The sequence below is a fragment of the Oryzibacillus soli genome (assembly GCF_051594765.1).
GTDB lineage: Bacteria > Bacillota > Bacilli > Paenibacillales > NBRC-103111 > Paenibacillus_AR.
In genome coordinates this window covers 461,373-518,415 of the sequence record NZ_JBPPGJ010000001.1, presented here as the reverse complement: position 1 = coordinate 518,415, position 57,043 = coordinate 461,373, and the positions used below count along the sequence as shown (strand labels likewise).

Genomic DNA, 57,043 nt, shown 5'->3' with positions numbered 1-57,043 from the left:
ACAAGACCTGAAGAACGGATCTCAGCCTGCGGATCAGAAGTCCGTCTTCGAATCCGGCAATGAAATGGCGGCCATGGCGGCAGCCCAGATCAATTACCACCTGATGGGCTACTTCCCCATCACGCCTTCCACAGAGATCGCTCAGTACCTGGACATGATGCGCGTCCGGGGCGAGCATGACATCCGCTTGATTCCCGCTGACGGCGAGCACGGCTCGGCAGGCATCTGCTACGGGGCTGCCGCAGCAGGGGCACGCGTGTTCAATGCGACCAGCGCCAACGGCTTCCTCTATATGATCGAGCAGCTGCCGGTTCAGGCGGGAACCCGGTTCCCCATGGTCATGAACCTGGTGACCCGTGCCGTCAGCGGCCCCTTGGACATTCGAGGGGACCATTCGGACTTGTACTATGGCCTGAATACCGGCTGGGTGATCCTGACCGCCCGTTCGCCGCAAGCCGTCTATGATATGAACATTATGGCGCTGCGTGTGGCGGAGCATCCGGATGTCCGGTTGCCCGTGATCGTGGCTTATGACGGCTTCTTCACCTCCCACCAGAAGCGCAAGGTCCAGGTGTTTACCGACCGGGGTACGGTGCAGCGCTTCGTCGGCGAACAGCCGCCGGCCGCCCCCCACGTGTTGGACGTGAACCACCCCATCGTCGTCGGAGCCTACATGAACGGGGACGATCTGGTTAACAACCATTACCAGCAGTCCAATGCCATGCTCCGGGCCGGCGAGGTGTTCCAGGAGGTGGCAGCGGAATACGCCGTCATCTCCGGACGCCGCTACAGCGCCTTGGAGCTGTACCGGATGGAGGATGCGGAGGTGGCGCTGTTCCTCCTGAACTCCGCTGCCGAATCCGCCAAGGACACGGTGGACAAGCTGCGGGAGCAGGGTATCAAGGCCGGCGTGATCAGCCCGAACATCATCCGTCCGTTCCCGGCGGCCGAGATCCGCGAAGCGCTGCGGAACGTCAAGGCCGTGCTGGTTGGCGAGCGGGCCGATTCCTACGGCGCCAACGGGGCCAATCTGACCCACGAGGTGAAATCGGCGGTCCAGGAGCTGCGCGGGGGACAGCCTATCGTGCTGTCGCGGATTTTCGGCATGGGCGGCAAGGACTTCTATGCGGATGACGCGGAAGCCTTCTTCCGTCTTGCCATCGATGCGATGGAGAAAGGGGCGGCCGAGAAGCCCTTCGATTACTACGGCCAGACCCCGGGCGACCCGGACAAGAAGCTGGCGCCGGTCATCGCTCCCATGCACGGAGACACCTTCAACTCCGGATTGATTCAGGTGAAGAAGGACGAGGAGACGGGCAAGCTGTCCGTCAAGGTTCCGCCGCTGCGGGCGCTGACCGGCAAGCCCAAGCGGATCGCGGCAGGCCATGGGGCATGCCCGGGCTGCGGGATATTCCCTGCGCTGGAGCTGTTCTTCAAGGGCATCGAGGGCAATGTGGTGACGCTGTTCCACACGGGCTGCGCCTACATCACGACCACCGGTTACCCGTATAATTCGCACAAGCAGAGCTTCATCCACAACCTGTTCCAAAATGGTCCGGCCACCCTGTCGGGCACGGTGGAGGCGTTCTTCGAGCGCAAGCGGCGCGGCGAGATCGACGTGCCGGAGGACTTCACCTTCGTCATGATTACCGGTGACGGCGGCATGGACATCGGCATGGGCTCCGCCATCGGCACGGCGCTCCGGAACCATAACATGATCATCCTCGAGTACGACAACGAGGGGTATATGAACACAGGGGCCCAGCTCTCCTACTCGACGCCGATCGGGCATATGACGAGCACCTCGGGCGTCGGCAAGAAGCAGCAGGGCAAGCCGTTCCACCATAAGGACACGCCCCAGATCATGGCGGCTACCCACATTCCGTACGTGTTCACCGGCACGGAGGCGTTCCCGCAGGATCTGGTGACCAAGGCGGCCAAGGCCCAATGGTACGCCCAGAATGAAGGCCTGGTATATGGCAAGCTGCTGATCACCTGCCCGCTGAACTGGAAGTCCGACGACCGGGACGGCGAGAAGATCGTGCACGCGGCCGTGGACTCCTGCTTCTTCCCCCTCTACGAGGTGGAGCACGGCCAGACCCGCATCACCTATGATCCGGACGCCCGCAGCAAGCGGGTGCCGCTGACCGAATGGCTGAAGCACATGGGCAAGTCCAAGCACCTGCTTCGGGAGGACAACCATGCCCTCCTGATGGAGTTCGAGCGCGAGGTGGAGCGCCGCTGGTCGATCTTGAAGGCCAAGCACGAGCATCCGCTGCTGTAAGAAGATAAGGGCTGCCCAGGCAGCCCTTTTATTTTTACCTAGCGGCCGCATGTGTGACATACATCACTAGACGCTCTCCCGGGTGTGGTAAGGTGAAGACAGGATGTACAGGACCATTCACAACATATCGGGAGGGCATAAGCATGGAGCAGCAAGGGTTTACATACGGAGATATGAAGCGCATCGACCGCAAGGAATTGGGTGATCAGGTTCCCTTGGAGCTGTTCCGGACCATCCGGCTGATCGGCATGTACCAGGCGCTGCCTATGGGCGGGAAGGGAACGACCGTCACCATCGGACGGAAGATCGGCGAGACTATGCCGGCCGAGACCGTGGAGGAGCTGCTTGCGCTGTTCCGGGAGCTGAAGATCGGCATTCCGTCCATCGTGCACCGGGAGGAGAGCCTGCTCCGGATCGCCGTGGAGGACTGCTTCTGCAAGGGGCTGCCGGTTCTGGAGGAGAAGCTGGTCTGTGACCTGGAGGGTGCCATCCTGGAGGGCGCGCTGCGGAAGATCCTGAACCGTCCCGTTCAAGTCCGGGAGATCAAATGCAATGTATGCGGGGACGAGCATTGCGAATACGAGGTGCGGCTGCTGTAAGGCCCCGGGTCCAGGGGGCCGCCCCTTTTTTGACAGAGCCTTTGCTTCCCGTAGGCCGGGAGACAAAGGCTCTTCGTCATCCGCTCTTCCGGAACATTCGTTCTTATGGTACGATAGCCGTAAGGAAAGAACGGAAAGAGGAGTACGATAGGATGCTTTCTGTGTATGATTTGACCGTGGAGGAGCGGGACCGGCTTTTGGCGCTCTTGAATCCGGAGCAGCGCCGGTTCGCGGACGAGATGATGGTGCGGGGGCGCAAGACCCAATTCGCCCGGATCATGGCTTCCCGCAAGGGAGCCCATATTCCGGAGGATGCCAGCTTCGAGGAGATCGAGATGCTGGTGGACGATTGGATCTATCTGCGCTACGAGGATGCGGGCGAAGTGACCGATGCGCTGAAGTGCGACTGCGGCCGGTCGCTAAGGTATGCCCACACCGTCAAGAATCTGAAGACGGGGCAGACCCATACCTTCGGCATTACGCACCTGGAGCTCCATACGGGCATCGATGCCAAGGTGGTGGCCCAGATCAAGGACTGCTTCGAGGCCATCGATTTCGAGCTGCACGAGATTCTGTCGAAGATGCGGGACGGGTGGACTCCGGAGCGGGCCATCGGGGACATCCCGTCCGGGCTGGCGCTGCCGGGAGACATCTCCCGGCACCTGGAGCTGGGTCTGCCGCTTCTGGACCGTCAGACGCTCCGGCTGAAGCGGCTGATCCGCCAGCATCTGACGGTCTCGCCCCCTATCCGTCCCCGGGTGGCGGCGGCGCTGCGGCAGTCCGCTTCCTCGCCGCCGGCCCCGGAGACGCCGGCTCCCAAGAAGAGGAAGGAGCCCGAATTCGGGCAGGTAGCCTTCGACTTGTTCGGAGAGGCGGATCTGTTCGGAGATGGGGGCGGGGAGCCCCCGCTTCCGGAACCGCCGCCGGAGGAAGCGCAGGGGCAGGATGACGGCACGGTTCCGTTCGGGGCATTCCCGGAGACATCTGCTCCCGCATCATCCATGGGCGGGCAGCGGTCAACATCGCTCTTGAGCCTGGAGGTCCGGCTGCAATCCGCCGTGCGCCAGGCTTTGCGCCAGGGCATGCAGAGCGCCAGGGTGATCTCCGAGCTCTTGATCTCCTCCTATGGAGGGGATGACAGGCGCTACTCTACCGGCAAGCCCTACCTTTATACGGCGGTTTGCTCCTTCCTGGACGAATTGGCCGCTGCGGGTGAAATGGTGCTCCTGGAGCGGGACCAGAACGACAGGACCTACTCCCTGCCGGACCGGCTAACAGGCTCCCAAGAGTAAAGTGCTTCATGACGATACGAATCCTATTAAGGAGGCGAAGAAGCTGACTCAAGGCTGGATCATCGATTTGGAAGGAACGCTGGTACACCGGGGAGCCCCCTGCCCGGAAGCGGTCCGGTTCATGAACCGGCTCCGATTCCGCGACATCCCGTTCCGTGTGGTCACCAACGCCGTAGGCCGTTCGGCAGAGGAGCTGGCCGGCATGCTTCAGAGCTGGGGGATGCCGGTGCTTCCCGGCGAAGTCCTGACCCCAGTGCATATTCTGGACCGGTATCTGAGCATCCGGCGCACGGCCTCCTACTTGTTCGTCGGCCCGGAGCGGATCCGCAGCAGGCTTAGCATCCAGCCCCAGCTGCCGTGCAGCGGCACTCCGGAGTATGTGGTGCTGTGCGATTTCGAAGGGATTCCCTTCGGCTATGCAGAGCTGAACCGGATCTTCGAGATGCTTCACAAGGGAGCGAAGCTCCTCACGCTGAGCAGCTCGCCCTTTTATTGGTCAGACCGTGGCCCGAAGCTCGATACCGGGGCCTTCTGCCGGCTGTTCGAGAGCGCCTCCGGGCAGGAAGCGATGGTGCTGGGGAAGCCGTCCCCGCTCATGTACGAAGCCGTGCTTGGCGAGTTGGGCTTACGGGCACAGGAGGTCACCGCCATCGGGGACGACGTTCTGACGGACATCGCCGGAGCTGCCGAAGCGGGAATCCGGAACTGTCTTGTCCGGTCGGGTAAGTACCAGCCTGGGGACGAGGACCGGATCCGGCCGGACCGGACCGTGAACACCGTGCTGGAAGCACTGGAAGACTAGGAGCCAACAGGAAGCTCCGGGCGCAACGGAACGCCCCTGCTTAACGGACAACAGCCCGTTCCCCGCTATACGCAGGGGGACGGGCTGTTGTTGTTGTCACATACCAGGGGCAGACGGACCGTGAAGACCGTTCCGCAGCCGGGCCGGCTGGATACCTCCAGCAAGCCGTCATGCTCTTTGATTATGTTCCGGCACACCATCAGCCCTAACCCGGTTCCGCCGGACTTGGTGGTGAAGAACGGGCGGCCCAGGTTCTCGATCTGCTCCTTGGGGATGCCGCTGCCTTGGTCCTCGACGGTCAGAACGGCATAGCCTTCCTCCCGCATGGAGCGAACGAAGATCTTCCCTCCATCCGGCATGGCTTCCACCGCATTCTTGATCAGGTTGATGAGCAGCTGCTTCAGCTGGTTCTCATCCCCCATGATCCGAAGCCGTTCGGCATATAACAGCTCGATGGACACGTTCATCATATGCGCCTGGCTCTCCATCAGCCCGGTGACCTGCTCCAGAATGGCCGGCAGACTCAGCACCTTCTTATCGACGGTCTGCGGCTTGCCGAGGTACAGCATCTCCTGGGCGATGCTGTTGATCCGCTCCAGCTCCACCTCCATGATCTGCAGATACCGGTCGGTGGCACCCTGTTGCCGCATCAGCTTGATGAAGCCCTTCAGGGAAGTCAGCGGGTTGCGGATCTCATGGGCGACGGAGGCGGCGATCTGCCCGGCGATGTTCAGCTTCTCGGACTGGAGCAGCATCTCTTGGGCGCGCTTGCGCTCGGTGATGTTCCGGATGATCAGCTTGATCATCCGTTTGTTCCCAAGTACGGTGGGAACCCCCAGAACCTCGCAGTGGAGCCGGTTGCCCTTCAGGGTGAACCATTCCTCCTCGATCAGCTCGGCAACCCGGTGATCCTCCAGCACGCTCCTGCACCGCTCCCTGCACCCGGCATGATGCCGGGAATGCAGCAGGTTCTCGTAAGGCATGCCGATCAGCTGCTCCGGTCCGTCCGCCTCGAAGAGGTCAAGGCCCGGTTGATTCAGGTAGACCCACTGCGTTCCGTCAATGATGCAGATGGCATCCAGGGAGTGCTCGGTGATGGTTTTGTAGCGTTCCTTGCTTTCGATCAGCTCCGTTACGTCATGGAGCATGACCAGATATCGGGTCTCGGACCGGCGCATATCGGGCTTGGCGCTCAGCATGAGCCAATTGTAGAGGCCGGATTCCTCGTTCCATACGCCTACCAGCTTGTCTCGGACCTCGTGGCCCTCCAGCAGTTCCATCAGGATCCGGTTGTAGTAGATGGGCAGGCGGCTTCCATCCCGGTTGATCATATGCCACTTGTAATGAGGCGGCTTCTTGTCCCGGATCTGTTCCCGGGTCAGCCTTAAGCACCGGCAGGCCGCTTCATTTACGTAGACGACTTCCACCTTGGCGCTCACAATGATAATGCCGACGGGAATGTCGGCCAGAATGTTCGAGGCAAGTTCGTCTTCCCCGAACAGGGGATTCGCGGTATCGCAGGAAGACATGGGGGTTCCATACCAATCTTTGGAGCGCATGGCCATTCGTAACACCTACGCATTCATAAGAAGTGACGACTGAAGTGCAGGAGCTGCGTCCACTGGATGGAAGCGGATCCATATCGTACCACAGATTATTATATAGGGATTGTTCTGCTTTTTATATAGATCCAGCAAAAATATGTATTCCTGCATGAAATAACCCTCCACACCCATGCGAAAGATGGGGGGAGGGCTGTTCATTATGGACGAAGAACGCTCTCGATCCGGTCCAGCTCCTCCGCATGGAAGCCGGTATTGGACAAGGCCGCCACATTCTCCTCGATCTGGCTGGGACGGCTTGCCCCGATCAGTGCGGAGGTGACGCGGCCGCCGCGGAGCACCCATGCCAGAGCCATCTGCGCCAAGGACTGTCCTCTGGCCTGAGCGATCTCCTGAAGCGCCTTCACCTTGGTCAGCGTCGCTTCCGTAATGTCCTTCTCCTTCAGGAACACATTGCGGGTCGCCCGGGAGCCGGAGGGAATGCCCGCGATATACTTGTCGGTCAATAGGCCTTGGGCCAAGGGACAGAAGGCGATGCTGCCGACGCCGCTCTCCTCCAGCACATCCTGCAGGCCGTTCTCGATCCAGCGGTTCAGCATGGAGTACGAAGGCTGGTGAATCAGAAGAGGGGTGCCGAGACTGCGAAGAATGCGAACCGCTTCGGCGGTTTGCTCCGCGTTGTAGTTGGAGATTCCCACGTACAGGGCCTTGCCTTGGCGGACGATATGGTCCAGGGCCGACATGGTTTCCTCCAGAGGGGTTTCCGGGTCGGGACGGTGGTGGTAGAAGATGTCCACATAGTCCAGGCCCATGCGCTTCAAGCTCTGGTCGAGGCTGGAGACCAGATATTTGCGGGAGCCCCAGTCGCCGTATGGACCTTCCCACATGTGGTAACCGGCCTTGCTGGAGATGATGATCTCATCCCGGTAAGGAGCCAGATCGGTGGCCAGCATCCGGCCGAACATCTCCTCGGCGGAGCCCGGAGGCGGTCCGTAGTTGTTCGCCAGGTCGAAATGGGTAATGCCCAGGTCGAAGGCCTTGCGGATCATGGCGCGTCCGTTCTCGAAGGAATCCACGCCGCCGAAGTTGTGCCACAGTCCCAAGGAAATGGCGGGGAGCTTCAGGCCGGAGCGGCCGCACCGGTTGTATGTCATGCTGCTGTAACGTGCAGATTCTGCTTGATAAGGCATGGGGTGATTCCTCCCGCAATCGTAATCGCTTCCTTGGCCATTATAAACAATCCGCTTCCCAACCGAAAGGGCTGAAAACAATGTGACCTACTCACCTTGAAGTAAGCAATGCGGCAATATAGTACGGAAGCATCTGTTAGAATGGAGAAAGGTCCGGTATGATGGAGAATGGCTTGTCCAACTATTCGAACATGGAGCGTGACTGCACATGCACAACCGAGCTGCAAAATGGAGGCGGACCGCAAGCGCGGCGCTCCTGCTGGCTTCCCTCTTCGCGTCCTTATCCACCGAGGCCGAGAACCATTCCGTGACGGCGGCAGCGCAAGTGGTTGGCGATGTCAACGGACTGGACAACACCCCTTCCATAGACGTGAAAGTCCCAAGCGATGAAGAACTCCTTCCCGAGAACCATTTCGTACCTGCGGCATCGCCTGACATGAAGGGCATGGATGGATTAGACGACACCCCATCCGGGGATGAGAAGGCCTCTGACAATGAAGAAGTCCACCCCGAGAGCCATCCCGTGAAGGCGATAGCCCATGCCTTGGGGGGCATGGACGGATATGACTACACCAACTCCATCGACGCCATGGCCGCGAGCTATGAGGCGGGCTTCCGGATGTTCGAGACGGATCTCATCCTGACGAGCGACGGGCGGCTTGCCGCGCGGCATGATTGGGGCGCCTACCTGCAGCCCTCGGAGCCGGAGGAGCTTGCCGACTGCCAGCTTTCTTCAGAGGAGTTCCTTAGCTACAAGATTTACGACCAATACCGTCCGACCCTGCTGGAGGATGTCTTGGAATTCATGGAGAAGCATCCGGATACGGAGCTGATCCTGGACACGAAGAGTCTGGAGGAGGAGGAGGTCCTGCAGAAGTTCAGCCAGATCGTCCGAACGGCGGAGGAGAAGGATTCCGGGCTTCTGGACCGCTTGATACCGGAGATCTACGATCAGGAGATGCTGGATGCCGTGGAGAGCATCCATTCCTTCGACAAGAAGATCTATTCTCCTTATCTGACGGATGATCTGGAGCCGGAGCATGTGGTGGATTTTATGCTGGGGAACGGTCTGACGGATATCGATCTCCAGACTGACGAGGTCAGCTGGCCCTTGATTGAGAGCCTGAAGGACAACGGCTTGGGCTTCTACATTTATACCTGCAACAGCACGGAGGAAGCGGAGGAGTATGCCGGCATGGGAGCGGAGGGCATCATGACCGATTTTCTGGGACCGGACCTATGAGGCATGGCAATCAAGTTGAAGGAAGAGCGGAGGAGAACGTCATGATGCATCAGGATGCCCGGGCTTGGATCGGGGAATGGAATGGAGAGGAGGCGGTGTGGCTGGCCGCAGGTGGGTATGAGGCTGTCCTGCTGCCTAGCGCCGGAGGAAATCTGGTCCGCTTCCGCGAAGTGGAGCGGGATCTCCGGTTCCTGCATGAGCCGACGGAGAAGGAGTGGGAGAGGTTCAGGGAGAAGCCGACCCACTACGGGGTACCAGTGCTGTTTCCGCCGAACCGGCTGGAGGACGGGAAGTTCCCCTGGAACGGCGTCACGTACGCTTTCCCCATCAACAATGCCGCCCACAACAATCACTCCCATGGGTTCCTGCTTCGGGAGACATGGGAGACGCATGATTACGGGACGGTGATGGACACGGCGCACGCGGCGGTAGAGGCCCGGGTGGGACCGGGTCACCCCGCCTATGCTTACTTCCCCCATACCTTCACCTTCCGCATGACGTATACCCTTGGAGCCAACGGCTTGACCCAATTGGTGGAGGTTCACAACCTCGGACAGGAGGAGCTCCCCGTCCTGCTGGGCTTCCATACCTCCATCAACGCGCCGTTCGCACCGGGCAGCAGAGCGGAGGATTATCGGTTCACCTTGAACGTGGGACGCCGGATCGAGATGGGAGAACGGATGCTGCCAACTGGCCGCCTGCTGGAGCTGACCCCCTGGGAGGAAGAAATGAGGAGCGCCGGAGCGGATCCGTTCGCCATGCCGCTGGACCACCATTATACGGCAGAGTCAACGGAAGGCCCCAACCGGATGGAGCTGACGGATAACAGTGCCAAGATCAAGCTGGTGTATGAAACGCACCGTTCCTACAAGCATTGGATGCTCTTCAATAACGGCGCCACCCCCGGCTACTTCTGCCCGGAGCCCCAGACCTGCCGCGTGAACGCCCCCAACCTGGGGCTGTCGAGGGAGGATTCGGGAATGATCGGCGTCCTGCCGGGAGACACCTGGAGTGCGGCCAGCCGTTTGTATCCGGTGGAGCTGTAGCCGGACATGTACCGGCCATCGGCGCATCCGCCAGACGCAAGAAAACCCGCTGTATACCGGCATGCCGGTGTCAGCGGGTTTTGTCGTTCCCGTACGCTGCTGCTTAGCGTTTCAGCAGATCCTCGCGGATCGGAGTGAAGACGTCGAGCAGGGCGGACGGCTCCAGGGCCTTGACGCCATGGCGCGCGCCGCTGGGAATGTAGATCGTCTGTCCTTGGGAGATCACCGTTTCCACGCCTTCGATGGTGAAGGCAATCTTGCCCTTCAGGCAGTAGCTCATCTGCTCATGAACGTGGCTGTGCTGGTAGCCCTCCGCGTCCTGCTCGAAATGAACCTCCATCATCATCAGGCCCCCGTTGGCGTTCAGGATGCAGCGTTTGACGCCGGGTTCCGCATTTTCCCATACTCCGAGATTGCTCATCTGTTCGTCTCCTCACATGAATGGACTTTTGGCCAAAAACAACTCCAACAAGTAGTGTACCATATCTTGTCTAGGCAAGAAAACGTGTGCGTCACAGGGACTTGCCCTTCCGTCAGGAGTCCCCTAATATAACGAATATAGCGGCTGAGCGGTGCAGCGCCGGCCTGAGGTTACGGGAAGGGTGAGAGGATGACGGAAAGTACGGGACATGTGCCGCCAGCCGGGAACGGAACGGAGGACGAGGTGATCGGTGCGGCGGTAAGCGCCTTTTTGGGGAGCACCCCTTATGAGCTGGAGGCGGGACCCAGCGGGATGAACAACATGACCCGGCGGATCCGGGCCGGAGACCATCGATATGTGCTGCGGATCTACAACAGCCATAACGACCCGGCCAAGGCGGCCTTCGAGCATGAAGTGCTGAGGAGACTGGCTCAGCGGGGATTGGGCTTCCGGGTGCCGCAGCCGCTGCCCGCGCCGTCGGGGGAGACGGCGGTGTGCTTGCCGGAGTACGGCAAGCTGGCAGCCCTGTTCGCCTATATTGAGGGACGGCGCCCGGACCTGCTGGTTCCGGCGGAGGCCGAGGCCTTCGGAGCGGCTGCCGCCGAGCTCACGACGGCGATGAAGGAAATCGGCAGCGGGGAATGGGGGGGCGGCTTGGAGCCCCAATATCCGCCGTACTATGAGCTGGGCTCGGCTCATCCCCGCTGCAGTCTGGAGGAGGTGGCCCGGCTCTGCTCCGATCCGCCGGAGGGACTTCATCCCTACCGGGAGGACCTCCGGTTTCTGTCGGGTGAGATTGTACGGATCCGGCTGGAGCTTGCGGCCCTTAAGAAGCTGCCCCATCAGCTGATCCATGGGGACCTGAATGCTACCAACGCCCTGGCCCATCCGGACGGCTCCGTGGCGGCGCTGCTGGATTTTGAGTTCGCGACGATGGACCTACGGGCGATGGAGCCTGCGGTTTGCCTATGGGGACTGGTTCCGGGAGCCTGCAGCGCAATGGAGGAGGAAGCATCCGAGGCGCAGCGTGATGTGTGGGACTCGCTCCGGGCTTTCTGGCGGGGCTTCGGCAGCGGTCCGGAGCTGCTGCCGGAGGAGCGGGCCGCTCTGCCGGTTCTGATGCAGCTTAGAAGTCTGGATGTGTTCATCCATTTCCTCGGGCGTTTCATGGACGGGGTGGATGCCCCGGCCGTGCTGCAGGGCCAGATTCCCGATACGGCGGCCCGCATGAGATGGGTGGCCATGAACCGGGAGAAGCTTCGGTCCTTGCTGGACGGCGTACGGTAGTAGTAAAGAAAGGGACTGCCCCCAGAGCCGGCCTTCGAGGGCCGGTTCCAGGGCTGCAGTCCCTTGTTCTTCATTGGTCGCCGGAGCGGGAAGGGGGCGGCGTATCCCCGTTGTCGCCTGATTCGTCCCACTTCTTGGAATAAGCCTTCCGGGTCACCCACAAGGTGATCCACAGGACGATGGCAACGGACAGGAATGCCCAGAAGAAAGTCCAGGCCATGATGAGCCCTCCTTTTTTGTGGCGTTCGTGAGAATTTTTCTTACATTATATCTCTTCCTATAGAATTTGTCTTCTTTGCCGGGATTCCCATAAGTTACAGGTTTACCGCCTAAATCCCTCCTAGGTAAACTGGGTATAACGGCTGATGCAAGCCGATTCGTGAACGGCGGAGGGTGCATAGTGGGAATGGACATCAAGAAAACCGCATGTTTGGCGATTCTGGCCGCAGGCTTATGGGCCGGAGGAATCTCGGATGGGGTATATGCGTCCAAGCTGAATCTGGGCTACTTGTATTTCGGAACGCCGGAAGCGTTCGTCCGTCAGGTGGAGGCTTCGGGCCAAGCCTTAAACCGGGTGTCGCCGACCCTGTTCGATCTCACGCCGGAGGGTGGCTTGAAGCTGACCTCGGATATCAGCGTTCTGGTCCAAGCCATGAAGGACAAGGGTGTCAAGGTCGTGCCCTTCCTGAGCAACCATTGGGACCGCGAGACGGGGCGCAGGGCTCTGGCGAACCGGGAAGCGCTGGCCTCGTCCATCGCGGAGGCCGTTCTCCGCTACCGGCTGGACGGGGTGAACGTGGATCTGGAGAACCTGACCGAGCAGGACCGGGACGCCTACACGGACCTGGTCCGGCTGCTCCGGCAGAAGCTGCCGGCCGGCACGGAGCTGTCCGTGGCCATCGCCGCCAACCCGGCCGGATGGACCAAGGGCTGGCAGGCCTCCTACGACCTGCCCGGGCTGGCCGCCGCCAGCGACTATCTCATGCTGATGGCTTACGACGAGCATTGGGAGGGGGATCCGGTTCCCGGACCGGTGGCCTCGCTGGCTTGGGTGGAGAAGTCCGTGCAGGCGGCTTTGAGAGCGGTTCCGGCGGAGAAGCTGGTGCTGGGTATTCCCTTCTACGGCCGGTTCTGGAAGGAGGGCGGCGGCATCACGGGTGCGGGCATTCCGAACAAGACGGCTGAAGCATTGGCGGCCCGCTTCGGGGTGACGCCGTCCTACGACGCAGCCGTTCAAGCAGCGGTCTTCACCATGACCGTGGCGCCGGAGGAGACCAATCCGCCGGTGGTCAACTCCCGCAAGCTGGAACCGGGAACCTACACCGTCTGGTACGACAACGAACGTTCCATCAAGGCGAAGCTGGATCTGGTGGGGAAATACGGGCTGAAGGGCACGGGCATCTGGGCCTTGAGCCAGGAAACCCCGGCCACCTGGAGCTACTACGCTTCCTGGCTGAACGGCATCTACTTCTCGGATGCAGCCGGTCATTGGGCGGAGAGCGGGATTCGGACCGTGTCGCAGAAGGGCTGGATGAACGGTACGGGCGGCGCGTCCTTCGGACCGGAGGAGCCCCTGACCCGGGCCCAGGCGGCGGCCATTCTGACCCGGATCCTGAAGCTGTCCGCGTCCGCTGCGGGCCAGAGCGCTGCGGTCTTCGCCGACGTGCCGTCCAGCCATTGGGCGAAGACGGAGATCGGCCTGGCCCAGCGCTACGGCCTGGTGGGCGGTAACGGCGACGGCACCTTCGCGCCGGACCGTCCGGTGTCCCGGGAGGAGCTGGCGGCCATGCTCTACCGGGCCATGGGCGGCGCCTCCGCTCCCGGCGGATGGACTCCCGGCGGTGTCGGTACGGCGCCCGCCGGGTTCAACGACGTGCTGCCGTCCCGGTGGTCCTGGAGCGCAGTGGCCGCCCTGAAGGGGGCGGACCTGCTCCAGGGCTATGCCGACGGCAGCTTCCGCCCTGTGGCGGCCGTGACCCGGGCGGAGGCCGCCGTGCTGTTCCTGCGCGGCGAAGCCCGGCTCGGCGCGCAGGCCCTGGTCCAGGCAGCCGCTGCTCCGGCATCGGCCGGTGCGCCTTAACGGCTGCGGCGAAGCCCCCTTCGGATTGCGAAGGGGGCTTTTTCCACGGTACAATGGGGAAAGTGCCTGTTACGGATTGCTGCATAGGAGGAAATGGGAATGGCTTGGTATGAAGAAAGCTTCGGGCAGGATTACCTGCTTGTGTATAAACACCGGGATATGCAGGGCGCCCAGGCGGAAGTCAAGCGGATGGTCGATTGGCTGGAGCTGCCGGAGGGCTCGAAGATCTTCGATCTCTGCTGCGGCATGGGGCGGCATTCGGTGGCCTTGGCGGACGAGGGCTACAAGGTGACGGGGATGGACCTGTCGAAGGTGCTGCTGGCGGAGGCATGCAAGCTGGAGGACAGCGGGCGGGTAGTGTGGCTCGAGGGAGACATGCGCCGTGTTCCGGCGGACGGCCCCTTCGATGCGGTGGTGAACCTGTTCACCTCCTTCGGCTACTTCGAGGAGGAGGCGGAGAACGCCAAGGTGCTGTCCGAGATCGCCCGGCTGCTGAAGCCGGAGGGGCGGTTTATCATCGATTTCCTGAACGCTGCGTATGTCGCGAAGCATCTGGTTCCGCACTCGGAGCGGAAAGATGAGGGCGTGGTGATCGACGAGCGCCGCAGCCTGGAGGACGGCTTCGTACGCAAGCGCATCGTGCTGTCGGAGCCCGGGCATCCGGACCGGCAGTACATGGAGCAGGTGAAGCTGTACGGGCTGGACGATTTCCGGCGGCTGATGGCCGGCACGGGGCTTGTCATCGACCGTGTGTTCGGCAGCTACGATGCCATGTCCTATGAGCCGGAGACGTCTCCGCGCCTCATCATGATCGGGCATAAGGAGCGGACGGTATGAGCGGCGGCGGAATGGGACTTCAGCCGACGGGGAACCCCTTGATCCACCGGGTGAAGGTGCCCGTGCCGTATCCGCTTCAGTACGTGAACAGCTACCTCGTGTCCGGAGATAACGGTTGGACCGTGCTGGATCCGGGCCTTCATACGCCGGAGGCGCTGGAGGTGTGGGACGAGGTCTGGGCCCGTCTGGGCAGCGGCTTCCGGAACGTGGAGCGGATCGTGCTGACCCACCATCACCCGGACCACTACGGATTGGCGGGACTGTTCCAGGAGCGGAGCGGGGCGCCGGTCTTCCTCTCCGAATGGGGCAAGAGGCAGGCGGACCGCATGTGGGGGGAGGAGCGTGCCCAAGCCGATGAGCTGTGGCGGCTCTTCATCCGCCACGGCATGGAGCGGGAGCTGGCGGCCGCCATGCTGCCCCATCTGGAGAGCTTCGTGTCCCTGGTGTCGCCTCGCCCCGAGATCGCCCTGATCCGCGACGGCGAGACGATCCGGCTGGGGGACGGGACATACACGGCAGTGGAGACGGGGGGACACGCCGCCGGACACCTGAGCTTCTACCGGGCTCAGACCGGAGAGATGTTCTGCGGAGATGCGGTGCTTCCCAACATCTCGCCGAATATCAGCTAAGTGCCTGGCGTCGAGGAGGATCCGCTGCAGCGGTTCCTGGACGGGCTTCGGCTCTTGGGCACGTACAGGGTGGAGACGGCCTACCCGGGACACCGGAACGCCATCACAGGCACGTTCACGGAGCGCTGCGCTCAACTGGTCGTCCATCATGAGAATCGGCTGGAGCAGATTTACGGCTTCTTGACGGAAGGACCGGGTAACGCCTACGAGGTCTGCATCCGTCTCTTCGGCACCCGGCTGTCGGTGCACCAGATGCGGTTCGCCATGTCGGAAACGATAGCCCACCTGGTCCATCTGGAGAGGGCTGGCAGGCTTCGCCGGGGAGAACGGGGCGGCGCGGATGTGTTCATGGCGGTCTGACAACAGCGGCTCGGTCTCTCGACCGAGCCGCTTCTCCTTCCCGGGCAGCTTGGCAGCGGATCGGAAAGCGCTACAATAGATAAGAGAAGAATCGTGACGGGGAGCGTGTGATTCGATGCAGCCATGGTGGCGCTATATAACCAGATATTCCGACCGCTTCGCCAATCTCGGGTTTCAGCAGAGCGGCGGCAGCGTGGACTACAGGTGGCCGGAGCAGGGCATTCCTCTAGTCCGGATCAAGAGCAGAATGGGACGGGGACGCAAGCCGGAGGTGGCGGTAGGCATCATCGCCATCGGTGACGTGGCGGTGGGGGTGGTGGCCGTCGGAGCCGTCAGCTTCGGGGTGATCGGAGCCGGCGCCGTGGCCATCGGCTGGCTGCTGGCCTTGGGCGCCGTCGCCGTAAGCGACCTGCTGTCTCTGGGGGCGGTGGCCGTGTCGGGAGGGCTCGGCATCGGGGCCGTCGGCATCGGCCGGTATGCGCTGGGCGCCGTGGCTATCGGCAAGAACGTCCTAGGGGCCGTCGCAATCGGACAGCACGGCTTCGGCCTCATCCCCTTGACCAGCGATGTGCTGGGGTGGCTGAAGCGGCTCTTCAGCTAGCTGTCGGGAAAGTGAAAAAAGCTGCTTCCAAACCGGATCTTACCGGTGGGAGCAGCTTTTTTGCCGTGTGTTCGTGCGAAGAGGCGGTCCCCTAATCTCTCTCGTAGATGGACCCGGACCGGTTCCCGTACAGCTCCTGGTACACCTTCTCGGCGTAAGCGTCGGTCATGCCGGCGATGTAATCGGCGACGAAGCGGGGCCAGGGCCACTTATCCTGATTGCGCTCATAGCGGGAGTTCCAATCCGGGGGCAGGATCAGCGGCGCCTTGTCCGGATCGTCGAAGGCCTCCCACAGCTTCTCCAGAATGTTCTCGCTGCGCTTCTGGATCCGCTGGACCCGGAAGTCGGTGATCATGGTCACCCAAGCCAGCTTCTTCAGAATTTCCATAGTGCGGAGGAGCCCCAAGTCCTCCTGGCCGTCGCGGACAAAAGCGATTCTCCGCCAGCCCAGGCCCGAATCGTCCACAAGGCCGACGGAGCCTGCATAGAGGCCGACCCACTGGGCCTTCAGCTCCCGCCGGGCCCGGGAGGCTTCGCCGCCGCATTCGGCGAGGATGCGGCTCCATTGAACCCAGTAGGCCTCAAGCGCCTGCCTTACCGTCTCCTCTACGTCGACGCCGCTCCAGTAGTGGCGGCCGTTGCCCTCCTCCTTGCGGATCTCCTCCACCAGGCTGCGAATGAGCCTGGGGCTGTGGAAGAACGCCTCGTGCATCTGGATCTTGCCGGCCCGGATCCCGTCCTCGATGTCGTGGGTGGAGTAGGCGATGTCGTCGCACAGGTCCATGAGCTGGGCCTCCAGCGTGGCGCAGCCCTGGGGCATGCCCCACAGGGAACGCAGCTTGACGATCTCGGCCCACTCCGAGCCGTATACGCCCTTGATCCGGCCCGGCTCCTCCAGGGAATACGGGTACTTGTTGATGGCCAGGAGTACGGCGGCCGTCAGATCCAAGCCCCGGTCGCTGCCCGCCCGCTTCTCCAGGAACATGAGAATCCGGTAATTTTGCGCGTTTCCTTCATATTTCATGCCGTACCGATGGAGCAGGATCCCGTTCAGCACTTCCTCGCCCTTATGGCCGAAGGGGGGATGGCCCAGATCATGGGCCAGCGCGGCGATCTCGACCACCGCCTTGTCGAGTACCAATCCCGGGTGGGTCTCCTTCGCCAGCCCCGGGTACTTGCGGTTCAGGCGTCCGGCCAGCTCCCGGGCGATCTGGGAGACCTCAAGGGAATGGGTCAGGCGCGTGCGGTAATAATCTCCGGTCCCTGCGCCGAACACCTGGGATTTCCCTTGAAGCCGCCGGAAGGCGGGAGAGCCGATGAGCCGGCTGTAGTCCCGTTCGTATTCGTCCCGGTCGTCGCTGGATTTGCCTTCCTTGTCTCCGATAATCCGTAAGGTTCGAAGCTCCATCTGGGTGTGCCTCCTTAAGCCGCAGCAGGTGCTTGTTTGTAACAGTATAGCTCCCAAGCGCTTCGGGGGCAACCCGGACAACGATCTGTGTGAGATTTTCTTACATTGCCAAAAAAGAAAGCCGCCCGGTGAAGGACGGCCCTATCTGAAAATACTGGAGCATACGTCGGCCCTGCTCCGGCAGTGCATGCAAGCCGGCCCTTGTCCGGCTTACACCTTTTGCTGCTCCTCGGCCTTGGCCTGCTTCCGGTGGGCGATGCGGCTGGCTGCGGAGGCGGCGATCGCGCCGACGATATCGTCTAGGAACGTATGGATCTCCCCGTCGTGCTTGTCGTTCAGCTTCTTCAGAATCCCCGGTTTCAGCTTGTCGATGTAGCCGTAGTTGGTAAAGCCGATGCTTCCGTAGACGTTGACGATGGAGAGGGCCATGACCTCGTCGATGCCGTACAGGCCCTCATCGTTGTAGACCATCTCCTGAAGAGGGGGAAGCAGCTTGCCCTCCTCGGCCAAGAGATCCAGCTGGATGCCGGTGAGTACGGCGTTGTGCACCTCGCGCTTCTCCAGAACCTTGTCCACGCTGGCCAGACATTCCTCCATCTTCAGGTCGGGGTAATAATCCTTCTGCAGGAAGAAGACGAGCTCCGCCATATCCTCCCGCTTGACCCCCCGTTTCGCCAGCCATTCATGGGTGGCCTTCGCCACTGCTTCGCTGTTCAAGCTGTACGCCATCTGCATCCGTTCCTTCCCCTTGTATGCTCGAGCAGGCATGCGTGCCCAACTTCGCAGGTATTTCTCCTTCAGTGTGGACAAATTGCAGTTATAAAATGCGGTCAGGCCCGTATACATATAGTACAAGTTGAAACTAGTCCAACGATTGCGAGATACGCTCCCGCTCGCGTCAAAACAAGGAGGATCCCCGCCATGAAAAGGAATTCTGCGCTTCGTCTGGCTGCAGTCGTCAGTGTGGCCGCCCTGCTGTCCACCGGCTGCTCGCTCATCAACAAGAAGGAATCCGGCCAAGCCATCGATCCGCCGCCTTCGGGCGCCGAATCCATGATGGAGACCGCCAGCGTGCCCGTCAACGCCGCGAACGGCAGACAGGTGACGCTGTACTTCAAGGATCCGAGAGGAATGGTCGCTCCGGTCTCGGTCTATGTGGAGAAGACCGTCGAGGTCGCCAAGAGGTCCCTGGAGGCGATGGTAGACGGGGCCAAGGGCACACCGGCCCTTCCCCAAGGCTTCACGTCACTCCTGCCCAAGGGCACGGTGATCAAGGGCATCGATATCAAGGATGACCAGAAGCTGGCCACCGTGGATTTCTCCAAGGAATTCAACAATTATAAGACGGAGGACGAGCGCAAGGTGCTGGAGGCGGTGGTCTGGACGCTGACCGGGCTGGACTCCGTCGAGAAGGTCTCCATCCGCGTGGAAGGGAAGACCCTGACCGAGATGGCCGGTGCCAAGACGCCCGTCGATAAGGAAATGACCCGGGCCATGGGCATCAATCTGGAGTTCGCCAGCGGCATGAATCTGGGCCAGGCGGTTCCGGTGACCCTGTACTTCAAGAACCAGACGCCCGAGAAGTATGACTACTATGTGCCGGTCACCCGGATGGTACCCCGGACGGACAATCTGGCCAAGGCCGCCGTGGAGCAGCTGATCAAGGGGCCGGACGCCGCCAAGGGCTTGGCTTCCGTCATGGCCTCCGACATCGGGCTTCTGCAGGTGAAGCTGTCCGACGACAAGAGCACCATCACCGTCGACTTCAACGATAAGCTGCTGGGCTCCGACAAGAAGGTGCCGGCTGCCGCCGCCCAAGCCCTGATCCTGTCTCTGACCGAAACGACAGGAGCCGCCAAGGTCCAGCTGATGGTCAACGGCGACGTGAAGGTGGCCGGAACGGACAACACCAGCTACTCCAAGCCGGTTGCCGCTCCCGATCACATCAATCCGGTCAAAATGTAACGATCCCGCAAAAACGCCCTGCTTGCCGCTGGAGCTCCAGCGTCAGGCAGGGCGTTTCGTCGGATCGGAGTTCTTGCTCAGGCTTCCTTGCGGATGGCCCCGAGCAGCATGTCGATGACCTGCATGTTCAGGAGGCTGTCCTCCAGGGTCATCCGGGGCGGACGGTTGTGCAGGACGGCGTCGGCGAAGTCCGCCACCTCCAGGGCATAGCGTCCGGTATCGGCAACCGGCACGGTGCGGGAGCCGGCGGCCGTCACGACCTGGAAGGCCGCGTCAGCACCGGCGAAGGTTTCGGGTATCTCAATGCGGCCCAGGGTGCCGACGATCTCCGAGCGGATCTCCCGGAAGGCGTTGAACCCGCAGCTGACGGTGGCGATCACGCCGTCGTCGTACTTCAGCACGCCAGAGAACGAGACATCGACTCCGTTCTCCATCTGGGCGTCGGCGGCGCAGGAGACGGGAAGCTTGCCGGTGATCATGTTGATGAAGCTGACGGGGTAGCAGCCCACGTCGTATAGGGAGCCGCCGCCCAGCTCCGGCTTCACCTTGATGGTGTTGGGGCGGTCGAGGAAGAAGCGGTAGGTGGAGCTGATCGCTCTGACCGGTCCGATCTCGCCGCCGGCCACGACGGCCTTCACTTTGTCGGCCAGGTCGGTGAAGCGGTACATGAAGGCCTCCATGAGCCAGACGCCGCAGCGCTTGGAGGCTTCGATCATGTCGAGGGTCTCGGCGGCGTCGAGGGCCATCGGTTTTTCACAGAGCACGTGCTTGCCCTTGGCCATGGCCTTGATGGCCCATTCCTTGTGCATCGAATTGGGCAGGGGGATATAGACCGCCTGCACGTCCGGATCGTCCAGGAGCTCCTCGTAGGTGCCGTACAGTTTGGCGGGTCCGAACAGCTCTTCGCATTCCTTGCGCTTCTCCGGATCACGGGAAGCCACGGCATACAGCTCCGAGTTGCCGGCCTGACGAATGGCGGGGATCAGGGACATCTTGGCGATGCGGGCATAGCCCAGTACGCCCCACTTGATGGTTTCGGTAGTCATGATGGGCAATCTCTCCATTCCATATAGTCTTGCGTTCCCTCTGCATCCCATCATAGCAGACATCGCGTTTCCATGCGAAGCCCGTCCCTTGGGGTCGGCGGTAAGGTTTATTTTGCCCCCGTGCGTAACCTTTGTTAAAATGAGGTATACTTTGCTATGGAAATGCAGGACGGCAGGGACCTAGGCAGGCTAATCAGGGGAGGATCCATCAACATGCGCATCGACGGAAGACAGCTGGATGAACTGCGCCCGGTTCATATCACGACACCTTATATCAAGCACGCGGAAGGCTCGGTACTGATCGAAGTGGGGGACACGAAGGTGATCTGTACGGCCTCCGTGGAGGAACGGGTGCCGCCGTTCATGAAGGGACAGGGTAGAGGCTGGGTCACCGCCGAATATTCCATGCTTCCCCGCGCCACACAGGTCCGCAACCAACGGGAAGCGGCCAAGGGCAAGCTGGGCGGACGGACCATGGAGATTCAGCGGCTCATCGGCCGCGCGCTGCGGTCCGTTGTGGATCTGGAGAAGCTGGGGGAGCGGACGATTACGCTGGACTGCGACGTCATCCAGGCGGACGGAGGAACCCGGACGACCTCCATCACCGGCGCCTTCGTGGCTATGGCCTACGCGATTCATAAGATCTGTCAGGAGAAGCAGTTATCCGTGTTCCCGATCAAGGACTATCTGGCATCCGTCAGTGTCGGCGTGGTGGGAGGGAATCCGGCTCTTGACCTGAAGTATGAAGAGGATTCGGCGGCCAAGGTGGACATGAATGTGGTCATGACGGGCTCCGGCCAGTTCGTGGAGGTGCAGGGCACCGGCGAGGAGGCTCCGTTCTCGAGGGAGGAGCTGGATTCGCTCTTGGCCTTGGCGGAGAAGGGCATCCAGGAGCTGATCCTGGTTCAGATGGAAGCCTTGGGTCCCATCGCGGACCTGATCCCGGGAGGACGCAAAGGAGCGTGCCGCGCTTGAGCAAAATCATGGTGGTTGCCACCAAAAATCAAGGCAAGGTCCGAGAAATCGCAGAGATGTTCCGGAGACGGGGCATCGGGGTGAAGAGTCTGGCGGATTATCCGGAGATCCCGGATATCGAGGAGAACGGACGGACCTTCACGGAGAATGCCCGGATCAAGGCGGAGACGGTGGCCTATCGTCTCGGCGTGCCGGTGCTGGCCGACGATTCGGGCCTCGTGGTGGAGGCGCTGGGAGGCGAGCCGGGCGTCCGGTCCGCCCGGTATGCAGGCGAGGGCGCCAAGGATCACGAGAACAACGCCAAGCTGCTGCGGGATCTGGCGTCCAAGTTGACATTCCCGTCCATGCGGCTTGGCGTGGGGCATCCGCCGGTCTGGAGCAAGGCGGCGTATGTCTGCTCCCTGGTGCTGACGGATCCCACCCAGCGGCAGAGCATACTGTTCGAGGGCTCCTGCGAAGGCTACATTCTGGGGGAGGCAAGAGGTTCGGGCGGCTTTGGCTATGATCCCTATTTTTATTTGCCCGAATACAGCCAGACGATGGCGGAGCTTCCCCTGGAGGAGAAGAACAAGATCAGCCACCGTGCGTTGGCCTTCAAACAGATGATGGAGCTGTTGTTTTGATGCTCCAAACGCAGCGCACAAATAAGCCGTCGGCCCTCGGGCCGGCGGCTTATTTGTGCATTTGGCCGCGACGCGAGGTGTAAGAACGCCCCCTGGCAATCGCCGTGAGGACGTTCTTCGTCTGCAGCCCGTATACCGTGAAGCCGGCCTGGCGTGAACCGCTCAAGCCGGCTAAACCATTACCGAACCGAAATCTTATACGTCCGGAGCCAGAAGTCCGTCTGGATCAGGAAGGCGAACAGCTGGGGGCCGGTCATGAGCTGCCCGAACCACGGGAAGTCCGACGTGGTGCTGTCCGGCTTCGTCATTTCCTTCAATTGAGCTACATTTATGAGAGGCAGCAGCGGAGATGACGGATCGTGCAGGATCTCCCGGAGCTGCTCGCGGACGGCGGACATGTAATTCGGGTTGTGGGTCTTCGGATAGGGGCTCTTCTTGCGGAAGAGGACATCGTCGGGCAGAATGCCCTTCAAGGCCTGGCGAAGAATGCCCTTCTCCCGGTCGCCGGCGGTCTTGATCTCCCAGGGGATGTTCCATACGTACTCCACCAGGCGGTGATCGCAATAAGGCACCCGGACCTCGAGGCCTACCGCCATGCTCATCCGGTCCTTCCGGTCCAGGAGTGTTGGCATGAAGCGGGTCACATTCAGGTACGATATCTCCCTCATCCGGCGCTGCTGGGCGTTCTCCCCGTCCAGGTGGGGAACCTCGTCGAGAGCCTGCCGATAGCGGTTCCGGGCATACTCCTCGGGACGGATGTAATCGGCCGCCTCGAGGGACAGAATGGTGGCCCGGTCCTTGACCTTCAGCGCCCAGGGGAAGGTATCCGCCTGCAGGGAGTCCTCCCGGTGGAACCAGGGGTAGCCGCCGAAGATCTCATCCGCCGCCTCGCCGGACACGGCCACGGTGGCGCCCTTCTTGATTTCCCGGCAGAAGAGGTACAAGGAGCCGTCCACGTCCGCCATGCCCGGCGTATCCCGGGCCAATACGGCGCTCTTCAGCGACTCCACCAGCTCCGGCGTGTCGAACTCCACCGGATGGTGTACGGTCCCCAGATGCTCGCTCATCCGCTTGATCCAGGGAGCGTCGGCATTGGGCTGGAACGCGTTCGCCTTAAAATGCTTGTCGTTGTCCACGTAATCCACCGAATAGGTGGGGACTGCGCCTTGGCCGTTGGCGGCGTAATAGGAGGCCGCAATGGCTGTAAGCGCGCTGGAGTCCAGGCCGCCGGACAAGAGGGTGCAGACCGGCACGTCGGAGATAAGCTGGCGCTGCACGGTATCGAGCAGGAGCTCCCGGACGTGGGAGGCCGTCTCGAACACGTCGTGGGGATGCGGCTTGCTCTCCAGGGCCCAGTACGTCTTGATGGAGATGCCGCTGCGGTCCACCACCATGCAGTGCCCCGGCTTCAGCTCCGACATATCCTTATAGATGCCATGGCCCGGCGTCCTGGCCGGGCCGATGCCGAATATTTCGGAGATGCCTTCCTGATCCACCACGGGCTCGTAATCCGGATGGGCGAGTATCGCCTTCGGCTCCGAGCCGAACAGGAAGACTCCGTCCCGGAACACATAGAACAGCGGCTTCACCCCCAGCCGGTCGCGGACCAGGTACAGGGCCTCGTCCTTATCGCTCCACACCGCGAAGGCGAAGATGCCATTCAGCCGGTCCACGCAGCCCCGGCCCCATTCGATGAACGACACCAGGAGCACCTCTGTGTCGCAAGTGGTTTTGAACACATGCCCGCGCTGCTCCAGCTCGCGCTTCAGCTCGAAGGCGTTGTACAGCTCCCCGTTATAGACAATGGTATAGGTATAGTCCCCGTACACCCGGATCATGGGCTGGGCGCCGTTCTCCGGATCCATTACCGACAGCCTGCGGTGACCGAGCGCGCAGTGCCGATTGATCCAAGTTCCCGATGCATCGGGGCCTCTGGGCGCCAGCGTCTCCGTCATCCCTTCGAGAACGGCAGGGTACTGGGTCAAGTCCTTTTGCCAATCGATCCAGCCTGTTATTCCGCACATGGTAGCCTCATCCTTTCTCTCCAGATCAACCTTCCTGCCGCGTCCAAACGACAAATCGGCCATGATGATACTAACCTATGCCGATTCTTGCCTGTAAATGTCTGTCCCACCGGCAGGCCCTTTCCCAGCTCCCAAAAAGAAAAGCCGCCTGCGACGGATCGCAAGCGGCTTCGATCAAGAGGAATGGATTATTTCTTGGCGACGTCGGCAACGATGTACTTGCCTTCGGCGTTCTTCTTCACGGTGAACAGAACGTTGTCCTTCTTGGTGGTGATCTTCACTTCGGCGGCGGTGCCTTCGAAAGTGACGTCATCCTTGGTCGGTGCGGATGTAAGAACCGATACCGGGAAGAAGAGCTTAGAATTAACGATGATGGCGCCGTCTGCGGTTTTGTCCGCGGTCAGGTAGTGGGACAGAATCTTCTCGGTCAGAGCCGGATCGAAGTAAGCGTTCAGGAATTTGGCGGCCTTTTCCTTGTCATTGGCGATGACGGCGTTCAGAATCGGCTTGTCGTCCTTCATGGCGGTGTGGAAGAGAATAGTCAGCTTCTCCTCGGCCAGGCGTACGGCGGTATAGGAGCTCAGCTTGTAAGCATCCGGATTCTCGGTGGTGGCGGCTGCAGCAGGCGAAGCGGCCTGGGAAGCGGCCGGAGAAGCGGCAGTGTCCTTGTCTTTGGACGAGCAGGCGGCACCAGTGGCGACAACGGACAGCAATAAGGCGGTGGCGGCAATCTTTTTCAGCATGGTTGTTTGAGACTCCTTTTTTATCTGTATAGGTTTGTCAAGAGGAACGGGAGGGGAACATTCTTTCCCGTTATTGACACTTTTATGAATTTAACCGATCTGGTAGAGGATTGCAAACGATGGAAAGGGCAGGTAATTAAACTTAGGTAGATAAAAACACGAAAAAAACTCCCGTGGTGGTCCCACAGGAGTCCAATTGCCCGGATTTCGTCAGATTTGGTTCTCGATAGCGGTGCAATACTGCTTAATCTTCTCGATTTCATTGCGGATATCGGACTCGGTCGTCATATTCTGAAGCTTGCTGCAGCTCTCCTGAATCTTCTTCGCCTCTTCTTTGACGCGGCTGCTGCTCATGAAAGATCACCTCCCGTGGCCTATCCGGTAGTATGCGTTGCCTCGGCGGGAATTATCGGCGCAGCGGGATGGCGGAAAGAACGGGTACAACCGATCTTTCCGGGCGTTTGAACCTTTTTGGGGCATCGCGTATCTTTATCGTAAGGCCGTTCGTTTATATCGTGTAAGACTTCATTACGAATCCGATGAGGAGGTGCATGTGATGCCCGGAACCATCGATATGGAGCAGGTCCGTCCGGAGCTCTTAAGATATTGCTTATCCATGACGGGATCGATCTGGGATGCGGAGGATCTGGCCCAGGAAACCCTGCTGCGTTCGCTTCCTCTCCTGCAAGGGGAGCGTCATCACGCCAACCCGCAGGCCTATCTGCTTCGGGTGGCCCGGAACATGTGGACCGATCAGAGACGCAGAAGCAGGATGGCATCGGCCAAAATTCTTCAGCTGGACAACAACGGCTCCGAGGCCTTCCCCGACGTCGCGGAGCTGGAGCACGCTTTCCTGCAGCTGATGGAGTGCCTGACCCCCCTGCAGCGTGGGGTGTACCTCTTGAAGGAAGGATTCGGCTTCTCGGCGGCGGAGGTGGCGGAGCAGCTGGAGATGACGGAAGGGGCGGTCAAGGCGGCTCTGTTCCGGGCGCGCCAGCAGCTGGAGGCCTTCCGGTATGGACAAAGGAATGAAGAGCCTGGTGGGGCCTTGCAGGAGCGGGCGGATTGGCGGGAGCTGCTTCGCGCGTATGTGCAGGCATTCCGGCTGGGTGACGTCCCCGGGATGCTGCAGCTGATCCGAGGCGAGCTGGCGGGAACCCCGGCCGCGGCCGCCATTGTTCTGAATGCCGCGGCATCAGCCGCAGCGAGCAGCGCCGCCCGCAAGCGGGCCGGGAAATCCGTCCCCGGGGCGTATGCATCCTGCTTCAGTATGGCCGCTTAAAGCGCTTCTATATTTGAAGAAGAAACAAGGAGGAACGGCCGATGAATGTTATTCCTTATGTGGTGGAGCAGACCGGGCGGGGAGAGCGGAGCTTCGACATCTACTCCAGGCTTCTGCAGGACCGGATCATCATGGTGGGCCGGGCGGTGGACGACGAGCTGGCCAACGCGGTGGTGGCCCAGCTCCTTTTTCTGGCGGCGTCGGATCCGCACAAGGACATCCACATGTATATCAACAGTCCGGGCGGGGTCATTACGGCCGGCCTGGCCATCTATGATACGATGCAATACATCCAGCCGGACGTGTCCACCATCTGCATGGGGATGGCTGCCAGCTTCGGGGCGGTCCTGTTGGCGGGCGGCGCTCCGGGCAAGCGCTTCGCGCTGCCCAACAGCGAGGTGATGATCCACCAGCCACACGGCGGCGCCCGGGGCCAGGCCTCGGACATCCACATCCAGGCGTCCTGGATGCTCCGGACGAAGGAGCGGATGAACGCGATCCTCTCGAAGCATACCGGACAGCCGCCGGAGCGCATCGAGCAGGACTCCGACCGAGACCGGTACATGAGTGCCGAGGAGGCTCAGGCGTACGGCCTGATCGACGGCATCATCAAGAGCAAATGAAAAATCAAAAAGGCACACAGCCGGATGGCTGTGTGCCGTTCATATTCGTGGATATATAACGCGTCCCAGGAGGGATTCGAACCCCCGACAACTCGCTTAGAAGGCGAGTGCTCTATCCAACTGAGCTACTGGGACATAAGAGCGGGTGAAGGGAATCGAACCCTCGCCTCAAGCTTGGGAAGCTGGCGTTCTACCATTGAACTACACCCGCATATCATAGAAGCTATTCCTGCACGGCAGGAGTGAGCATTTGTTATGATAGCACAGTCGCATCGCAAAATCAATATGTGAAATTCGCCTTCTTTAGCGATGTCCTTTCCGGTAAAAAGCGTGAGATTTTTTGCTTTTTCCTGCGAAAACGGGTACCATACCCAACAGAAGACGTTCCCATGAATAAGCCGCCGGATTGGAGGGACCCCTGTTGACGGACAGCAAGCTGGAGAAGGTATATCTGCTTCCTAGAACCATCGAGCATTATCAGAAGGAACTGACCCGGATGCTGGAGTTCGAGCGCTATGGGGAGGCTGCGGATACCCTGCGGTTTCTGCTCGGCTGCGAGACGGGGGATGCCTGGGCGGCCCGCGAGTGGCAGGTGCTGCTCGACTGGATCGTTACCATGTTCCCGGAGATCCGGGAAGGGAACGCCGAGGAGGAGCCGGATTTGACCGAGGAGGATCTGTTCCGTCTGCATCTGAAGGAACGGACCGCTCAGGACCCGGGCTATGCGGAGAAGCTCCTCGAGGTGTTCCGGAGCCCCGAGCATTGGGAGAAGCAGGTGCTGGCCTTAGAGCAGCTGCGTTACCTGGATCATCCGGAGATCGAGCCGGTCCTGCTGCGGTGGCTCCGCACTCATTCGCTTCCGCCTTCGCTGCAGTTCCGGGCGCTGCAGATCCTGAAGCTCCGCGGAAGCTTGGGAGCCGTTAAGCTCCGCCGCCAAGGCCAGACCCAGCTCGTAGAGATCGGGGACGTTCCGACGCATGTCGACGAGTACCCGCTTCCTTTTCAAGAGATCATTGAGAGAGTGAACCATTTCGGAGCTCGGGAGGGCATACCACTCGTGGAGCTGGCCGGGCAAACTTGGGGGGAATTCATCGCCTACTCCTTCGGAACTCCACTCTATACCGAGGTGCTGTCCGCCAGCCTGGAGGCTTGGGACGCATGGGCCGCCGCCTTCCACCACATGCTGCTCCTGACCGCCCAGGGCGAGGCCGATCCCGCCGTGATCAAGGATCTATACGGGATTACGAGCTCTCTCGACAAGGAGTATAACAAGGCTCTGAAGGTTTTCAAAGACTTTGCTAGAACCGTATTTCCATCCTTTTGAGCGGGCGGCACGCCGGAATGCAGACGATTTGTCAAGCATTTTCTTGAAATGATTACGTTTTGTGATATAATAAAATGGTTATATTGGTAGGGACATACCGTTATCGGGAATTTTGTTGGAGGGGAAAAGCATAACATGACAGCGAACTGGGAAAAAATAGAGAAGAACCAAGGGGTTCTTACGGTTGAAGTCGCGGCAGACCGCGTCGATGCAGCATTGGACAAGGCATTCAAGAAAGTAGCAGCCAAGGTGAACGTACCGGGCTTCCGCAAAGGCAAAGTGCCGCGGGCTATGTTTGAGAAGCGCTTCGGCGTGGAAAGCTTGTACCAGGAAGCACTGGACATCCTGCTCCCTGAAGCTTATATGGAAGCTGTTCAAGAAGCCGGCATCGAGCCGGTTGACCGTCCCGAAGTGGACGTGCAGCAGATCGGCAAGGGCCAAGAGCTGAAGTTCACCGCCAAAGTAACGGTGAAGCCTGAAATTCAACTGGGCGACTACAAGGGTATCGAGCTTCCGGCTCCTTCCCTCGAAGTAACCGAAGAAGACATCGCAGCGGAATTGAAGCAGCTGCAGCAGCGTCATGCGGAGCTGACCGTAATCGAAGAAGGCACCGCCGAGAACGGTGACATCGCCGTCATCGACTTCGAGGGCTTCCTGAACGGCGAAGTGTTCGAAGGCGGACAAGCGGAGAAGTATTCCTTGGAGCTGGGCACCGGCACCTTCATCCCGGGCTTCGAAGAGCAAGTAGTCGGCATGGCCAAGGGTGAAGAGAAGGAGATCGAAGTGACCTTCCCGGAGAACTACCACTCCGAAGAGCTGAAGGGCAAGCCGGTCACCTTCAAGGTGAAGCTGCATGACATCAAGCGCAAGAACCTGCCGGAGCTGGACGACGAGTTCGCCAAGGACGTCAGTGAGTTCGATACGCTGGAAGAGTACAAGCAGGACATCTCGAAGCGTCTCGCCGAGCGCAAGGAGCAGAACGCCCAGCGCGAGAAGGAGAACGCCGTCGTAGCCAAAGCCGCTGAGCTGGCTGATCTGGAGATCCCGGAAGCCATGATCGGCTCTGAAGTGGAGAACATGCTGGAGGACTTCGGCAACCGTCTGAAGATGCAAGGCATGAGCCTGGAGATGTACTTCCAGTTCTCCGGCCAGAACGAAGAGGCTCTCAAGGAGCAGATGCGCGGCGACGCTGAGAAGCGCGTGCGCCAGAACCTGGTTCTGGAAGCCATCGCCAAAGCGGAAGGCATCGAGGCAACCGAAGAAGATCTGAACGAAGAGCTGGAGAAGCTGTCCAAGCAATACCAGCGCACTCCGGAGGAGCTTCGCGCGGTTCTCATTGCCAACGGCAACCTCGGCAACCTGATGAACGACCTGGTTACCCGCAAAACAATCGAATTTTTGCTTCAACATAGCAAGACCGAAGCAACCGTTGCGTAAACTTTAAAAACGGAACCGAAGGCACGTTTCCACACGTGCCTTTTTGTTACCGTGGATTTGCCCGGAACTCTCGTCCAGCGAGGGATCTCCAGAAAAATGACATGGAAACACAAACATGATACAATGGTTCCAAAGTCAGGGCAGATTTTCTAGTAAAGGGGTTGGCTGTGATGAGTCTGATACCAATGGTCGTGGAACAAGAAGCCCGTGGAGAACGGTCCTACGATATTTACTCCCGTCTCCTGAAAGACCGGATTATCTTTATCGGAAGCGAAATCGACGACGACGTGGCCAATCTGGTCATCGCTCAGCTGCTGTTCCTGAATGCTCAGGACCCCGATAAGGACATCTCGATCTACATCAACTCTCCCGGAGGCTCGGTTACTGCCGGCCTGGGGATTTACGATACCATGCAGTTCATCAAGAACGACGTGTCCACCATCTGTGTCGGCATGGCGGCAAGCATGGGATCCCTGCTGCTTACTGGCGGAGCCAAAGGCAAGCGTTATGCGCTTCCCCACAGCGAAGTCATGATTCACCAGCCGCTCGGCGGTGTCCGCGGGCAAGCGGCGGACATTAAGATCCATGCCGATTGGATCCTTCGCACCAAGAAGAACCTGAATGAAATTTATGTCAAACACACCGGCCAGCCTTACGACAAGATCGAAAGAGACACGGACCGGGATAATTTTATGAGCGCCGAGGAAGCTAAAGCTTACGGGCTCATCGACGAAGTCATCAACCGCTCCGATCTGAAGCTGTAAGGCGGCCGTCCGTTGCGGATAAGACCTTCGAAGACGATAGAGAGCGCATAGAGGAGGGATTCAATGTTCAAGTTCAATGATGAGAAGGGTCAATTAAAGTGCTCCTTCTGCGGCAAATCCCAGGACCAGGTCCGCAAGCTGGTAGCAGGTCCGGGCGTGTATATATGCGACGAATGCATCGAGCTGTGCACCGAGATTGTGGAAGAGGAGCTCGGTCATGAGGAAGAGCTCGATCTGAAGGACGTTCCGAAGCCGAAGGACATCCGCACCATTCTGGACCAATACGTCATCGGACAGGACCAAGCCAAGAAGTCCATGTCCGTAGCCGTATACAACCATTACAAGCGGATCAACTCCCAGAACAAGCTGGAGGACGTGGAGCTTCAGAAGTCCAACATTCTGATGCTTGGACCGACAGGAAGCGGCAAGACCCTCCTGGCTCAGACCCTGGCGAAGATCCTGAACGTTCCGTTTGCCATCGCGGACGCCACTTCCTTGACGGAAGCCGGCTACGTCGGCGAGGACGTGGAGAATATCCTGCTGAAGCTGATCCAAGCGGCGGATTATGACGTGGAGAAGGCGGAACGCGGCATCATCTACATCGATGAGATCGATAAGGTAGCCCGCAAGTCCGAGAACCCGTCCATCACCCGTGACGTGTCCGGTGAAGGCGTGCAGCAGGCACTGTTGAAGATTCTGGAGGGCACCGTTGCCTCCGTTCCTCCGCAAGGCGGCCGGAAGCATCCCCATCAGGAATTCATCCAGATCGACACCACCAACATTCTGTTCATCGTGGGCGGCGCTTTCGACGGTCTCGAATCCATCATCAAGCGCCGGATCGGCAAGAAGGTCATCGGCTTCGGCAGCGACGGCCACAAGGTCGATCTGAAGCCGGGCGAGTATCTCTCGATGGTACTCCCGGAGGATCTGCTCAAGTTCGGTCTCATCCCCGAGTTCGTAGGCCGTCTGCCGGTCATCTCCACGCTGGAGCCGCTGGATGAAGCGGCACTGGTCCGGATTCTGACCGAGCCGAAGAACGCGCTGGTGAAGCAGTACCAGAAGCTTCTGGATATGGATAACGTATCCTTGAGCTTCGAGGCCGACGCTCTGGACGCCATTGCCAAGGAAGCGATCAAGCGCAATACCGGCGCCCGCGGCCTTCGCTCCATTATCGAGAGCATCATGCTGGACGTTATGTTCGAAGTACCGTCCCGCAACGATGTAGCCAGCTGCATGATCACGAAGGAAGTGGTCCAGCAGAAGATCGTGCCGGAGCTTGTAACGAAGGACAACAACGACAAGAAGCCTTCCAAGAAGAAGGAAGAGTCGGCATAAGCCACGCAAAGTAACCTCCAACCCCCCGGGCCGATAAGGCGTGGTCTGGGGGTGCGGAGGATTTTTGGGTTATATGGGAGGAGAACGTAGACCTATGTTCCATCGCACACAGACTATTCCGGTCCGCGTCGGCAACGTCACTATCGGCGGTAGCGACGAAGTGGTCATTCAGAGCATGTGTACGACGAAGACGGCCGATGTGGAAGCCACCGTAGCGGAAATTCTCCGTCTCGAGGAGGCGGGCTGCCAGATTGTTCGTGTCACCGTCAACAACAGGGAAGCGGCGGAGGCCATCAAGGAGATCAAGAAGCGGATTCATATTCCCTTGGTAGCCGATATTCATTTTGACTACAAGCTGGCTCTGGTGGCCATTGAGAACGGCATCGATAAGGTTCGCATCAATCCGGGGAACATCGGGAAGCGGGAGAGAGTGGAAGCGGTCGTCAAGGCCTGCAAGGAGCGGAATATCCCGATTCGCATCGGGGTCAATGCCGGGTCCCTGGAGAAGCATCTTCTCGACAAGTACGGGTACCCGACGGCGGACGCCATGGTGGAGAGCGCGCTGTACCATATCGGCATTCTGGAGGAGCTGGATTTCCGCAATATTATCGTCTCTCTTAAAGCCTCCGACGTTCCGATGGCCATCGAAGCTTACCGCAAGGCGTCCGAAGCGTTCTCATATCCGCTGCACCTGGGCATAACCGAATCAGGCACCCTTTATTCCGGCACCATCAAGAGCTCGGCGGGAATCGGAGCACTGCTCTCCATGGGAATCGGCAACACGGTGCGGATCTCGCTGAGCGCGGATCCCGTAGAGGAAGTGAAGGTAGCCCGGGAGCTGCTGAAAGTATTCGGCCTGATCTCCAACGCCCCCACCCTAATCTCCTGTCCGACCTGCGGCCGGCTGGACATCGATCTGTTCTCCATTGCCAACGAGGTGGAGGAGTATCTGTCCAAGCTGAAGATTCCGATCAAGGTCTCGGTATTGGGCTGTGCGGTGAACGGTCCGGGCGAAGCGAAGGAAGCGGACATCGGCATTGCCGGCGCCCGGGGCGAAGGGATGCTGTTCCGGTATGGCGAGATGATCCGGAAGGTTCCGGAAGCCGATCTGGTTCAGGAGCTGAAGAAGGAAATCGACGCCATCGTCGAGGCATACGAACAGACCGGGGAGATTCCCGGCCGCAAGCAGCACGCCGAAACGAAGTAGCCTCATCATAAAAAACCTGCCGACTCTTCGAGAGAAGAGACGGCAGGTTTTTTGGTGTTCCAAGGGTTCCCTGCCCCTCTTCGCATAGAGGCTGTAGGGAAGGCGCATACCATAGGTACTCGCTCACCAAGAAAGCCTATATGTTAGAAGAAAGGATGACGCAGCCATGTCCGTACGCAAGATAGGGTTGGGCCTCGGGATCGCCGCGTGGATGCTGCTGGCCGGCATAACAGGTGGTGCCGGTCCGGTGTTGGCGGAGGCTCCTGCAGTCACGGAGGATCCTCCGTTCCGCCAGGAGACCCCGCGCAAGAAGGCCGCCATCGTCATCGACGATTTCGGGAACAAGATGCAGGGGACGGAGGATATGATGGAGCTGCCGGTGCCCTTTACGGCGGCGGTGATGCCGTTCCTCCCCACCACCAAGCAGGATGCGGAGCTGGCCCACAGCCATGGAGTGGACGTGATCATCCATATGCCGATGGAGCCGGTGAAGGGCAAGAGGAGCTGGCTGGGTCCGGGAGCCATTACCACCGACCTGCCGGACGACGAGATCCGCAGGCGGGTCATCGCCGCCGTGGAGGATGTTCCTTATGCGGTAGGCATGAACAATCATATGGGGTCCAAGGCGACCGCCGATCCCCGCGTCATGCGCATTGTGCTCGAAGTATGCAAGGAGAGGAATCTGTACTTCCTCGACAGCCGGACCAGCGGCAAAAGCGTGATCGGCAAGCTGTGCGCCGAGCTGGGCGTCAAGACCGTGTCCAACCAGCTGTTCTTCGATGAAGTGTACACCTTCGAGCACATCAACAAGCAGATGAAGCGGTTCAAGACACTTGTCGACAAGCGCGACGTCTGTATTGCCATCGGACATGTGGGTCCTCCGGGCAAAAAAACGGCCTTCGTCCTGAAGAAATCTCTTCCAGATCTGAAGGACCGTGTGGAATTTGTGCCGGTGTCGTCGCTGGTGCAGTAGACCGCTCTATTTCCTGCGGGAGGTGGGGTGGTGGGCCACGTGGTCCTCCTTCAGGGAGGTCTCCAGCGCTTGGGCGATGGCAGCAGCCAGGCGCTTCTGAAAGCCGGGGTCTGTCAGCAGCGCCCGGTCCGTGCTGTTGGACATGTAGCCCATCTCGATGATCACCGCAGGCATCTTCGTGTGCTTGAGCAGATAATACTTCTTCCCGGGCTCCGGCTTGGTTTCGACGCCGTACAGCTTATTTAAGGAAGCTTGGAGCCGGGTGGCCACCTGCTTGCTGGGCTCATGACCCTTGCGGTAGATGACCAAGGGACCGGACTTGGCCTTGCTGCTCGTCCAGTTGACATGCAGGCTTATGAAGATGGAGGGGGCGAGCCGGTTGGCGATCTCCACCCGCTGGGCCAGGTCTCTCCGGTGCCGGCTGCCCTTGGACACCCGGTCATCGCTCAGCGCATAGTCGGACATCCGGGTGATGCCGGTCAGGATTCTTTTTTTGCCTAACAGGGGGAAGAGCTCCTTGCCTACGGCCAGATTGATGTCCTTCTCCAGAATCTTGCCATAGGACGTCCCTCCGTCGATGCCTCCGTGTCCGACATCAATGACGATGTCCGTCCGGGGCGTCGAGGGTATGGCGGCAGAGGCTTGAGAACCGGCCAATAACCCGAAGGCCAGCAGCAGGGCTCCCATCCGTCTCGTCAGCATGTGGTTCCTCCTTGATGGTTAGGGTGATCACCGATATATTCTGCGTCTGCAGCCGGCGATTCATACATTTTCCGGTAAAAAACGGGAGCGTCGCGGTTAGTGTTCCACCCCGGAGGCAATACTACCTGTATGAGCCATGAATACCGGAGGGATGGGTATGACATTAACCGTAATATTGATGTTTGTTCAGCTGTTTTTCGCCGTGGTAATCGGCCTCTACTTCTGGAATCTGCTCCGCAACCAGCAGAGCAACCGGACCGCCGTTGACAAGGAGTCCCGCAAGGAGCTGGATAAGCTGCGGAAGCTTCGTTCCATCTCTCTGACCAAGCCGCTGTCCGAAAAAACGCGGCCGACATCCATGCAGGACATCGTCGGGCAGAAGGAAGGGCTGAAGGCGTTGAAGGCGGCCTTATGCGGACCGAATCCGCAGCATGTCATCATCTATGGTCCTCCCGGCGTTGGCAAGACGGCAGCCGCACGGGTCGTGCTGGAGGAAGCCAAGAAGAACCCGGCCTCTCCCTTCCGCCAAGATGCCAAGTTTACGGAGATCGATGCGACCACCGCCCGGTTCGACGAGCGCGGCATCGCGGATCCCTTGATCGGCTCGGTTCACGATCCCATCTACCAGGGGGCAGGTGCCATGGGTGTGGCGGGGATCCCCCAGCCCAAGCCCGGTGCGGTGACCAAGGCCCACGGCGGCATTCTGTTCATCGACGAGATCGGGGAGCTTCACCCTACCCAGCTGAACAAGCTGCTGAAGGTGCTGGAGGACCGCAAGGTGTTCCTTGAGTCGGCCTACTACAATTCAGAGGACATGGGGATCCCGAGCTATATCCATGATATCTTCCAGAACGGCCTTCCTGCCGATTTCCGGCTGGTCGGCGCCACCACCCGGACGCCGCAGGAGATTCCGCCGGCGATCCGCTCTAGGTGTATGGAGATCTTCTTCCGGCCGCTTCTGCCGGATGAGATCGGTCAGATCGCCTCAGGAGCGCTGAAGAAGATCGGCTACCCGGAGAATCCGCGGGCCATCGAGGTCGTGAAGAAATACGCCACCAACGGCCGTGAAGCGGTCAACGTGATCCAATTGGCCGTGGGTCTTGCCATGACGGACAACCGCAATGATATCAGTGCGGCTGATGTGGAATGGGTGGTGAACAGCAGCCAGATTCCGCCGCGGCCGGAGAAGAAGGTGCCGCCGGAGCCCAAGGTGGGCTTCGTCAACGGACTTGCCGTATACGGTCCCAATCTCGGAACGCTGCTGGAAATTGAGGTATCCGCCATTCCAGCCGTCGAAGGCAAGGGCAGCTTCACCATCACGGGTGTGGTGGATGAAGAGGAGATGGGCGGAGGCTCCCGGACGCTCCGCCGCAAGAGCATGGCCCGGGGCTCCGTGGAGAATGTGCTGACGGTTCTGAAGAGTCTGGGCTTCCGGCCGCAGGACTTCGATCTCCACATCAATTTCCCGGGCGGGGTGCCCATCGACGGACCCTCTGCCGGAATCTCCATGGCTACGGCCATCGTATCGGCCATCCTCCAGATTCCGGTGGACAACCGGCTGGCCATGACGGGCGAGGTCAGCATCCACGGCAGGGTGAAGCCGGTTGGAGGCGTGGTGGCCAAGGTGGAGGCCGCCTTCCAGGCGGGAGCGGTGAAGGTGCTGGTGCCGCGGGAGAACTATCAGGATCTGTTCGCAGGTCTGCAGGGTTTGCGTGTGGTGCCTATGGATACGATCCAAGAGGTGCTTCAGGAGGCGCTTGGAGTCCGGGTGCAGGAGTCGGCACCGGTGCCCTCCATCGCGGGCGCTGAGATGCTGACCGCTTCCCCCGCGCCGCTGTTCCACGCAGGACCGGAGGGGCAGAACGGATAATAAGCAAGCGAAAGCCGGACAATAAGCCGCGGGGTCACCGTAAGCCGAGGTCCGGCTTTCCTCTGTCTGGAGGGGCTTGCGGAAGACGAGGGGCACAGGGGGGCGAGGCCCCCATCATTGGTGTTTCCCAACAATGTTTGATACAATGGGTTCACAGTTCGTTAGCAGATCATTGGAGGTGCTGTCAGGATGGGCCCGAACAAAGGCAAGGTCCGGAAGATTCCGCTGTTACCCTTAAGGGGGCTGCTCGTATATCCCAGCATGGTGCTGCATTTGGATGTGGGTCGGGAGAAGTCGGTGAAAGCGCTGGAGAAGTCCATGGTGGACGACAGCCTGATCCTCTTGTGCTCCCAATCCGAGATCAATATTGAAGAGCCGACGACGGAAGATATTTACCGGGTGGGTACCGTTTCCCGAGTCAGACAGATGCTGAAGCTGCCGAACGGAACGATCCGCGTCCTGGTGGAGGGCGTCATCCGGGCGGAGATTACCGAATTCCTGACCAACGAGGAGTATTACGAGGTCATGATCCGCGAGCTCCCGGAGCAGGAGCCCGAGGACCCGGAGATCGACGCGCTGATGCGTACCGTCTTGAGCCAGTTCGAGCATTACATTAATTTGTCTAAGAAAGTGACGCCGGAGACGCTGGCCGCCGTGTCGGATATCGACGAGCCGGGCCGGCTGGCGGATGTAATCTGCAGTCATCTATCCCTTAAGATAAAGGATAAGCAGGAGATTCTCGAAACCATCGACGTTCGCGAGCGTCTGGAGAAGCTGCTCGACATCCTGAACAACGAGCGCGAGGTTCTGGAGCTGGAACGCAAGATCAGCCAGCGCGTCAAGAAGCAGATGGAGAAGACCCAGAAGGAATACTATCTGCGCGAGCAGATGAAGGCCATCCAGAAGGAGCTCGGAGAGAAGGAAGGCCGTGCCGGAGAAGTGGAAGAGCTTCGCAACCAGCTGGCCAAGACCGAGGTGCCGGAGAAGGTCAAGGAGAAGATCGAGAAGGAGATCGACCGCCTCGAGAAGATGCCCGCGGCCTCCGCCGAGGGCAGCGTCATCCGCAATTACATCGATTGGCTGCTCAGCCTGCCGTGGGGCAAGCTGACCGAGGATGATCTCGACATCAACAAGGCCGAGGAGATCCTGAACGATGAGCACTACGGCTTGGAGAAGCCGAAGGAGCGGGTCCTGGAGTACTTGGCCGTCCAGAAGCTGGTGAAGAAGCTGAAGGGTCCCATTCTCTGTCTCGTCGGGCCTCCGGGGGTCGGCAAGACGTCCATCGCCCGGTCCATCGCCCGGTCCATGGGACGCCAGTTCGTCCGGATCTCGCTGGGCGGCGTGCGGGATGAGGCCGAGATCCGCGGTCACCGGCGGACCTACGTCGGCGCCATGCCCGGACGGGTGATCCAGGGGATGAAGACGGCGGGCACCATGAACCCCGTGTTCCTCTTGGACGAGATCGACAAGATGGCCATGGACTTCCGCGGCGACCCGGCCGCAGCACTCTTGGAGGTTCTGGATCCGGAGCAGAACAATACGTTCAGCGACCACTTCATCGAGATGCCCTTCGACCTCTCGAAGGTCATGTTCATCACCACCGCCAACGCAGCCCACAACATTCCGCGGCCCCTGCTGGACCGGATGGAGATGCTCTATATCCCCGGATACACGGAGATCGAGAAGCTGAAGATCGCCGAGCGGTACCTGCTTCCGAAGCAGAAGAAGGACCACGGCCTGGAGGAGGAACAGCTGCAGATCGGCGAGGAAACCTTGCTGGCGGTAGTCCGCGAATATACCCGGGAATCCGGGGTCCGGAACCTGGAGCAGCAGATGGCGAGCCTGTGCCGGAAGGCGGCGAAGGAGATCGTCTCCGAGCCGGAGAAGAAGGTTGTCATTACGAAGGAAACCCTGAAGGACTACCTGGGGCCCGCCAAGTTCCGCTACGGTATGGCCGAGCAGAAGGATCAGGTTGGCGCCGTAACCGGTCTGGCCTGGACGGAGGTCGGAGGGGATACGCTGGTCATCGAGGTGACCGTTATGCCGGGCAACGGCAAGCTGACCTTAACCGGCAAGCTGGGCGACGTGATGAAGGAATCGGCGCAGGCCGCCTTCAGCTATACCCGATCCAGAGTCCATGAGTTGAAGATTCCTGAAGATTTCCATGAAAAGAACGACATACACATCCATATTCCCGAAGGCGCCATTCCGAAGGACGGACCGTCCGCAGGCATTACGATGGCTACGGCGTTAATCTCCGCCTTGACCAACATTCCGGTTTCCCGGCATGTGGCCATGACCGGAGAGATTACGCTCCGAGGCCGCGTCCTGCCCATCGGTGGCTTGAAGGAGAAGTCCTTGGCTGCCCACCGTGCCGGCATTCGGACTGTGCTTCTGCCGAAGGACAACGAGAAGGACCTGGAGGAAATTCCGGAGAGTGTCCGGAAGGACATGACCTTCATACCGGTCAGCCATATGGATGAAGTGCTGGAGCATGCTCTTGTGAAACCCGTGGAGGTAGGAAGCATTTGAAGATTCTTAGCGCCGAATTCATCATCAGCGCCGTCAGTCCGGCGCAATATCCCGAGGACGCTCTGCCGGAGATCGCTCTGGCAGGGCGTTCCAACGTGGGCAAGAGCTCACTCATCAATAAGATGATCCAACGCAGAAACCTGGCCCGGACCAGCTCCCAGCCCGGCAAGACTCAAACCCTGAACTATTACCGCATTAATGACCGGCTTTATTTCGTCGATCTTCCGGGGTACGGGTATGCCAAGGTGGCAAAGACCAAGCGGGCCGAGTGGGGCAAGTTCATCGAGGGGTACCTGACACACCGGGAGCCGCTCAAGCTGTTGATCCATCTGATCGATCTGCGCCATCCCCCGACGGCAGACGACATCAACATGTACACTTGGGCCAAGCACATCGGCTTGACCGTCTGTGTGGTCACGACCAAGGCGGACAAGGTGCCGAGGGGCAAGTGGCAGAAGCATGTGAAGATCATCAAGGACGACCTGGAATTCGATCCTTCGGACAAGCTGGTGGTATTCTCGTCTGAGACGGGGATCGGCCGCGAAGAGCTGTGGGAGGTCATCCGCAGCTACGCCGGATTGGACGCCGAGCCGGTAGCGGAATCAGGCACCAGTGCACCGGGAGAGACGGTGGCTGCCGAGGAGAGCGGGCCTGCCGGCGGGCAGTCCGGCGAGGAGCCTTCCGGAGAAGAATAGAAGCTTGACCAGACAGCCATGGAGCGATCCATGGTTATTTGTTTCGCCCCCCGTCCATACAATGGTACAAGACGACATCGGCATTGCGGATGGAAGGGGATAGCGGGTATGCGGAGATCGGGAAGATGGGGGGCGGCCGCGGCGGTCATCGTCGTGGCTTGTATGATGCTGATCCTGCCCTTGTGGCAGCTGGCGGATTGGCACCGGACCCGGGCGGAGCAGGAGGATACGCTGGAGCTGCTGTATCAGGTGGCGGACTTCCAGATGGAGCTTCTGGGTAGCACGCTGGGGGACGCAGCGCAGCTCAAGTCCGTGGGGCAGCTGAACGAGTGGAAGCAGTCGGCTTATGCCGTCGGCTTCGTGCATGACCGTCTGTCCCAGGCCGTCGGGAACCGTGACCTGCCCCGGCTGGAATCGGTAAATGCCCTTCTTCAGTGGATCATGAGGGTTCAAGTAGGCGGAGACCGCACGCTGCGGCAGGAGGAGTCGGAGCTGTTGAAGGAGACGGCGCAGCGCTTCCGGAGCATGGCGGAGACGTACGCGAAGCTCATGGACGGGGGAAGCATCCGGGAAGGAGCAAGATCGCGTCTAGTACAAGAAGACGGGGAGCTGGCAGCTCTGATCCTGAAGAAGCTGAAATAAGCGGAGCGGGCGAGTTCCGGCACAGGTTGTACAGGCTAGAAAAGGAAAAGCTGGGGAATACTATGCTCGTTCAAAATTTGTTCAAACTTTTCACGAGAATCATTCTAAAAAAGTATGCTATAATGTGAAATGACATTAATCACTTTAAAACGGGAAGCGGGTGACAATCACATGCATATTTTGGCGGTAGGACTTAACCATCGTACAGCTCCTGTCGAAATCCGGGAGAAATTCACCTTCTCGTCCGACCGGCTGCCGGAGGCATTGGCTTTCCTGAAGGATACCAAGAGCGTGCTGGAATGTGTCATCGTGGGTACCTGCAACCGTACGGAGGTTTACGCGGTTCTCGACCGCAAATATAAGAACGGACATTTCGTCAAGGGATTCCTGGAGCACTGGTTTGGCATCGGCCGGGACCAGTTCGAGCCATATCTATATGTGCATGAAGAGAGAAAGGCCGTGGAGCATCTATTCCGCGTCACCAGCGGTTTGGACTCCATGGTGCTGGGCGAGACTCAGATTCTGGGGCAGATCCGGGATGCCTTCCTGCTGGCTCAGAGCCGCGGAGCGACGGGAACGCTGTTCAACAATCTGTTCAAGATGGCTGTGACCTTGGCGAAGCGCGCCCATTCGGAGACCGGCATCGGCGAGAATCCGGTATCGGTCAGTTATGCCGCCGTAGAGCTGGGTAAGCGGATCTTCGGCAGCTTCCGCGATAAGAGCGTGCTCCTGATCGGCGCAGGCAAAATGAGCGAGCTGACTGCCAAGCATCTCCATGCGGGAGGCGCAAGCCGGATTATGGTAGTGAACCGGACCCACGGCCGGGCCATCGAGATGGCGGAGAAGTTCCGCGGAACGGCGTATCCCTTCGAGCGCCTGTCTGAGGCGCTGGCCGAGGCGGATATCGTGATCAGCTCCACCGGCTCTCAGGAGCTGGTATTGACGCGGGATCAGGTCCGCTTAGCCCTGCAGGGGCGCAAGGGCGGACGTCCGCTCTTCATGGTGGACATTGCCGTGCCGCGGGATCTGGATCCCGGGATCGGCGAGCTGTCCAACGTCTTTTTGTACGATATCGATGATCTGGAGTCCATTGTGGAAGCCAATCTGGCCGAGCGCCGCCATGTGGCGGAGGAGATCGAAGGGCTCATTCAAGAGGAGATCCAGGTGTTCGAGCAGTGGCTGAAGACCTTGGGGGTCACTCCGGTCATCCGGGCCCTGCAGGAGAAGTCCAACCGGATCTATGAGGAAACGATGGACAGCATGATGAAGAAGCTTCCGGACTTGGACGAGAGGCAGCAGAAGGTGATCCGCAAGCTGGCCAAGAGCATCGTCAACCAGATGATGCGGGATCCGATCCTTCGCGTCAAGGATCTGGCGGGAGGCAAGCATGGAGACCAGGCACTCTCCATGTTCACGGAGCTGTTCGCCTTGGAGGAGATTCTGCTGGAGCAGGAGCAGGAATCCAAATGGCTGGAGCGGGTCCAGCAGGCTGCGGCTTCGACGGCTGCCGCACCGGAACGGCAAGGCGCCATAAGCTTCAACGCGGCGGAATGGCTGGCGGGTTCGTGATAGCGAATCCCGCCTTTTTCTAAATCCACGGGAAAGTCGCATACAGGGCTCCCATGCGCCCGGGAGGTGGGAGAGGATGACATACAGTCTTTTATTCGATGCGATTGTCTATTTATATGCGCTAAGCCTGCTCTTTTATTTCTCCGATCTGTTCGGCAAGAAGCGGGGGGCGTCCCGGATCGGCGAATGGCTGCTGCTCTTCGTCTGGGTGCTCCAGTCGGCCTACGCTTCTGCCCATATCTACGTACATAAATTCGTGCAAAGTTTCACGATGGCGGAGACGTTTTTTTTATTTTCCTGGGTACTCGTCACCCTGACCCTGGCCATCAACCGGTTCATCCGGATTCAGATGCTGGTGTTCTTCGTGAACGTATTCGGCTTCGCTGCCCTGTCGCTTCAGGTCTTCAGCCGGGCGGATATGATCCCGGTGAATCCGGTATGGAACATGTCCGACGAGCTCCTGTTCATCCATATCTCGCTGTCTATCGCAAGCTACGCCCTCTTCGTGGTGGCCGCCGTCTTATCCGGCCTCTACCTGTTCCTGCACCGGCAGTTGAAGGAGAAGCATTGGACCGAATCCATGAAGCGTCTGCCCAGTCTGGAGAAGCTGGACGGATATGCCTACCGGACGGTGATCGTTGCGGCTCCCATGCTGCTATTGGCGTTGGCGCTGGGCATCGTCTGGCTCGTGCTGTCGGGTGAAACCGTCTACTTGACGGATCTGAAGGTGCTGAATTCGCTCATTATTCTGGCGGTTTACACCGGTTATATCGTGCTTCACTTGACTTCCCGCGCTCCGGGGCACAAACTGGCTATATGGAACCTGGCCGCTTTTGCCGTGGTGCTGGTGAATTTTATTCTGTCCAATTCGCTTTCGGCATTTCATCAATGGATCTGGATGTGAGTCCCGTTGGAAGGATATTTCCCGATACTCTTGAAGGTTCAGGACAAAAGCTGTCTCGTGGTCGGCGGCGGCCCCGTGGCGGAGAGGCGCATCGCATCGCTTCTGGATGCGAAGGCCAAGGTCAAGGTGGTCAGCCCCCGGCTGACGGAGCCGATCTGGGCTTGGGTGCGCGAAGGGCGGATCGAGGCGGAGGAACGCCCGTATGAGCCGTCGGACCAGGACGGCATGTACCTTGTGGTGGCCGCGACGGATTCCACCCCGGTCAACGACGAGGTCTGCCGGGCGGCGGCCCGGGCCAACCGGCTGATTAACATGGCGGAGCATCCCGAGCGCGGAGATTTCATCGTGCCGTCGGTGGTGCGCCGCGGGAAGCTCGTCATCGCCGTATCGACCCAAGGAGCCAGCCCCTCGGTGGCGGCGGCCATCCGGAGGCAGATCGAGACCTCCTTCGGGCAGGAATACGAGATATACTTGGACTTCCTAAGCGAGTTTCGTTTGAAAGTCCAAGATTTGGTTAAGGATACAAAGATGAGGCAAGAGTGGTTTCGGGCGGTGCTGCAGGAGGATTTGCTGGACAAAATCCGAAGGGGCCAGTTCGAAGGCTGGAGAAGCCAAGTGATGGAATGCTTGGCTCAGCCCGGAACCCACATGGTCGGACCATTCGGAGGAGACGCATGCAGAGAATCGTCGTAGGCTCAAGGCAAAGCGCATTGGCTCTGACCCAAACAGGGCATATGATCGACCGGTTGAAGGAGATCAGCGTCCGCTTGGGGCTGGAGTGCGAATTTGAAATCCGCAGAATCGTGACGAAGGGCGACCGCATTCTGGACGTGACCTTGTCCAAGGTCGGCGGCAAAGGCTTGTTCGTGAAGGAGATCGAGCAGGCTCTTCTGGACGGGGAGATTGACTTGGCCGTCCACAGCATGAAGGATATGCCGGCGGAGCTGCCGGAGGGCCTCGTCATCGGCGCCGTGCCGGAGCGGGAGGATCCCCGGGATGTGCTCATTACGAGGAACGGACAAGGACTTGACGCCATTCCCCAAGGGGGGCGGCTCGGCACCTCCAGCCTGCGGCGCTCGTCGCAGCTGAAGGCGGCCCGGCCGGACCTGACGGTAGAGACGATCCGGGGCAACATCGACTCCCGCATCAAGAAGCTGACGACGGAGGGCTTCGACGCTATCATGCTGGCCGCCGCCGGGCTGCACCGGATGGGCTGGCAGGACCGCATCAGCGCGTACCTGCCGCCGGATGTGTGCCTGCCTGCCGTCGGTCAAGGGGCTCTGGCTATCGAATGCCGGGAGAACGACGGCTTCATCCTGGGGCTGCTCTCCCATCTGCAGCATGAGGAAACCGCTCTCGCCACGACGGCGGAGCGGAGTTACCTGGATACGCTGCAGGGGGGGTGCCAGGTGCCCATCGGGGCTTATGCCACCGTGGGACCGGCAGGGGACGGCCCCCGCGTCGTGACGCTTACCGGTATGGTCGGCTCGCCCGAAGGCGACGTTCTGTTGAAAGAGACCTTGGCCGGGACAGACCCGGCCGCTGTGGGACGGGAGTTGGCCCAACGGTTGATCGATCGGGGGGCCGACCGGATCTTGGCGCAGGTCCGGCAGGCAAACCACTGATCCGGCGCAGCCGAGGAATACATACGAGGATGAGCCTCTTGTTGGCTGGCGCCAATAGGGGGCTTCCATAACGCTTCTCCATAAGGGGCGGCGTTATTTCAGGATAGGAGTGTCGCACATGAGTGAAGCAATGCAGCCGTCCGGGAAGAAGGGGACGGTTTATCTGATCGGCGCAGGACCGGGAGATCCGAAGCTGATTACGGTCAAGGGCATGGAATGCATCGCACGGGCCGACGCCGTGGTCTATGACCGGCTGGCCAGCCCCCGTCTCCTGAAGCACATGAAGCCGGGAGCCGAGAAAATCTACGTCGGCAAGCTGCCCGACCGCCACACGCTTCAGCAGGAGGAGATCAACCAGCTGCTGGTGGATCTGGCGCTGGCGGGCAAGACCGTCGCCCGTCTGAAGGGCGGCGACCCCAGCATCTTCGGGCGCGTGGGGGAGGAGGCCGAGCTGCTGGCGGAGAACGGAGTGCCCTTCGAGATCGTGCCGGGCATCACCTCCGCCATCTCGGTACCTGCTTACGCAGGCATCCCGGTGACCCACCGGGACTACACCTCCTCATTGGCCATCATCACCGGCCACGAGGATCCCGCCAAGACGGAGTCCAGCCATGACTGGAGCAAGCTGGCCACTGCCACCGGCACCAGCATCTTCCTGATGGGGGTCAGCAACCTGGCCTATATCCGGGATCAGCTGGTGGCCCACGGGCGGTCCCCGGACACTCCGGTGGCATTGATCCGCTGGGGCACACGGGTGGAGCAGGAGACGCTGGTCGGGACCTTGTCCACCATCGTCGAGCAGGTGCGCGAGGCCAACTTCCAGTCGCCGGCCATCATCATCGTGGGCGAAGTGGTCAAGCTGCGCGAGACCCTGGCCTGGTACGAGAAGAAGCCGCTGTTCGGCAAGCGGGTGCTCGTCACCCGGGCCCGCAGCCAAGCCAGCGAGCTGGCGGACCGGATCGACGACCTGGGCGGCGAAGCCGTCGAGTTCCCGGTCATCCGCCTGCGGCAGCCGGAGCAGCCGGCCGTATTGGCGGAGCTGGATGCAGCGCTGAACCGGCTGGAGGACTTTGACTGGGTGCTGTTCACCAGCCCCAACGGCGTCCACTTCTTCTTCGAACGGCTGAAGCAGCTCCAGGTGGACGTCCGCCGGATGTGGAAGGCCAAGGTGGCCTCCGTCGGTCCGAAGACGGCGGAGCTCTTGGCCGAGCGGGGCATCGTCTCCGAGCGTCTGCCGGTGAAGTTCCAAGGCGAAGGGCTCTTGGAAGCCATTCTGCCTGAGCTGGTCCCCGGCCAGAAGGCGCTGCTTCCCCGTGCGGACATCGCCCGGGACTACCTCCCCGTCAAGCTGAAGGAGCTGGGGCTGGACGTTACGGAAGTGGACGTCTACGAGAGCGTCGTCGGCGACGATCTGGCGGACGAGGTGGTGGAGATGCTGAAGAACGGCGAGGTGCACATCACCACGTTCACCAGCTCCTCCACCGTGACGAATCTGATCGAGGTGCTGAAGCAGCACGGTGTGGAAGACCCTGCCGTACTGCTGAACCAGACCACGGTGGTCTGCATCGGACCGCTGACAGCGGAGACCGCCGAGAAGAACGGGCTCACCGTAGACCGGATGTCGGCGGAAGCGACCATCGATTCCCTGGTGCAGGCTCTGAACGGGCTGCCCCGATAAGCTTAAGTCGGCGAAAGCCGGGATAGCATGCGGCCCGGCGGCGCTGATCCGATATTGAACTGACGAGAGGGGTTACTTCCCATGGGTTTTCCCGTAATCCGCAACCGGAGGCTGCGCGGCAGCGCCGCCGTCCGCAATCTGGTCCGCGAAACACAGCTGACCGTACACGACCTGATCTATCCCTTATTCGCAGTACCCGGAACCGGCATCAAGCACGAAATTCCGTCCATGCCCGGCGTTTTCCATCTGTCGCTGGACCTTCTGGACGCCGAGCTGGATGAGATCGTCAAGCTGGGCATCCAGGGCGTTCTCTTGTTCGGCGTGCCCGAGCATAAGGACGAAACCGGCACCAGCGCCTGCCATGACCATGGCATCGTGCAGGAGGCCACCCGCCATATCAAGAAGCGGTACCCGCAGCTGCTGGTCATCGCCGATACCTGCCTGTGCCAATTCACGAGCCACGGCCACTGCGGCGTGGTGAAGTTCAACGACGCGCTGCAGCAGGCGGAGGTCGCCAACGACGAGAGCCTGGAGCTTCTGGCCGAGACCGCCGTGTCCCAGGCAAGAGCCGGCGCAGACATCATCGCTCCGTCCAACATGATGGACGGCTTCGTCCACGCCATCCGCACCGCCCTGGATGAGGCGGGTTATACCCATGTGCCGATCATGTCCTACTCGGTCAAGTATGCCTCCGCCTTCTACGGCCCATTCCGCGATGCGGCCCACTCCGCGCCTCAGTTCGGCGACCGCCGGACCTACCAGATGGACCCGGCCAACGCCCGCGAAGCGCTGAGGGAAGCCGAGGCCGATGTGATCGAAGGCGCAGATTTCCTGATGGTGAAGCCGGCATTGGCTTACATGGACATCATCCGGACCTTGAAGGAGCACTTTGACCTGCCGGTCGTCGCATATAACGTCAGCGCCGAGTATTCCATGGTGAAGGCGGCGGCTGCCAACGGCTGGATCAATGAGAAGTCCATTGTCCTGGAGATGCTGACCGGGATGAAGCGGGCGGGAGCCGACATCATCCTGACGTATTTTGCCAAGGACGTTGCCCGTTGGCTGAGAGACACCGAGTAGAACGAGAAGGAGGGGACATGCATGTCTGTCAAGACGATTGACGAAAAAGACGCCGCCATTCTGACGATTCTCCAGGAAGGCATCGACCTGGTGGAGCGTCCTTATCTGGCCATCGCCGAGAAGGTGAGCTTAAGCGAAGATGAAGTGATGGCCCGCGTGGAGGCCATGAAGAACGATAAGATCCGTCAGATCTCCGCCATCTTTGATACGCGGACCCTGGGGTATTCCTCCAGTCTGGTGGCGGCACGCGTCGCCCCGGAACGGCTGGATGAAGCGGCCGAGATCATCAACCGCCATCCCGGCGTCACCCACAACTACAAGCGGAACCATGACTTCAACCTCTGGTTCACCCTGGCCGTTCCGCCGAATTCCCGTCTGGGACTGGAGCGGACCACCGACCTCTTGGGCAAGCTGGCCGGCGTGGAGGCCATCCGGCTTCTGCCGACTCTGAAGCTCTTCAAGATCGGCGTCAATCTGGACATGTCCGGCAAGCAGGACCTGACCAAGACCAAGGCCGCTCCCCAATACCGCGAGGAGGATCGCAAGAATGCCTCCCGTGTCGTGACCGAGCAGGACATCCGCATGATCCGCGAGCTGCAGAAGGATCTGCCGGTAACGGCCCGACCCTTCGACCAATGGGCGGTGAATGCCGGCGTCACCGTGCAGGCGCTCTTGGAGGGCGCCAAAAGCTTCGTGGAGAAGAAGCAGATGCGCCGTTATTCCGCCGTCCTGAACCACCGCAAAGCGGGCTATACCGCCAACGGCATGGGCGTATGGATCGTGCCGGAGGGACGCACCGACGAGGTGGGCTACCAGATGGCGGAGTTCAAGGCGGTCAGTCACTGTTATCTGCGGCCGAGCTATGAGGACTGGCCGTATAATATCTTCACCATGGTGCACGGACGGACCATGGACGAGTGCGAATCCATCCTTCAGGCCATCGAGGATGAGACGGGGATCCATGACCGGATTACCTTGTATTCGACCAAGGAGTACAAAAAAACCCGCGTCTCCTACTTCACTCCCGAGATGGAAGTATGGGAGGAGCAGGTAATCGGCGATCTGGGCCTGGACGCCTAGAACGACGCAAAAGCCATTTCTCTCTTGCGCAAGCCTGTGAAAGGGCTGCGGAGAAATGGCTTTTTGGCTGTGGCGGACGGGGAGGGCCGGGAGCAGTTCAGCTGCGGAGTCGGGACAGCTCCAGGCGAAAGCCGTTGTGGAGCACGACGACGATCCCGCGCCCTTGGAGGTCCCGCATGACCTCCATCAGGATCGGCTTCTGACAGCCGGACATCTGAGCCAGCTCGTCGTAGTTCAGCGACACCTTGATGGTGATGGAGGTGCCCTGCCGGGTGCCGTGGCGGTTGGCCAGCCGGATCAGATTCTTAATCACCCGGGACTTGGCGTCGAGGAACGTCAGGTCGTGGACATGCTGGTTGGTCTCGCGGAGACGCTCGCAGAGCTCGCGCATGATGTCCAGACACAGCTCGAAGTTGGTGCGAAGCAGATTGTGGAAGGCCGGTGCGCTGATGGAGATCAGCTGGCTGTCCTCCAGCGTCTGGGCCGAGGCGGAGCGGGGCTTGCCGTCGATAAGAGACAGCTCGCCGAAGCTGTCGCCGGACTGGAACACGGTGAGAATCTTCTCGTCGCCGCCATGGCTGGTGAACACCTTGACCGAGCCGCTGTACACGATATAGAAGGTGGAGCCGGGATCGTTCTCCCGGAACAGCACGGTGGAGGCGGAGTATGATTTGCGCATGCTGATGGAGGAGATCAGTTGAAGCTGATCCGGGCCCAGCCGGCTGAACAGGGATACTTTCTTCAGGAATTCAATCATGCAAACCGGTTCCTCTCTTAGAATTCTTCTTAATAGTTAGTTATTCTACCATATACATCGGCAGGCAGGAACCAAATTTTCAGAAGCGGATGGTGAAGATGGGATGGACAACGGACGGAAGGACACTCGGTCCAAACAAGCATTCGAGCAGGCAAAAAAAGTGATCCCGGGCGGAGTTAACAGTCCGGTGCGGGCCTACAAATCCGTAGGGCTGACCCCGGTCTTCGTGGAGCGCGCTTCAGGCTCCCGCATCTATGATATCGACGGAAACAGCTTTATTGATTATATCTGTTCGTGGGGGCCGCTCATTCTGGGCCATGCTCATCCGGATGTGGTGGAGGCCTTGAAGCGGACAGCGGAGAAGGGAACCAGCTTCGGTGCGCCGACAGAGCTGGAGATCCGGATGGCGGAGCTCGTCTGCGAGCGGATGCCCTCGGTAGAGATTGTCCGCATGGTCAACAGCGGAACGGAGGCCACCATGAGCGCGCTGCGTCTGGCACGCGGCTACACGGGGCGCGATAAGATCCTGAAGTTCGAAGGCAGCTACCACGGGCATGCGGATTCCCTCCTGATCAAGGCGGGCTCCGGCGTGGCCACATTGGGCTTGCCGGACAGCCCGGGGGTCCCGAAGGGCGTGGCCGCCAACACGATCGCGGTTCCTTATAATGATCTGGAGTCGGTGAAGCTGGCCTTCGAGCATTACGGGGAAGAGATCGCCGCCGTCATCGTGGAGCCCATCGCCGGCAACATGGGCGTGGTGCCTCCGGTGGAGGGCTTCCTCCAGGGACTGCGGGATGTCACGGCCCGTTACGGCACCGTGCTCATCTTCGACGAGGTCATGACCGGCTTCCGCGTCGGCTACCACAGCGCCCAAGGCTTGTACGGCGTCACCCCGGATCTGACCTGCATGGGCAAGGTTATCGGCGGCGGTCTTCCCGTCGGCGCGTATGGCGGCAAGCGGGAGATCATGGAGCGCATGGCTCCGGCGGGCCCCATCTATCAAGCGGGCACCTTGTCCGGTAACCCGCTGGCGATGACGGCAGGCTATGAGACGCTGAAGCGGATGACGCCGGAGGCTTATGCCGAGCTGGAGCGTAAAGGGGCCCGCCTGGAGGCCGGGTTGGCGGCCAATGCGGCCAAGCTGGGCGTTCCGTCCGTCATCAACCGGGTGGGCTCCATGGTATGCCCCTTCTTCACCGCCGAAGCCGTCGTCAATTACGAGACGGCGAAGACCTCGGATCTGCAGCGGTTCAACCGCTATTTCGCGGCAATGCTGGACCAGGGCGTGAACCTGGCGCCGTCCCAGTTCGAAGGGATGTTCGTTTCCTTGGCCCACAGCGACGAGGATATCGATTATACGATCGAAGCGCACGGCAAGGCATTGGCAGCTGCCATCGGTTAGGGGCGGTACTTGCCCGTATATATGGATTGGACCGGGGGATGTCTCGAAGGAGACGTCCCCCGGTTTTTTTTGTCGAGGCAGCCGGCGATAATTTATTTGGGAGGTAATATAACATAATCTGATGAAGAATGAAGGAGTTCATTATAAGAGGCGACGAATCGCATTAATTGAAATTTATCAAAAGCGAACAATGACAACTAAAAGCATATTTAATATTCGTTTATTGGTGTAATGAGAAAAAAATAGCCGAATAATAGTTGAAAACTTATTGAAATTTGCGCAGGAATAAGGTATCTTTACTTATAATCATTACATGTTAGATAACATGACAATAAATCACCGTTTGGTCACAAGTATCCCGGGGGACACTCGTTTTTCACTATTGAAGATGTTATGTTTTATTACCCGATTGAGGAGTGGAGAAGATGAAGAAGAGATTAGTGCTGGTAGGCAATGGAATGGCAGGCGTTTATGCCTTGGAGCAGCTCCTGAAGCTTGCACCGGCGGAGCAGTTTGAGATCACTGTCTTCGGAAGCGAGCCCCATCCTAACTACAACCGGATTCTGCTCTCCTCGGTGTTGGCCGGAGACGCGAACATGAAGGACATTGTCATTAACGATTGGGATTGGTACAAGGACAACGGCATCACGCTTCATACCGGGCAGACGGTCACGAAGATCGATACGGCGGCGAAGACCGTCACCTCCGACAAGGGAACCACGGTCGCTTATGATGAATTGATCCTGGCCACCGGCTCGCTGCCCTTTATGCTTCCACTGCCGGGAGCCGATAAGGAAGGCGTCATTGCCTTCCGGGATATCCAGGACTGCGAAACCATGATGGAGACCTCCAAAACCTATAAGAAGGCGCTGGTGATCGGCGGGGGCCTGCTGGGGATCGAAGCGGCCAGAGGGCTTCTGAATTTGAATATGGATGTGACGGTGGTTCACATCTTCAAGTATCTGATGGAGCGTCAGCTGGACGCCACCGCTTCCGCCATGCTGAAGGCCGAGCTGGAGCGTCAGGGCATGAAGTTCCTGCTGGAGAAGAACACGGAGCAGATCAAAGGCAAGAAGCGCGTTACAGGCGTCCGCTTCACCGACGGCAGCGAGATTGACACGGACCTGGTGGTGATGGCGGTGGGCATCCGGCCCAACGTGGCCCTGGCGAAGAACAGCGGCATCGAGGTCAACCGCGGCATCGTGGTGAACGATTATCTGGAGACCAGCATCCCCCACGTGTATGCGGTCGGAGAGTGCGCCGAGCATCGCGGCATCGCCTATGGGCTGGTGGCTCCGCTGTACGAGCAGGGCAATGTACTGGCGAAGCGGCTGGCCGGTGTGGAGACTGGGGGCTACCAAGGCTCCGTTCTCTCGACCAAGCTGAAGGTTTCCGGGGTACAGGTATTCTCCGCCGGACAGTTCACCGATGAGCCGGACACCCGGTCCGTGAGGGTGCAGGATGATTTTGCCGGGGTATATAAGAAGGTTGTGATCAAGAACGGCAAGGTGGCGGGCTCGGTCATGTTCGGGGACACCTCCGACAGCTCCAAGATCTTCTCGCTCATCAAGAGCGGGGAGGATGTGACGGGCAAGGAGCGGACGCTGCTCCTGGGCGACGGCGGAAGCCAGCCGAAGTCCGGTGTCGAGCTGGTGGCGGCTATGGCGGATGATGAGATCGTCTGCGGCTGCAACGGCGTTTCAAAGGGGGCCATCGTCAAGGCTATTCAGGAAAAAGGCTGTACCAGCGTCAACGAGATCAAAGCCTGTACCAAGGCTTCGGGCTCCTGCGGCGGCTGTAAGCCCCTGGTGGCGGACCTCTTGTCACTGACCTTGGGCAGCGAAGGCGTCACCCAAGTGAAGGAGGGCATCTGCGGCTGCACGGAGCTGTCCCGCGACGAGATCGTGGGGGCGATCGGCGAGATGCACCTGACCACCACGAAGGAGGTTATGAACGTCCTTCATTGGAAGAACGAGGAGGGCTGCTCCAAGTGCCGTCCGGCGCTCAACTATTACTTGGGGATGATGTTCCCCGAGGAGCATGAGGAGGAGCGGGAGTCCCGCTTCGTGAACGAGCGCAATCACGCCAATATTCAGAAGGACGGCACTTATTCCGTCGTTCCCCGAATCTACGGCGGCGTCACGTCCCCTGCGGAGCTGAAGCGCATTGCCGAGGTCGCGGAAAAATACGCGGTGCCCATGGTGAAGTTCACCGGCGGCCAGCGCCTCGATCTGCTCGGCGTCAAGAAGGAGGATCTGCCCAAGATGTGGGCCGACCTCGATATGCCCTCCGGCTACGCCTACGGCAAAGCGCTGCGGACGGTGAAGACCTGTGTCGGCTCCACCTTTTGCCGGTTCGGGACCCAGGACTCCATCCAGATGGGCATTGAGCTGGAGAGACGCTTCGAGCGCCTGAATACGCCCGCCAAGGTGAAGCTGGCGGTGTCGGGCTGTCCGAGAAACTGCGCGGAGGCCACCATTAAGGACTTCGGCGTTGTGGCCATCGACGGTGGTTGGGAGCTGTATGTGGGAGGCAATGGAGGGGTCCATGTCCGGGCCTGTGATCTGCTGACCAAGGTGAAGTCCGAGGAAGAGGTCATGGAATGGTCGGCAGCCTTCCTCCAATATTACCGGGAGCAGGCCAAGTGGAACGAGCGGACCAGCACCTGGGTGGAGCGGGTCGGTCTGGAGTCCATCAAGGAGGCGTTGGCGAAGGAAGAGGACCGGAGGGCGCTGGTGGACCGGATCGACAAGACCTTGAGCCTGACGAAGGACCCGTGGAAGGAAATCATCGAGACCGACGAGCTTCGCGCCACCTTCGAGACCCTGAGCACAAGCGAGCTCGACGATGCGGCTAAGCTGACGGCTGCGGCGAAAGAGGGACATTAAGGAGCATCCCACGGAAGAACCCATATCGAGGAGGTAACAACGATGAAAAAGGTGGTTATCGGGCATAGGTCCGAATTTACCGAACGGCGTTCCCGGACAGCGGTGATAGACGGGGTGGAGATCGCGGTGTTCCAATTGACCGGAGGTGCCTTCCGCGCGGTGGAGAACCGCTGTCCGCATAAGAACGGCAAGCTGTCCGAGGGCATCGTGTGCGATCATCATGTGTTCTGTCCGCTGCATGACTGGAAGATCAATCTCGATGACGGCAAGGTCCAGGCGCCGGATGAAGGAGCGGTGGATGCCTACCGGGTGGAAGTGGATGAAGCGGGCAATGTTATCGTATTATTAGAGAAAAGCGGAAGCTTGGCGTCTTAATGGAGATCAAGCGGTAAGGAGGAACGGCTTATGGAGCGCGGGAGGCTGGAAGGCAAGCGAATTGCGGTGACGGGACCCCGGAAGACCGAGGAGCTGGGACGGATGCTGGAGAAGCAGGGCGGCATTCCCTTGGCCCGGCCGGCCCAGGGAACCGTATTCCTGGATGATGCGGAGGCCCGGTCGGAATTGGTCTGGCTGCTTGGGGCTGACTGGGACTGGTTCATCTTCACCACCGGAGTGGGATTGGAGACCATGCTGGAGATGGCCCGCCAATCCGGCGCGGAGGAGCACTTCCTCTCCAAGCTTCGCAGCGCTCGCGTGGCGGCCCGGGGCTACAAGGCCATCGGCGCCTTGAAGAAGCTGGGGGTGGAGCCGGAGGTCCGGGATCCGGACGGCACCTCCGCCGGTCTGGTCCGTGCCTTCGAAGAGGCGGGTATCAGTCTGGGGGGGCAACGCGTTGCCCTTCAGCTCCACGGTGACCCGGCGCCGACCCTGGTCGGCATGCTGAAGCGCCACGGCGCAGAGTACCGGGAGATTCTTCCTTACCGGCACATTCCCCCGGCGGCGGAGGACCTGGACCGTCTCATCCGGGAGATCGTCCAAGGGGAGATCGATGCCGTCATGTTTACCAGCGGCGCCCAGGTCCGGTTCCCCTTCGCGTATGCGAGGCAGACCGGCCGGGAGCGGGAGCTGCTGGATGCCTTCGCCGGCCGCACCGTTGCAGTGGCGGTAGGGAAGTACACGGCGGAGGTGCTCCGGGAGGAAGGCGTCGGCAGAGTTGTGGTGCCGGAGGAGGAGCGGATGGGCTTCATGGTTCAGGAGCTGGCCCGGTATTACGCGGAAGCCGCGCAGGGCTGATGCGGGTACGGAGATGGAACCGCCGGTCACGGTCCTGCATCGGTTGCTCCCCTTCCGGGCCCCTCGGGGTTCACCCGGCCTCAAATACAAAAGGCACCCCCAATGGAGGTGCCTTTTGTATTTGGTCAAGGTCCTATGTAGTGATTATCCGCCCTGCTTGGGTGTCGCCGCCGTAGTCGGTACCGCTTGCCCTTGAGGGGTAACGGAGGAAGCCGGCGTTGGAGTGGGCTTCGCCGCCTCGGACGGCCCGGCGGCAGAAGCGCCGGGCTGGGAGGTAGGCTGGACGGTAGGTGTAACGGTGTTCTTGGGCGATTCGTTCGGCTGCGCCGACGAGGTTCCCCCGCCGGAAGGGGACTGTGTGGGCACCGTCGAATGCGTAGGAGAGGCGGATCCCGCAGCCGGGGACGATTTCCCGCTGTCCGCCGGCGTGCTGTGCTCCGTCGGTACCGGTGTCTTGGACGGAGACGGAGTGGACGTTGGCGAAACCGAAGGCTTCAGCAGGCCCTTGGCCTTCAAGTCCGCCTGCTCCTTCAGGAAGTCCGGATGGTCGTAAGCGCCGCCCGGGTCGATCTTCGTCACACCGTCCCACGGATTGTTGGCCTTGTAATCGTTAGGATCGCTGAAGACCAGAAGCGCCGAGGGCAGGCGCCGTTCGCCGTACCGGCTGGAGGGCTTCGTGATCAGCCCGTCGGCTTGAGTGACAAGCTCCGAGGAGGCCCCGCCGTCCAGGAAGCCCGCGTTCACCACGCCTTCCTCCAGCATCAGGTCCTGAATTTCTTTGAGAGTTGCACCGACGCTGTGGGTCTGGCGGCCGTCGATAACCATGATAACGACGGTGCCGTCCTCCTTCTGGCCGATGGCTGTACGGGGCCCGCGGCCCCAGCCGCCGTCACCGGTGGTGATCAAGCCCTTGCCGTTGGCGATGACCCGCGGGTAGAACATAACGGCTTCCGAGACGCCCAGCTCCTGCAGCTGGTCGATGGTATACTTGCCCACGACGAGCAGGCCTTCCTTCGTAAAGCCGACCACATGCTGGGGAATGCTGCCGTCCTGGTCCGTATACAGCAATTCGCCGCCGGACATAATGAAGCCGATCGGGGCGAATCCGTTGCCGAGCCCGTCCGGATCCACGAAGCCGCCGCCGTTAATGCCCGCCAGGGCGCTGGTCCGTTCCACCATGGAGGTGATGCGTTCGCCTTCACCCGGCTTGGACGGCACGACGACACGGATGGCGCGGGGGTCGTAGACGTACATTTTCTTGCCTTTCCAATAGGTATCCGAGATATCCTCTACCTTGATCAGCTCTTCAGCGGAGCGCTTCTTCTTGCTCAAGTTGACGAGGTTGAAATCCTGCTTCTCCGTCCCCATCCGTTCCCGGTCCAGATGCAGCTGGGCGATCATCCGGTCACGTTTCTCCTTGCCTACGAACATCCAGGCCCATTCCCGGTGCTGGGTGGTGATAACCGTCTGCGCCATCCAGACGCGTGTCGATTCTCCCATCGGCGTCAAGAACAAATAGCTCGACAACAGGAAGCCGAGACCGAACAACAGCGCGTATGATTTCTTCAGCCAGCTCCACCCGCGAACCTGGTCCACGGTAGAAGCCCATAACTCCATTGCCGTATTCACTTGCGGCACTCTCCCTATCTCTATACTTGCTCTCCATACGGATTCAATAACACTTCTAATCTCAAACACTAAACTCTATTCTATCATAAAAGACCCCGCATTGATAATACATCCACCCTCGCGTACAATATGGAAATAAGCGTGAGAACGTACGGCAAAGGAGTATGCGCCATGTTGGGAAAATATACGTTTTTCGGGCTTCCGGCGGATCTGATCGCCTGGGTAATGGTGTTCACCGTGCTGCTGGCCGGAATCGTCTGGTCGGCGGTGAGATCCCGATGAACATATGGACGGAACGGCTGCGCCCGGTGGTCCGAAGGGGCGAATGGCTGGAGCTGGTTTCCCGGGGAGAGCCCTTGGACGAGGCGGAGTGGAAGCGGCTGTTAACGGAGGAGCTCCAGTTTCCCTTGAAGCTGCTGGGCCGGCTTATAAGCACCGGCGGTGTCCGGTATGAAGGAAAGCGCCTGCGCCTGAAGCTGTTCCCCGAAGAGGTTGCTGAAGTGCAGGGAGAGTGGACGGAGCTTGCGGTGCTCTACGAGGATGACTTCTGTCTGGCCGTCCTGAAGCCCGCGGGTATGCCAGTGCATCCCGCCTACCCAGGACATACCGGTACGCTGGCCCAAGCCGTAGCTTCCTATTATGAGACGACGGGACAGGTATGCCGCATCCGTCACATCCACCGTCTGGACGAGGATACGACCGGACCGGTGCTCTATGCCAAAAATGAGTTCGCCCACATCGTCCTGGACGCCGCCATGAGGGAGAAGGCTATCGCCCGGACCTATCTGGCTCTGG

Annotated in this window: 51 protein-coding genes, 2 tRNA genes and 1 pseudogene (2 of these 54 only partly in view); 39 read left to right on the top strand and 15 right to left on the bottom strand. The window is 60.2% G+C overall.

Annotated elements, in window-relative coordinates:
* The 4 genes from ACSEXW_RS01950 to ACSEXW_RS01935 all read left to right on the top strand — a co-directional run.
* On the top strand, positions 1-2,284 hold the 3' portion of the coding sequence (locus tag ACSEXW_RS01950; RefSeq protein ID WP_438444395.1) for a thiamine pyrophosphate-dependent enzyme. The gene continues 14 nt to the left of window position 1, outside the view; only the last 2,284 of its 2,298 coding nucleotides appear in the window; the start codon falls outside the window, past its left edge; it ends in the stop codon at positions 2,282-2,284.
* A gap of 143 nt (positions 2,285-2,427) precedes the next feature.
* Positions 2,428-2,883: a V4R domain-containing protein gene (locus tag ACSEXW_RS01945; RefSeq protein ID WP_438444394.1), complete on the top strand. Its 456-nt coding sequence runs from the start codon at positions 2,428-2,430 to the stop codon at positions 2,881-2,883.
* 152 nt (positions 2,884-3,035) lie between these two features.
* A complete protein-coding gene (locus ACSEXW_RS01940; RefSeq protein WP_438444393.1) occupies positions 3,036-4,175 on the top strand; it encodes a DUF3895 domain-containing protein in 1,140 nt (379 codons plus the stop codon).
* Between the two features lies 1 nt (position 4,176).
* Complete coding sequence (locus ACSEXW_RS01935; protein ID WP_438444392.1) at positions 4,177-4,977, top strand: HAD-IIA family hydrolase; 801 nt, start codon at positions 4,177-4,179, stop codon at positions 4,975-4,977.
* Positions 4,978-5,042: 65 nt separating this feature from the next.
* Here the strand turns inward: ACSEXW_RS01935 and ACSEXW_RS01930 are convergent, their stop codons facing one another.
* The gene (locus ACSEXW_RS01930; RefSeq protein ID WP_438444391.1) at positions 5,043-6,536 is read right to left on the bottom strand and encodes an ATP-binding protein; all 1,494 of its coding nucleotides are present in this window, start codon (positions 6,534-6,536) and stop codon (positions 5,043-5,045) included.
* Positions 6,537-6,739: 203 nt separating this feature from the next.
* Positions 6,740-7,729 carry an L-glyceraldehyde 3-phosphate reductase gene (gene mgrA, locus ACSEXW_RS01925; protein WP_438444390.1) on the bottom strand — a complete coding sequence of 330 codons (990 nt, stop codon included), beginning with the start codon at positions 7,727-7,729 and terminating at the stop codon, positions 6,740-6,742.
* A gap of 208 nt (positions 7,730-7,937) precedes the next feature.
* Here mgrA and ACSEXW_RS01920 point away from each other — a divergent pair, with 208 nt between their 5' ends.
* Both ACSEXW_RS01920 and ACSEXW_RS01915 read left to right on the top strand, forming a co-directional pair.
* Positions 7,938-8,972, top strand: a complete 1,035-nt coding sequence (locus ACSEXW_RS01920; protein ID WP_438444389.1) for a phosphatidylinositol-specific phospholipase C/glycerophosphodiester phosphodiesterase family protein — start codon at positions 7,938-7,940, stop codon at positions 8,970-8,972.
* Between the two features lie 41 nt (positions 8,973-9,013).
* A complete protein-coding gene (locus ACSEXW_RS01915) occupies positions 9,014-10,018 on the top strand; it encodes an aldose 1-epimerase (protein ID WP_438444388.1) in 1,005 nt (334 codons plus the stop codon).
* 103 nt (positions 10,019-10,121) lie between these two features.
* Here the strand turns inward: ACSEXW_RS01915 and ACSEXW_RS01910 are convergent, their stop codons facing one another.
* Positions 10,122-10,439 carry a cupin domain-containing protein gene (locus ACSEXW_RS01910; protein WP_438444387.1) on the bottom strand — a complete coding sequence of 106 codons (318 nt, stop codon included), beginning with the start codon at positions 10,437-10,439 and terminating at the stop codon, positions 10,122-10,124.
* 189 nt (positions 10,440-10,628) lie between these two features.
* On the opposite strand from ACSEXW_RS01910, the gene ACSEXW_RS01905 reads away from it, so the two are divergent.
* Positions 10,629-11,726: a phosphotransferase gene (locus tag ACSEXW_RS01905; RefSeq protein WP_438444386.1), complete on the top strand. Its 1,098-nt coding sequence runs from the start codon at positions 10,629-10,631 to the stop codon at positions 11,724-11,726.
* A gap of 70 nt (positions 11,727-11,796) precedes the next feature.
* On the opposite strand, the gene ACSEXW_RS01900 is transcribed toward ACSEXW_RS01905, so the two are convergent.
* Positions 11,797-11,946 carry a hypothetical protein gene (locus ACSEXW_RS01900; protein ID WP_438444385.1) on the bottom strand — a complete coding sequence of 50 codons (150 nt, stop codon included), beginning with the start codon at positions 11,944-11,946 and terminating at the stop codon, positions 11,797-11,799.
* Between the two features lie 186 nt (positions 11,947-12,132).
* Here ACSEXW_RS01900 and ACSEXW_RS01895 point away from each other — a divergent pair, with 186 nt between their 5' ends.
* The 5 genes from ACSEXW_RS01895 (at position 12,133) to ACSEXW_RS01875 (ending at position 16,233) form a co-directional block, all read left to right on the top strand.
* Entirely contained in the window at positions 12,133-13,806 is a 1,674-nt protein-coding gene (locus tag ACSEXW_RS01895; RefSeq protein WP_438444384.1) for an S-layer homology domain-containing protein, read from the top strand.
* 93 nt (positions 13,807-13,899) lie between these two features.
* Positions 13,900-14,643: a class I SAM-dependent methyltransferase gene (locus ACSEXW_RS01890; RefSeq protein ID WP_438444383.1), complete on the top strand. Its 744-nt coding sequence runs from the start codon at positions 13,900-13,902 to the stop codon at positions 14,641-14,643.
* Positions 14,640-15,272: an MBL fold metallo-hydrolase gene (locus ACSEXW_RS01885; RefSeq protein WP_438444382.1), complete on the top strand. Its 633-nt coding sequence runs from the start codon at positions 14,640-14,642 to the stop codon at positions 15,270-15,272. The genes ACSEXW_RS01890 and ACSEXW_RS01885 overlap by 4 nt, the downstream gene beginning before the upstream one ends.
* A complete protein-coding gene (locus tag ACSEXW_RS01880) occupies positions 15,273-15,632 on the top strand; it encodes a hypothetical protein (protein ID WP_438444381.1) in 360 nt (119 codons plus the stop codon). It begins immediately after the preceding gene.
* Positions 15,633-15,747: 115 nt separating this feature from the next.
* Positions 15,748-16,233 (top strand): hypothetical protein, encoded by a 486-nt coding sequence (locus ACSEXW_RS01875; protein WP_438444380.1) that lies wholly within the window; start codon positions 15,748-15,750, stop codon positions 16,231-16,233.
* A gap of 91 nt (positions 16,234-16,324) precedes the next feature.
* Here ACSEXW_RS01875 and ACSEXW_RS01870 read toward each other — a convergent pair whose 3' ends face one another.
* Both ACSEXW_RS01870 and ACSEXW_RS01865 read right to left on the bottom strand, forming a co-directional pair.
* Positions 16,325-17,641, bottom strand: coding sequence for a deoxyguanosinetriphosphate triphosphohydrolase family protein (locus tag ACSEXW_RS01870; RefSeq protein WP_438444379.1), 1,317 nt, complete (start codon positions 17,639-17,641; stop codon positions 16,325-16,327).
* 210 nt (positions 17,642-17,851) lie between these two features.
* Positions 17,852-18,376, bottom strand: coding sequence for a phosphatidylglycerophosphatase A family protein (locus ACSEXW_RS01865; RefSeq protein WP_438444378.1), 525 nt, complete (start codon positions 18,374-18,376; stop codon positions 17,852-17,854).
* Positions 18,377-18,562: 186 nt separating this feature from the next.
* Here ACSEXW_RS01865 and ACSEXW_RS01860 point away from each other — a divergent pair, with 186 nt between their 5' ends.
* Positions 18,563-19,606, top strand: coding sequence for a GerMN domain-containing protein (locus ACSEXW_RS01860; RefSeq protein WP_438444377.1), 1,044 nt, complete (start codon positions 18,563-18,565; stop codon positions 19,604-19,606).
* Positions 19,607-19,683: 77 nt separating this feature from the next.
* On the opposite strand, the gene ACSEXW_RS01855 is transcribed toward ACSEXW_RS01860, so the two are convergent.
* Entirely contained in the window at positions 19,684-20,652 is a 969-nt protein-coding gene (locus ACSEXW_RS01855) for a Gfo/Idh/MocA family protein (protein ID WP_438444376.1), read from the bottom strand.
* A 213-nt stretch (positions 20,653-20,865) separates the two neighbouring features.
* Between ACSEXW_RS01855 and rph the strand changes: the two genes are divergently transcribed.
* Both rph and ACSEXW_RS01845 read left to right on the top strand, forming a co-directional pair.
* Positions 20,866-21,627, top strand: coding sequence for a ribonuclease PH (gene rph, locus ACSEXW_RS01850; protein ID WP_438444375.1), 762 nt, complete (start codon positions 20,866-20,868; stop codon positions 21,625-21,627).
* Between the two features lie 8 nt (positions 21,628-21,635).
* Complete coding sequence (locus ACSEXW_RS01845; RefSeq protein ID WP_438444420.1) at positions 21,636-22,250, top strand: XTP/dITP diphosphatase; 615 nt, start codon at positions 21,636-21,638, stop codon at positions 22,248-22,250.
* A gap of 179 nt (positions 22,251-22,429) precedes the next feature.
* Here ACSEXW_RS01845 and asnB read toward each other — a convergent pair whose 3' ends face one another.
* The 3 genes from asnB to ACSEXW_RS01830 all read right to left on the bottom strand — a co-directional run bounded on the left by asnB (position 22,430) and on the right by ACSEXW_RS01830 (position 25,371).
* Positions 22,430-24,274: an asparagine synthase (glutamine-hydrolyzing) gene (gene asnB, locus ACSEXW_RS01840; RefSeq protein ID WP_438444374.1), complete on the bottom strand. Its 1,845-nt coding sequence runs from the start codon at positions 24,272-24,274 to the stop codon at positions 22,430-22,432.
* 188 nt (positions 24,275-24,462) lie between these two features.
* Entirely contained in the window at positions 24,463-25,017 is a 555-nt protein-coding gene (locus ACSEXW_RS01835) for a hypothetical protein (protein ID WP_438444373.1), read from the bottom strand.
* Between the two features lie 210 nt (positions 25,018-25,227).
* Positions 25,228-25,371, bottom strand: a complete 144-nt coding sequence (locus ACSEXW_RS01830) for a hypothetical protein (protein ID WP_438444372.1) — start codon at positions 25,369-25,371, stop codon at positions 25,228-25,230.
* A gap of 202 nt (positions 25,372-25,573) precedes the next feature.
* Here ACSEXW_RS01830 and ACSEXW_RS01825 point away from each other — a divergent pair, with 202 nt between their 5' ends.
* The gene (locus ACSEXW_RS01825) at positions 25,574-26,299 is read left to right on the top strand and encodes an RNA polymerase sigma factor (RefSeq protein ID WP_438444371.1); all 726 of its coding nucleotides are present in this window, start codon (positions 25,574-25,576) and stop codon (positions 26,297-26,299) included.
* 38 nt (positions 26,300-26,337) lie between these two features.
* Positions 26,338-26,922: pseudogene (gene clpP, locus ACSEXW_RS01820) on the top strand (ATP-dependent Clp endopeptidase proteolytic subunit ClpP); the annotation flags it as partial.
* 61 nt (positions 26,923-26,983) lie between these two features.
* Here clpP (ACSEXW_RS01820) and ACSEXW_RS01815 read toward each other — a convergent pair.
* Positions 26,984-27,057: transfer RNA gene (locus ACSEXW_RS01815), tRNA-Arg, on the bottom strand.
* A 5-nt stretch (positions 27,058-27,062) separates the two neighbouring features.
* A tRNA-Gly gene (locus tag ACSEXW_RS01810) sits at positions 27,063-27,133 on the bottom strand.
* A 210-nt stretch (positions 27,134-27,343) separates the two neighbouring features.
* On the opposite strand from ACSEXW_RS01810, the gene ACSEXW_RS01805 reads away from it, so the two are divergent.
* The 6 genes from ACSEXW_RS01805 (at position 27,344) to ACSEXW_RS01780 (ending at position 33,962) form a co-directional block, all read left to right on the top strand.
* Positions 27,344-28,246 (top strand): hypothetical protein, encoded by a 903-nt coding sequence (locus ACSEXW_RS01805; RefSeq protein WP_438444370.1) that lies wholly within the window; start codon positions 27,344-27,346, stop codon positions 28,244-28,246.
* 135 nt (positions 28,247-28,381) lie between these two features.
* The gene (gene tig / locus ACSEXW_RS01800; protein ID WP_438444369.1) at positions 28,382-29,683 is read left to right on the top strand and encodes a trigger factor; all 1,302 of its coding nucleotides are present in this window, start codon (positions 28,382-28,384) and stop codon (positions 29,681-29,683) included.
* Between the two features lie 170 nt (positions 29,684-29,853).
* A complete protein-coding gene (clpP, locus tag ACSEXW_RS01795; RefSeq protein WP_438444368.1) occupies positions 29,854-30,447 on the top strand; it encodes an ATP-dependent Clp endopeptidase proteolytic subunit ClpP in 594 nt (197 codons plus the stop codon).
* 63 nt (positions 30,448-30,510) lie between these two features.
* On the top strand, positions 30,511-31,782 hold the full coding sequence (gene clpX / locus ACSEXW_RS01790; RefSeq protein ID WP_438444367.1) for an ATP-dependent protease ATP-binding subunit ClpX: 1,272 nt from the start codon (positions 30,511-30,513) through the stop codon (positions 31,780-31,782).
* Positions 31,783-31,876: 94 nt separating this feature from the next.
* A complete protein-coding gene (gene ispG / locus ACSEXW_RS01785) occupies positions 31,877-32,989 on the top strand; it encodes a flavodoxin-dependent (E)-4-hydroxy-3-methylbut-2-enyl-diphosphate synthase (protein WP_438444366.1) in 1,113 nt (370 codons plus the stop codon).
* A 166-nt stretch (positions 32,990-33,155) separates the two neighbouring features.
* A complete protein-coding gene (locus ACSEXW_RS01780; protein WP_438444365.1) occupies positions 33,156-33,962 on the top strand; it encodes a divergent polysaccharide deacetylase family protein in 807 nt (268 codons plus the stop codon).
* Between the two features lie 6 nt (positions 33,963-33,968).
* Here ACSEXW_RS01780 and ACSEXW_RS01775 read toward each other — a convergent pair whose 3' ends face one another.
* Positions 33,969-34,664 (bottom strand): N-acetylmuramoyl-L-alanine amidase, encoded by a 696-nt coding sequence (locus ACSEXW_RS01775; protein ID WP_438444364.1) that lies wholly within the window; start codon positions 34,662-34,664, stop codon positions 33,969-33,971.
* Between the two features lie 157 nt (positions 34,665-34,821).
* Between ACSEXW_RS01775 and lonB the strand changes: the two genes are divergently transcribed.
* The 11 genes from lonB to ahbA all read left to right on the top strand — a co-directional run bounded on the left by lonB (position 34,822) and on the right by ahbA (position 48,339).
* Positions 34,822-36,534, top strand: a complete 1,713-nt coding sequence (lonB, locus tag ACSEXW_RS01770; RefSeq protein WP_438444363.1) for an ATP-dependent protease LonB — start codon at positions 34,822-34,824, stop codon at positions 36,532-36,534.
* 189 nt (positions 36,535-36,723) lie between these two features.
* Complete coding sequence (lon, locus tag ACSEXW_RS01765) at positions 36,724-39,066, top strand: endopeptidase La (RefSeq protein WP_438444362.1); 2,343 nt, start codon at positions 36,724-36,726, stop codon at positions 39,064-39,066.
* A complete protein-coding gene (gene yihA, locus ACSEXW_RS01760; RefSeq protein WP_438444361.1) occupies positions 39,063-39,761 on the top strand; it encodes a ribosome biogenesis GTP-binding protein YihA/YsxC in 699 nt (232 codons plus the stop codon). Before lon ends, yihA begins: the two co-directional genes overlap by 4 nt.
* Before the next feature lie 108 nt (positions 39,762-39,869).
* Positions 39,870-40,403 (top strand): hypothetical protein, encoded by a 534-nt coding sequence (locus ACSEXW_RS01755; RefSeq protein WP_438444360.1) that lies wholly within the window; start codon positions 39,870-39,872, stop codon positions 40,401-40,403.
* A 171-nt stretch (positions 40,404-40,574) separates the two neighbouring features.
* Positions 40,575-41,972 carry a glutamyl-tRNA reductase gene (gene hemA, locus ACSEXW_RS01750; protein WP_438444359.1) on the top strand — a complete coding sequence of 466 codons (1,398 nt, stop codon included), beginning with the start codon at positions 40,575-40,577 and terminating at the stop codon, positions 41,970-41,972.
* A gap of 76 nt (positions 41,973-42,048) precedes the next feature.
* Entirely contained in the window at positions 42,049-42,876 is an 828-nt protein-coding gene (locus ACSEXW_RS01745; RefSeq protein WP_438444358.1) for a cytochrome C assembly family protein, read from the top strand.
* A gap of 6 nt (positions 42,877-42,882) precedes the next feature.
* The gene (locus tag ACSEXW_RS01740) at positions 42,883-43,569 is read left to right on the top strand and encodes a precorrin-2 dehydrogenase/sirohydrochlorin ferrochelatase family protein (RefSeq protein WP_438444357.1); all 687 of its coding nucleotides are present in this window, start codon (positions 42,883-42,885) and stop codon (positions 43,567-43,569) included.
* Positions 43,551-44,501, top strand: coding sequence for a hydroxymethylbilane synthase (hemC, locus tag ACSEXW_RS01735; protein ID WP_438444356.1), 951 nt, complete (start codon positions 43,551-43,553; stop codon positions 44,499-44,501). The genes ACSEXW_RS01740 and hemC overlap by 19 nt, the downstream gene beginning before the upstream one ends.
* Positions 44,502-44,619: 118 nt before the next feature.
* A complete protein-coding gene (cobA, locus tag ACSEXW_RS01730; RefSeq protein WP_438444355.1) occupies positions 44,620-46,179 on the top strand; it encodes a uroporphyrinogen-III C-methyltransferase in 1,560 nt (519 codons plus the stop codon).
* 81 nt (positions 46,180-46,260) lie between these two features.
* Positions 46,261-47,259 carry a porphobilinogen synthase gene (hemB, locus tag ACSEXW_RS01725; RefSeq protein WP_438444354.1) on the top strand — a complete coding sequence of 333 codons (999 nt, stop codon included), beginning with the start codon at positions 46,261-46,263 and terminating at the stop codon, positions 47,257-47,259.
* Between the two features lie 21 nt (positions 47,260-47,280).
* Positions 47,281-48,339, top strand: coding sequence for a siroheme decarboxylase subunit alpha (gene ahbA / locus ACSEXW_RS01720; RefSeq protein WP_438444353.1), 1,059 nt, complete (start codon positions 47,281-47,283; stop codon positions 48,337-48,339).
* A 97-nt stretch (positions 48,340-48,436) separates the two neighbouring features.
* Here ahbA and ACSEXW_RS01715 read toward each other — a convergent pair whose 3' ends face one another.
* Positions 48,437-49,096 (bottom strand): Crp/Fnr family transcriptional regulator, encoded by a 660-nt coding sequence (locus tag ACSEXW_RS01715; protein WP_438444352.1) that lies wholly within the window; start codon positions 49,094-49,096, stop codon positions 48,437-48,439.
* Between the two features lie 103 nt (positions 49,097-49,199).
* Between ACSEXW_RS01715 and hemL the strand changes: the two genes are divergently transcribed.
* From hemL to ACSEXW_RS01695, 4 genes are all read left to right on the top strand, one after another.
* Positions 49,200-50,498, top strand: coding sequence for a glutamate-1-semialdehyde 2,1-aminomutase (gene hemL, locus ACSEXW_RS01710; protein ID WP_438444351.1), 1,299 nt, complete (start codon positions 49,200-49,202; stop codon positions 50,496-50,498).
* Between the two features lie 425 nt (positions 50,499-50,923).
* A complete protein-coding gene (gene nirB / locus ACSEXW_RS01705) occupies positions 50,924-53,386 on the top strand; it encodes a nitrite reductase large subunit NirB (protein ID WP_438444350.1) in 2,463 nt (820 codons plus the stop codon).
* 42 nt (positions 53,387-53,428) lie between these two features.
* A complete protein-coding gene (nirD, locus tag ACSEXW_RS01700) occupies positions 53,429-53,761 on the top strand; it encodes a nitrite reductase small subunit NirD (RefSeq protein WP_438444349.1) in 333 nt (110 codons plus the stop codon).
* Positions 53,762-53,791: 30 nt separating this feature from the next.
* Positions 53,792-54,619 (top strand): uroporphyrinogen-III synthase, encoded by an 828-nt coding sequence (locus ACSEXW_RS01695; protein WP_438444348.1) that lies wholly within the window; start codon positions 53,792-53,794, stop codon positions 54,617-54,619.
* 144 nt (positions 54,620-54,763) lie between these two features.
* On the opposite strand, the gene ACSEXW_RS01690 is transcribed toward ACSEXW_RS01695, so the two are convergent.
* Positions 54,764-56,248, bottom strand: coding sequence for a phosphodiester glycosidase family protein (locus ACSEXW_RS01690; RefSeq protein WP_438444347.1), 1,485 nt, complete (start codon positions 56,246-56,248; stop codon positions 54,764-54,766).
* A gap of 278 nt (positions 56,249-56,526) precedes the next feature.
* Here ACSEXW_RS01690 and ACSEXW_RS01685 point away from each other — a divergent pair, with 278 nt between their 5' ends.
* Positions 56,527-57,043, top strand: the 5' portion of a protein-coding gene (locus ACSEXW_RS01685) for an RluA family pseudouridine synthase (RefSeq protein WP_438444346.1). It continues 395 nt past the right edge of the window; only the first 517 of its 912 coding nucleotides appear in the window; the start codon lies at positions 56,527-56,529; its stop codon lies beyond the right edge, outside the window.

Coding starts and splice junctions, on each gene's coding strand:
- ACSEXW_RS01945 (WP_438444394.1), top strand. CDS start 2,428: ATGGAGCAGCAAGGGTTTACATACGGAGATATGAAGCGCATCGACCGC.
- ACSEXW_RS01940 (WP_438444393.1), top strand. CDS start 3,036: ATGCTTTCTGTGTATGATTTGACCGTGGAGGAGCGGGACCGGCTTTTG.
- ACSEXW_RS01930 (WP_438444391.1), bottom strand. CDS start 6,536: ATGCGCTCCAAAGATTGGTATGGAACCCCCATGTCTTCCTGCGATACC.
- mgrA (WP_438444390.1), bottom strand. CDS start 7,729: ATGCCTTATCAAGCAGAATCTGCACGTTACAGCAGCATGACATACAAC.
- ACSEXW_RS01920 (WP_438444389.1), top strand. CDS start 7,938: ATGCACAACCGAGCTGCAAAATGGAGGCGGACCGCAAGCGCGGCGCTC.
- ACSEXW_RS01915 (WP_438444388.1), top strand. CDS start 9,014: ATGATGCATCAGGATGCCCGGGCTTGGATCGGGGAATGGAATGGAGAG.
- ACSEXW_RS01910 (WP_438444387.1), bottom strand. CDS start 10,439: ATGAGCAATCTCGGAGTATGGGAAAATGCGGAACCCGGCGTCAAACGC.
- ACSEXW_RS01905 (WP_438444386.1), top strand. CDS start 10,629: ATGACGGAAAGTACGGGACATGTGCCGCCAGCCGGGAACGGAACGGAG.
- ACSEXW_RS01900 (WP_438444385.1), bottom strand. CDS start 11,946: ATGGCCTGGACTTTCTTCTGGGCATTCCTGTCCGTTGCCATCGTCCTG.
- ACSEXW_RS01895 (WP_438444384.1), top strand. CDS start 12,133: ATGGACATCAAGAAAACCGCATGTTTGGCGATTCTGGCCGCAGGCTTA.
- ACSEXW_RS01890 (WP_438444383.1), top strand. CDS start 13,900: ATGGGAATGGCTTGGTATGAAGAAAGCTTCGGGCAGGATTACCTGCTT.
- ACSEXW_RS01885 (WP_438444382.1), top strand. CDS start 14,640: ATGAGCGGCGGCGGAATGGGACTTCAGCCGACGGGGAACCCCTTGATC.
- ACSEXW_RS01875 (WP_438444380.1), top strand. CDS start 15,748: ATGCAGCCATGGTGGCGCTATATAACCAGATATTCCGACCGCTTCGCC.
- ACSEXW_RS01870 (WP_438444379.1), bottom strand. CDS start 17,641: ATGGAGCTTCGAACCTTACGGATTATCGGAGACAAGGAAGGCAAATCC.
- ACSEXW_RS01865 (WP_438444378.1), bottom strand. CDS start 18,376: ATGCAGATGGCGTACAGCTTGAACAGCGAAGCAGTGGCGAAGGCCACC.
- ACSEXW_RS01860 (WP_438444377.1), top strand. CDS start 18,563: ATGAAAAGGAATTCTGCGCTTCGTCTGGCTGCAGTCGTCAGTGTGGCC.
- ACSEXW_RS01855 (WP_438444376.1), bottom strand. CDS start 20,652: ATGACTACCGAAACCATCAAGTGGGGCGTACTGGGCTATGCCCGCATC.
- rph (WP_438444375.1), top strand. CDS start 20,866: ATGCGCATCGACGGAAGACAGCTGGATGAACTGCGCCCGGTTCATATC.
- ACSEXW_RS01845 (WP_438444420.1), top strand. CDS start 21,636: ATGGTGGTTGCCACCAAAAATCAAGGCAAGGTCCGAGAAATCGCAGAG.
- asnB (WP_438444374.1), bottom strand. CDS start 24,274: ATGTGCGGAATAACAGGCTGGATCGATTGGCAAAAGGACTTGACCCAG.
- ACSEXW_RS01835 (WP_438444373.1), bottom strand. CDS start 25,017: ATGCTGAAAAAGATTGCCGCCACCGCCTTATTGCTGTCCGTTGTCGCC.
- ACSEXW_RS01830 (WP_438444372.1), bottom strand. CDS start 25,371: ATGAGCAGCAGCCGCGTCAAAGAAGAGGCGAAGAAGATTCAGGAGAGC.
- ACSEXW_RS01825 (WP_438444371.1), top strand. CDS start 25,574: ATGCCCGGAACCATCGATATGGAGCAGGTCCGTCCGGAGCTCTTAAGA.
- tig (WP_438444369.1), top strand. CDS start 28,382: ATGACAGCGAACTGGGAAAAAATAGAGAAGAACCAAGGGGTTCTTACG.
- clpP (WP_438444368.1), top strand. CDS start 29,854: ATGAGTCTGATACCAATGGTCGTGGAACAAGAAGCCCGTGGAGAACGG.
- clpX (WP_438444367.1), top strand. CDS start 30,511: ATGTTCAAGTTCAATGATGAGAAGGGTCAATTAAAGTGCTCCTTCTGC.
- ispG (WP_438444366.1), top strand. CDS start 31,877: ATGTTCCATCGCACACAGACTATTCCGGTCCGCGTCGGCAACGTCACT.
- ACSEXW_RS01780 (WP_438444365.1), top strand. CDS start 33,156: ATGTCCGTACGCAAGATAGGGTTGGGCCTCGGGATCGCCGCGTGGATG.
- ACSEXW_RS01775 (WP_438444364.1), bottom strand. CDS start 34,664: ATGCTGACGAGACGGATGGGAGCCCTGCTGCTGGCCTTCGGGTTATTG.
- lonB (WP_438444363.1), top strand. CDS start 34,822: ATGACATTAACCGTAATATTGATGTTTGTTCAGCTGTTTTTCGCCGTG.
- lon (WP_438444362.1), top strand. CDS start 36,724: ATGGGCCCGAACAAAGGCAAGGTCCGGAAGATTCCGCTGTTACCCTTA.
- ACSEXW_RS01755 (WP_438444360.1), top strand. CDS start 39,870: ATGCGGAGATCGGGAAGATGGGGGGCGGCCGCGGCGGTCATCGTCGTG.
- hemA (WP_438444359.1), top strand. CDS start 40,575: ATGCATATTTTGGCGGTAGGACTTAACCATCGTACAGCTCCTGTCGAA.
- ACSEXW_RS01745 (WP_438444358.1), top strand. CDS start 42,049: ATGACATACAGTCTTTTATTCGATGCGATTGTCTATTTATATGCGCTA.
- hemC (WP_438444356.1), top strand. CDS start 43,551: ATGCAGAGAATCGTCGTAGGCTCAAGGCAAAGCGCATTGGCTCTGACC.
- cobA (WP_438444355.1), top strand. CDS start 44,620: ATGAGTGAAGCAATGCAGCCGTCCGGGAAGAAGGGGACGGTTTATCTG.
- hemB (WP_438444354.1), top strand. CDS start 46,261: ATGGGTTTTCCCGTAATCCGCAACCGGAGGCTGCGCGGCAGCGCCGCC.
- ahbA (WP_438444353.1), top strand. CDS start 47,281: ATGTCTGTCAAGACGATTGACGAAAAAGACGCCGCCATTCTGACGATT.
- ACSEXW_RS01715 (WP_438444352.1), bottom strand. CDS start 49,096: ATGATTGAATTCCTGAAGAAAGTATCCCTGTTCAGCCGGCTGGGCCCG.
- hemL (WP_438444351.1), top strand. CDS start 49,200: ATGGACAACGGACGGAAGGACACTCGGTCCAAACAAGCATTCGAGCAG.
- nirB (WP_438444350.1), top strand. CDS start 50,924: ATGAAGAAGAGATTAGTGCTGGTAGGCAATGGAATGGCAGGCGTTTAT.
- nirD (WP_438444349.1), top strand. CDS start 53,429: ATGAAAAAGGTGGTTATCGGGCATAGGTCCGAATTTACCGAACGGCGT.
- ACSEXW_RS01695 (WP_438444348.1), top strand. CDS start 53,792: ATGGAGCGCGGGAGGCTGGAAGGCAAGCGAATTGCGGTGACGGGACCC.